A 57,671-nucleotide genomic window follows, 5' to 3' on the forward strand; every position below is an offset into this window, starting at 1 on the left:
TGGCCGCGCTGGCAATTGCTGTGGCGATCATCGCCCTGGTGTCCTCCTCGCTGATCCCTCCCCGGGCCGAGCAAACCGAGTGGCTCGATCAGGGCCGGGCGTTCCCTCCCGATCAGGCCGAGGCCCTGCTCAACGAGCTGGCCCTCAAGGGAATCGACGCTCAAGCCGACGACCGGGGCCGCGTCTCCGTTCCCCCCACCCGTCTCGCCGAGGCGCTCAAGGTGCTCGACCAGCTCGGGCTCGATCGCCGCTCCATCGTTCAGGAACTGGAAGACCCGGCCCGGCCCCCGCTGATGGCCGATGCCACCGAGCGGACCGAGATCTATCTCCGCGCCGAGGCCCGCAAGATTGAGCGCGCCCTGCAGGAGATTCCCGGCATCCAGTCGGCTGTCGTGGTCTTGATGCCCAAACCCGGCCGTCCCTTCGCCCGACCCGAAACCGCCCGCGCCGGAGTCCACCTCCGGGCCGACCGCGGCCAGTCCCTCTCCCCCACGACCGTCGATCGCGTGCTGAACGTCATCGCCACCTTCACGCAACTGAAGGCCGACGATGTCACCATCATCGACGCCCACGGAGACGCCCTGCTCAAGGCCGGCGATCCCACCTTCGCCCGAGGCATGAGGGCCGAAGCCCTGGCCCGAAGCTGGGAAGCGGCCATCGCCGAGCAACTCTCCCCCGTCATCGACGGCGCCCTGGTCGAGGTCCGTCTCGATGCCCCGATCGACGCCGATCCTCCCGTTCCGGTCGTCCCCACGCGCGACGCCGACGCCCCGACCTTCGAACCAACCCCTTCCCCCCCGCCCGTAGCCGTCGAGGTCGTTCCGAACGGCCCGATGTCCCTCGATCCGGAACCCGAATCGACGGCCCCCGCGTCTCCTCCGCTGCTCGCCGAGCCGCCCCCGAGCCGGGCGAACGTGCTGATCAAGGTGCCCGCCTCGTACTACCTGGCGCGGCACGATGCCTTTCTCAACGCCCGCGAGCCGAAGCAAGACGTCCTCGATCGCTTCGTGGCCTTCACCGAAGATTATGTTCGCACGATCGTGGCGCACGTCATTCCCGAAGCATCGCTCGGGCGTGTGCAAATCCTCATGCAACCGTTGCCCAATGAACCCGACAAGCCGCGCTCCATTCCTCGCGACACGAGCCAGGAGGCGGCCCTCTGGTGGGTACCTGCGGCCGTGCTGGCGGGGGTGGCGGGGCTCGCCCTGATTGCCGCGACCAGCGGCTGGCTTTCCGCTCGTCGTCCGGCCTTGCGGGCCTCGTCGGCCATGGCCGGAACCTCCCGACCGCATCTGCCCCCGATGCAAGACGACGACGCCCCCGGCCCGGCCGATCGTGTCCGCGAACTGGTCCGGAGTGATCCCTCGGCGGCCGCCGCCGTTCTCCGACGATGGGTTGAACAGGGAGCCGACGCATGAGCACGTCCGCGTTTGACGGGCCTGAACACCTCTCGCCGACCGATCGCCCCGGCGGCGATCCGATCCCCCCCATTCGCAAGGCGGCGATCCTCGTCGTCAGCCTGGAACAACCGCTCGCCTCGAAGCTCCTCGCCGAACTCGACCGCGCGACCGTCGAGGCCGTCACCCTGGAAATTGCCCGGCTCGATCGCATCGACCCGGTCGAACAGCGCCGGGTCCTCGACGAGTTCTTCGACCTCGGCCTGCGGCGCCTCTGGTTCGCCTTCGACGACGTGGTCAAACTCAGCGACCGCGACCTTCGCACCGCCTACCACGACGAAGACGCGACCGTCTGGGCCCTGGCCCTTGCCGGCGCCGCTCGACCCGTCCGGCAAAAGGTCCTTGAGGCCCTGCCGCCCGAGTCGGCTGCCGCCCTGCACCAGACCATGGAAGCCCTCGGCCCGTTCCGGCTCGACGACGCCGAGTCGGCCCAGGCCGAACTGGCCGAGCACCTCCGCCGCCTTCACGACCGCGGACAACTGACCCTTCCCGAACCCGCCGGCCGGGAGGCCATCTTCGTCTAGCACGCTGTTCGCTCACTTCTCTCGTCCCCGGCACGTACCCCTCTCCCCCGCTCGCGGGGGAGAGGGTGGCCGCAGGCCGGGTGAGGGGGCCGATGCGAAAACCCTCCGCGTTTGCGATCCGAACGATCCGCCCTCGCCCAATCGCCGGTTGCCGCAGGTCGGGAGTGGGGGCACGGCGACCTTCGACACGGTGGATTCCCAGACGGAACGGCACATGAGAACGCCAAGAGGCTATCAATCGTGAGTGTTCGATGCGTATTGCTCGGTTGAGTCGATTGCTCCTCCTGGTTCTGGTCCTCGGCCCGACGCTCCCGGCTCAAGATGCCGCGGCCGATCCTCCCGAACCCCCCGCCGAGGCATTACGGGGTCGGGTCGGCCTGGGCGACCCGGCAACGTTCAGCCTCGCGTTGACGGCCGTGCTGGCCATCGTTGGCGTCGGGATTGTCCTCGGGACCCGAAGAACCTCGGGAGGGGCAGGGGGCCTCTTGCGCGTTGTCGGCCGGGCTCACCTCACGGGTCGGCACTCGGTCTACTTGCTTCGAGCCGGCGATCGGACCCTGATCGTCGGGGTCGGCCCTCAGGGAGCCCCGTCCTTGCTCGGAGAGCTTGACCCCTCCGCCTCGCCTCCCGAACCCCTTCGAGCCGACGGCCCTGCACGGGAGGACAACGCATGAAACGATCACGACGCGTTCGATTGCGTTTCGGAATGATACTCTTGCTCCTGGTCGGAGCCTCGTTCCCCGCGACCGGGCAGGATACGCCCTCGCTCGACCCAACCCCGGAAACTCCTCCCGCGAGGATTGATCTCGGCATCGATCCGGCCACCTACTTCGAGGTCGGTTCGATCGACGCCGAGGTCCAGCCCGCCGCTGCGGTCGAGACCCCCGCCTCACCGTCGGGCGACGCAACGGCCGACACTCCCCCCACCGCTCGGGCCGAGGTCGAGCGCGTCGCCCGCACGGTCGGGCTCTTTGCCGCCGTTTCGCTTGCGCCGGTGGCGGTCTTGATGGCCACGGCGTTTGTTCGAATCAACATCGTCTTGCTGTTGCTCCGCCAGGCGATCGGCAGTCCTCAGGTGCCGGGCAATCAGGTCCTCACGGTCCTCTCGCTCCTGCTGACGGCGATGGTGATGGCCCCCGCGGCTGAACTCGTCTATCGCGACGCGATTCGCCCCTACGCCGATGGCGAGCTGCCGGTCGAGGAGGCGTGGCAGGTCGGCTCCGGACCCATCAAGGCCTTCATGCTCGATCAGATCCACCGAACCGGCCACGCTCACTATCTCGATGCCCTTTCGGTCCATGCCCAGGCCGCCGATGATTCGCCTACCGTGGCTTCGGAGACCGAGGAAAACGCCTCGCCCGCCGCCTCCCCTCCGCTACGGGTCGTGGCCCCGGCGTTCCTCATCAGCGAGCTGACGACGGCTCTCTGGATCGGGTTCCTCATTTACTTGCCCTTCCTGGTGGTGGATCTCGTGGTGTCGGCCGTCCTGGCGGCGACCGGCCTGATCATGCTCCCCCCGACGCAGGTGGCCTTGCCCCTGAAACTGGCGCTGTTCGTCCTGGTCGATGGCTGGTGGCTCGTGGCCGATGGCCTCTTGCGGACCTTCGCCCTGGGGTCGTCCGGCGCCGTCGGGTGATCCGGCCCGCGTCCGTTCCTGGCATCAAGGAGGAGGAATTCCGTCATGGACGATTCGGTTTTGCTTGGGGTCACCCGCGAAGCGGTCCGCGTGGCCGTCTTGCTCGCCGCCGGACCGCTCGGGGTGGCCCTGCTCATCGGCATCCTGGCCGCGCTCGGTCAGGCCATGACCCAGATGAACGAGCCGACTGTCGGCCTGGTTGCTCGGCTCGGCGGGGTGGCCGTCGTCTCGGTTCTCCTGCTGCCCTGGCTCCTGGCCCGCTGGCTCGACTTCGCCGCGCTGGCCTTCGGGGGCTTTCCGGATCTGCTCTGACCCGATCGCCCCTCGCTGTCGTGGCCGTTCCGAGGGATTTCCCTGCTCGTCCGTTGATCGTTTGAGACTCGCATGCCCGACCTCTTGCACGAAATGATCGGCGCCCCCTCGTCGTTCGTGCTGGTCCTGGCCCGATCGGCCGGCCTGGTCTGGGGGCTCGCCTGGCTGGCAGGGGCGTCTGGAGCCGGCCTCCGCACCAAGCTGGCCGCGGCTGTGGTGATCGCCTCGGCCGTCGTGCCGATTGTCGGCCCTCGAATCGCCCCGCCCGACGATTCGCTCGCCCTGGGCGGATCGGTGCTCATCGAGGTGGCCCTCGGTGCCGCCCTTGGGGTCGGGGCCGGCCTGATCGTCGCCGCGGCCCGCTTGGCCGGCGAGGTCATCGGCGCCCAGGCCGGGCTCTCGGCCGCCTCCTCCCTGACTCCCGGCTCGGGCGAGGGGATGGAAACTCCCCTGGCGACCCTCTTTGGCCTGATCGCCCTGGCCGCCTTCGCCGCGATCGACGGGCCGATCCGCTTGACGATCGCCCTGGCCGACAGCTACGGCCTCGGGCTGGCCCCCGAGGGCGTGGCGGCCTCACTGGCCGGCGGGATCTCGACCGACGTCGTTCGCTCCGTCTTCCAGACGATCGGCCAGGCGCTCGGGCTGGCCCTCTGGCTGGCGGCTCCGGTGGCTCTGTCGTTGCTCGTGGCTCAAATCGCCGTCGGGGTGCTCGTTCGAGGCGCTCCCGCCCTGTCGAGCTTCACCACCTGGCTTTCGGTTCGCGCCACCCTCGGCCTGATTCTCCTAATGATCGGCCTGGCCTCTGTCGTCTCCGGCCTGGCCTCGGCCTGGCTCACTCTCCTTCCCGGTGGCTTCTGAGGCAATCGCGCCTCGGCCGTTGATCCGCCCTGGGTTCCTGGTTCGATCGAGGTTCCCGCCATGTCCGACGATCGCAATCTTGAGCCCTCTCCTCGCCGGCTCCGAGAGGCCCGAGAGCGCGGCATGGTCCCCCACAGCCCCGAGCTGACCGCGAGTGTCGGCATCCTGGCGGCCGTGGCGGTCCTGGGAGCCTCCGGACCCCCGTTGATGGACGGGATTCTCAGCCTGATGCAAGCATCGTTGGCCGGCGATGCCCCCGGACTGGCCGATCCCCGCCTGTTTGCCCATCATGTCCGATCGGCGATCAGTGCGGTGGCGGTTCCGATGCTGGCGGTGCTCGTCGCTCCGGCCCTGGCGTCGCTACTGGCGCATCAACTCCAGCTCGGCGGGCTGTTTGTCCCGTCGCTCGCCGTGCCCGATCCGGCTCGCCTCCGCCCCGGAGCGCGGGGTGGCTCCCCCGTCGATCGCCTCGGCCGGGCCCTGGGAACCGTGCTTCGGGCGACGGCCCTCGTCGTGCTGACCTGGTGGGTCATCCGATCGCTGCTGAGCCGGTTCGATCCCCTGGCCGCCTCTTCAGATCGCTCGGCGATGCTCCGCTCCCTGGCGGTTGCCGTCCATCAGGCGCTCTTGCAGTTCGGCCTGGCGATGCTCGTCATCGGCCTGATTCACTACGCCATCCAGTTCCGTCGGCTCCACGCCCAGCTTCGCATGACTCCCGAGGAACGCCGCGAGGAGCAACGCGAGCACGACGGCGATCCCTCCCTCCGCTCCCGACGCCGAGCCGCCCGCGACCGCCACCTCGGCCCGCCCGAGGCTTCCTCCCCCACCTCGGCCGCCGATCCCATCTGATCCAACCCGATTTCCGGCCCTTTCTCCCTGCACGTGGGGAGAGGGTTGGGGGGGCCTTGCCTTCGGAGCCGACCGATCACGCGCCCTCACACGAGCGGGTGGTAAGGTAGACTCAACCGTGGAGAGACGAATCAAGACCCCGAGGTGCTCGGCGGATGGAAACAGGGTGTCGGGATCTGCGGGGGTTTGCGGGAGCGACCCGGTTTCGGACCGTGCTGGCCGACCCGCCCTGGCAGTTTCAGAACCGGACGGGAAAGGTCGCGCCCGAGCATCGGCGGCTGACTCGGTATGAGACGATGACCCTCGACGCCATCGCCGCCTTGCCCGTCGATCAGGTGGTCGAAGAACCGGCACATCTCTATTTGTGGGTTCCCAATGCGCTCTTGCCCGACGGCTTGATGGTCTTGCAGGCGTGGGGGTTTCGCTACAAGGCGAACCTCGTCTGGCACAAGGTCCGCAAGGACGGCGGGAGCGACGGCCGCGGGGTCGGGTTTTATTTTCGCAACGTCACCGAGCTGCTTCTGTTCGGCGTACGAGGGCCGAACGCCCGGACCCGAGAGGCCGGACGCAGGCAGGTCAACCTGTTCGCCTCGCGCAAGCAGGAACACAGCCGCAAACCCGACGAACAGTATGCGATTATCGAGTCCTGTTCCAGCGGCCCGTATCTGGAATTGTTTGCCCGAGGCACCCGTCCGGGTTGGTCGAGCTGGGGCTTGCAGGCGGCTGAGGGCTACGAGCCGACCTGGCCGACCTACGCCGATCATTCCGGATCGAGGAAACACGTGACGGACCCGAGTTGACCGGCGATGGGAATCGGGGAGTTGGCCTCGCGAGGGATGTTGGCGCGTGTCGAGATGATTTCGCCTTGATCTTGAACGAAGCGAATGGGGTGATCTGAGGGAGGGACCGACACGCATCGACCCCTGCTTGACGCGGGGAACTTCGACCTTCGTAATGGGGATGAGCCGGTGTGTCTGGAGCATCCGCCGAACACGGCCCCCACCGGCCGATCCGGGGCGTTGGAGCACGATTCGATGCTCCGAGCCAACCCAAGCAACGGAGCAGAAGCATGTTGGCACGAGGTTTCCTGACGGTGATTCTCCTGGCGAGCCCAGCTGTGGCGCTTGGCCAGAATGATGACCAAGCCCTGGCCGTGGCCCGGGACGTTCTGGACCGCGGTGCCAAGCTGTTCGACATGCGAGACGCCGCGGCGATGGCAGACACGTATCTTGAGCAGAGTCAGGTCATCCTCATCAAACAATCGTCTGAGTCGGCCGATTTCGAGATCGAGACCACCAGCGGACGGCGAGAGATCGAGAAAGGGTATGCCGAGCTTTTCAAGGATCGTGATCCCTCCCATCGCTCACGCAACACGGTGGAACTGGCGCGGTGGTTGACCCCGGATCTGCTGTTGATTCAGGGGCGCTTCGCCCTGAACGTGGAACAGGGCGACTTCTTGAAGTTTGTCCAGGTCCGGGCTCGCGTGGGAGATCAGTGGAAAGTGGTAACCATGCAGCTCATGCCGCTGCCCCAGTAGGTTTCGGCCCCTCGCCCGATGTGAGGAGCCGGTGGCGTCGATGGGGTGAGGATCGAGGGCGTTCGATTTTTTTTTGGAGTTGACGATCGCGACCGGCCACCCGTACGATCCATTGCAGTGCTGGTGCTGCGCAAAGTGATCGGCTTCGCTCTGACCATCATTCTCAAACGGAACACGCATGCCCATGTCTCCCGCCATCCTACTGCTGGGCCTTCGACTGAGCCTGGCACTCGACCTGTTGCTTACAGGCCGGGTGGGGGACTAGGGAGCGTCGTCGGCACGAGTCGCACAGGACACGAGACTCGACGGAGCCCCGAGACCCACCCGGCCGGTGGATCTCGGGGCTTTTTTGCGTTCCGCAACTGCCTTTTGGTTCGGTTCGATCGACCCCGCCGGCCTTGCTTTGGATCGTTTCCAATCCAATACCTTCGAGCACGACGAGAGAGGATAGGCCCCCCTATGGCCGACGACGCACGAATCCGGATCTTCGACACCACGCTCCGCGACGGCGAGCAATCTCCCGGCGCGAGTATGACCCACGCCGAGAAGCTCGAACTGGCCCGGGCGCTGGCCGACCTCGGGGTCGATATCATCGAGGCCGGGTTCCCGATCGCCTCGGTCGGCGACTTCGAAGCCGTGCGGGCCATCGCCACCGAGGTCGCCGGGCCGACCATCTGTGCCCTTGCCCGCTGCAACGACCGCGACATCGACCGCGCCTGGGAGGCGATCCAGTACGCCCAGAAAGGACGCATCCACGTCTTCCTCGCCACGTCGGCCATCCACCGTGAGCACAAGCTGCGGATGACCCCCGAGCAGATCATCGAACGCGCCGTCGCCGGGGTCAGGCGTGCCGCCGGCTACTGCCCCGATGTCGAGTTCAGCCCCGAAGACGCCGCGAGAACCGAGATCGACTTCCTCTGCGCCGTGGTCGAGGCTGCCATCGACGCCGGGGCAACCACCGTCAACATTCCCGATACCGTCGGCTACGCCACCCCGGTCCAGTTCGCCCGCGTGATCCGAACCCTCAAGGAACGCGTGCCGAACATCGAGAAAGCCATCATCAGCGTTCACTGTCATGACGACCTGGGAATGGCCGTCGCCAACAGCCTCGCCGGGGTCGAGGCCGGGGCCAGGCAGGTCGAATGCACCATCAACGGTATCGGCGAGCGTGCCGGCAACGCCGCGCTCGAAGAAATCGTCATGGCCCTGCGCACCCGCAAGGATTTCTACGGCGTCGATACCGGTGTGAAGACCGAGCGTCTCTTCCCGACCAGCCGATTGCTCACCACCATCACCGGCCTCGCCGTACAGCGCAACAAGGCAATCGTCGGCCGCAATGCCTTCGCTCACGAATCCGGCATCCATCAAGACGGCATGCTGAAAGAGCGCTCGACGTATGAAATCATGAAGCCCGAGGAAGTCGGTGTGCCCAAAACCGACCTCGTTCTGGGCAAGCACTCCGGCCGCCACGCCTTGAAGGACCGTGCAATCGAACTCGGCTTCCATCTGACCGAGGAGCAGCTCAACGCCGTCTTCGAAGACTTCAAGGCTCTGGCGGACAAGAAGAAAGAAGTCTACGACGAAGACCTCGCCGTCCTCATCGAGAAGCAGATCGGCGACGACGTGCCCAAGGCCTGGGAACTGATCAGCGTACAGACGACCACCGGCACGAACACGCTGCCCACCGCCACCGTCTGCATCCGCAACCCCGCTGGCGAAATCGTCCAGGACGCCGCCATCGGCGCCGGGCCGGTCGATGCCATCTTCAAGGCCGTTGAGCGTGTGACCGGCGTCCGTGCCTCGCTGCACGACTTCGCCATCCGCAGCGTCTCGCGCGGCAAGGACGCCCAGGGCGAGGTCACGCTCGAACTCGCCGTCGAAAGCGACGCCCACGACTTCCGCGGCCGGGCCGCCTCGACCGACATCATCGAAGCCAGCGCCCTCGCTTATATCAACGCCGTCAACGCCATCGCCTCCCGCCGCCAGCGCGGTCGCGTCCGCGAGGTCGCCGGCCGCCCCGGTGCGGGGGCATGACGCGAGAAATCGCGCCGTGATCGCAACGAAGCTCAGGCTGGGTACGATCAATGTCGCTCGAGCCCAGCCCCTTTTGGAATCAGCACGAAGCGATCGAGGACTCCTCATGAGATGCGACCGTGTTGCCGTTGCGATGCTCCTTGCGATTTCGGGACAGGTCTGGGCCGTCCCCATCGAGGACCCGCCGATCGTCCCTGACGTCGCCTTTCTCGGCCAGGCAACCCTGCCCGGAAACGCCACCGTCGAGGGAACACGCGTCGGGGGGCTTTCGGGACTTGTGTTCGACGAGGCGACCGGAACCTATCTGGCCATCTCCGACGATAAAGGCGGCCCCGGAATGCCGGCGCCGCGGGTCTATCGGCTCTCCGCCACGCTCGAAGACGGGAAGCTTAACCAGGGCGGAGTCCGCCTGGAATCGGTCCTGGAACTGACCCGAGCCGATGGATCGCGCGTGCCGGAAGGATCGGTCGATGCGGAAGGCATCGCGCTCGGACCAAATGGAGATCTTTTCATCAGTGCCGAGGGAATGCCGAACGCCTCCCCTCCGGTGCCGCCGTCGGTCGATCGGTTCGACGGAACCTCCGGCCGGTATCGCCGAAGCATGGAGGTGCCCGAGGCGTATCTGCCGGCCTTGCAACCGCGCCGAGGGGTGCGGAGCAACCTCGCCTTCGAGTCGTTAACGACCACGCCGGGAGGCCGCTTCCTCGACACGGCCACCGAGAACGCCCTGCATCAGGATGGACCGGCGGCAAGCGTCGAGCGTGGCTCCCCTTGCCGGATTGTGCGGTTCGACACGGATTCAGGAATGCCCGTTGCCGAATTCGTGTATCACGCCGATGCCATCGTCGGCAAGACCGGCGCGAACGTCGCGGGACTCGTGGAATTGCTCGCGATCGACGGCACGCGATGGCTCGCCCTCGAACGCTCCTTCTCCACGGGCTCCGGCTTCACGGTCCGTCTTTACGAGGCATCCCTTACCGGAGCGACAAACGTCCTCGGGGTCGCGTCCCTCACCGAGCGAGACGACGTGGTGCCCGTCCGCAAGCAACTGCTGCTCGACCTCGGCACGATTGAGGGCTTCCTTCCGACGAATCTGGAGGGGATGGCGTTCGGGCCGGATCTGGAAGACGGCAGACGGCTCGTGATCCTCATGGCCGATAATCAATTGATGACCTTCTTCCCATCTCAATTCGTTGCACTCGGGGTAACCATTCCCCCAAGATAATCCGGCCACGTACCAAAACAGGCCCCGCGAGGGGCTCTGGGTGGAGCACCATCTCGCGGGGCCTGCGGGAAGGATCAGGATGAGAACGGGACCGATGGGGGCCGCCGAGGTTCGGAGGTCGCATCGGCCGGGAAATTTAAAGATTCAGACCGGAACCAAGGGGGATGAAGGGTCAGGTGCCAAACTCGGGTCGGCGGCCGTTCAGTTGCGACTGAAGCCGCTGAATGATCGAGGAATGCATCTGAGAGACCCGCGACTCGGACAGGTCGAGCGTCGCGCCGATCTCCTTCATCGTCAGTTCTTCATAATAATAGAGAATAATAATCAGGCGTTCATTCCGGTTCAGCCCCTTGGTGACCATGCGCATCAGGTCTTTGCGCTGAAGTCGTCCGGTGGGGTCTTCACCCTTCTTATCTTCGAGAATGTCGATTTCTCGAACGTCTTTATAGCTGTCGGTTTCGTACCACTTCTTGTTCAGCGAGATAAGGCCGACGGCGTTGGCGTCCATGGCCATTTTTTCGTATTCGGCCATGCTCAGGCCGAGTTTTTCGGCAAGCTCGCGATCGGTGGGGGGGCGGCCGTGCTCAGCTTCGAGCGCCTTGCGAGCCTCCTCCATCTTGGTCGCCTTGGCTCGAACGAGCCGAGGAACCCAGTCCATCGTGCGCAGCTCGTCGAGCATCGCGCCGCGGATGCGGGGGACACAGTAGGTTTCAAACTTGACGCCTCGGTTCAGGTCGAAGGCGTCGATGGCGTCCATCAGGCCGAACACGCCGGCGGAGATGAGGTCGTCCAGATCGACCCCCTCGGGCAGGCGCTGCCAGATACGCTCGGCGTTGTACTTGACCAGCGGCAGATAGCGCTCAACGAGCCGGTTCCGCAGGTCGGTGGTCGGGTGTTCCTTGAATTGTCGCCAGAGTTCAGCGACATCCACGTCCACCTTGGCTGTCATCCTTGACCTCCGTCGGGGGTCTGCGGAGAGGCCCGGGCGCCGTCCTGGCCGCCGGGGTCAGCCCGCCAATTCCACCCCGCCACTGCGGGGCATCGGGGCGGGAGAAGCGTTCGAATCGAACCGTGAGGGGACCCGCGGGCCAGACCTGTTCACGAAGTTCGACGGGCCAGTCGGGTGCAACCCCCTTCCGTATCCGTCTCACCTCGCGAACCATCCTCCGCAAGTCACTTCACTCCTCCGACTCAATCCGAACGATCCGCTCTCACGCTCTTTATCGGACAACCGGTCGAACCGGCTTGAACCTCTCACTCAATTCTTTTTTTGGCAAGATCGCTTCCGCGAAAATCCGACGGCAAGGCCCCGAGTCTGATCACCCTTCGGCAATCCTCCTCCAGGCCCGACGCCGGGGTTCGGCTTAGCGAACCGCCATTTTGGGCGTCTTGCGGCCCGTCAGGGCCGACAGCAACCCGGAACGTTGGGGGGCCAGACCGAGGGCCTCGTCGGCCTCGGCGGCCAGGGCGCGAGCCAGCCGCTTGACGCAGCGAGAGGCTTCGCAGCCGGGGGCATCGAGCAAAAACGGGCGTCGACGGCGCACAGCCGTCGGAACTTTCGGGTCGAACCGGACAAACCCGGGGCCGATCGGCCGCACGGCCGCCCCCAGGAACGACCGGCAGGCCGAGGCAAGGCGGTCAAGCGCTTCGATCGCCTCGGCGCTCGATCGGGCCTGGCCGATCACCGATCGGATCGGCGGGCCGCCACCGGGGCGGCGTCGCAACCGGGCGACGACCGCCTGGGCATCGGCCAGCGCCGTCGGTTCGGGAGAGGCGACCACCACCACCTGATCGACCGCGTCGGCCAGCACCGAGCCGCTTGGGCCAAGGCCCGAGCCGCCGTCGATCAGAATGAAGTCGGCCTCGGTCTCTCGGGAAATGTCGGGCAGTTCGGCCGCCAGCCGTTCCCGGGCGTGGTCCACGGCCTCGTCACCGGCCCGAGCGGCATGCACGCCCGAGAGGAACCGGATCGACTCCGGGCCATCAACGATCGTCCCCGCCAGCGGCCGGTCGTCGGCCATCGCGTCTCCCAGGTCGCGGTCGAGGGCCAGCCCGCACAGCAGATCGAGGTTCGCCAGCCCCGCGTCGGCGTCGATCAGCACGACCCGGCGGCCCATCCCCCCCAGCGCGACCGCAAGGTTCAACGTCAGGTTCGAGGTGCCGACCCCGCCCTTGCCGCTGGTAATCAGCAGTGTTCGCGCCTTGTGCGGCGGCGCGGGCAGCGCCGCCTGATCGGCGCGGAGGCCGGGAGGGGTCGATCGATTCTTGAACAGCGAGCGAAGACCATCAGCTTGATCCGACATGAGCGATCCCTCGGACTGCGGGTTGAGATCAGGGTGAGTCGTGCTTCCGATCGGGCGGGAACTCGGATTCGGGAAGCCGGACGGAACAGGGAGTGAAGGCGGCGTGTGAGGTTGCGTCATCCGATCACGACCTCCTGCCCCAGAATCAGGGCGGCGAGGCGGTCGCGGTCGGCGGCCTCGATGTCGTCGGGCACCCCCTGGCCGATGGTCAGGTAGCTGACGGGTCGGCCGGCTCGGGAAACGACACCAAGGAGCGCTCCGAGGCGGTCGGCCTCGTCGAGCTTGGTGAGGATCAGGCGGTCGAAGCCGAGCGGTGCGAACCGCTCGACCACGGCGTGGAGGCTCTTTTCGCCTGAGACGGCCGAAAGGACAAGGTGGATTTCGTCAGGACGGGCCATTGCGAGAAAATCGGCCAGTTCCCGGATCTTCACCTCGTCGCGCGGCGAGCGTCCAGCCGTGTCGATCAAGGCCAGATCCACCGGCCCAAGGTCTGAAAGGGCGCCGAGAATCCGGTCGGGCGCGTCGGCCACGGCCAGCGGCAGGTCGATGATCTCGGCGTACGTCCGCAGTTGCTCCACCGCCGCGATCCGGTACGTATCCACGGTCACCAGACCGACCCGCAACCCGAGCGCCAGCTTGGCGTTGGCCGCCAGCTTGGCCACGGTCGTCGTTTTGCCAACTCCGGTCGGGCCGACCAGCGCCACCACTCGCCGGGCCCCCGGCAGACCGGCAATCGGCGGAGCGATCGAAAGACTCTGAGCGACCGCAATGCGGAGCGCCTTGGCCAGGGCTTCCGGCTGGTGCGCCTCGTCCGGCTCAACCGCGTCGGCCACCACGCGAACCAGCCGCCGGGCCATCGGCTCGGGCACGTCCAGGTCGAGCAGATGGGCGTACGTCGTGGCCAGCCAGGCGGGCACGTCCATTAACAGGTGTTCAATGCTTCCGGAGCGGCTCAGCTCCTCCACCGTTTCGTGCAATTGGCCCAGCCGATCGTCGAGCGCCGATCGGATCGGGGGCGGCGGATCGACCTCCCGCACGCCGACCGAAGCCAGGCGGGGCCGAGCCGTTGCGTCCTCTCGAGTCGGAGCGATCCGCGGCCGACCGTTCCGATCCTCGGGCGGAGCGGCCGTCACCTCGATCAGCTCCCGTTCCCCCAGGCCGAGCAACCGTCGGCGTCTCACCTCTCGCGTCCCCAGGATCACCGCCGAACCGCCCAGGTCGCGGCGGACCCTCGACAGGGCCTCCTTCAGCGTACCGGCGCGATAGGTTCGAGGGCTGGTCGGAGACATTTGAGGGACCGGATTGGGGATTGAAGGTGTGTTCGATTGAAAAATCGAAGCAAAACGAAGGTCATTCGAACGACGGCGAGATCCCGAAACGCGATTCGTTATGGGCTGGCATGGTCTCCCTCACCCCGGCTCGCGGGGGAGCCGGGGCCGCAGGCCGGGTGAGGGGGCCAATCTGCAATCGAATCGCGATCAGTTTCTGAAAACGGCTCGAAACTCACGGCCGATGACCTCCCGACCACTGATCCGGGGTCTCTTCCGACGACGCAGAGCCCGACCCGACCGACGACCCTCGCGGAGCGATCGCCGCGTGCGGGCCTCGCAGAATCGGGCTGGAGCTGGCCGTGTGCGTCAGAACCGATTCGGGAAGCACCGCCGATCGTTCGAGCCCGTCCGACTGTTCGACGACCGTGCCGATGATCTCGATCGGCGTGTCTCGGGGCACCTCGCGGCGGCTGAGCACCACCAGCCGGGGCAGGTCGGCTCGGGTCAGATCCTTGAGCACCGGGCGAGACTCGGCCGAGCAGAGGATCACCGGCGGCACTCCGCCGGCCACGGCCGCGGCCACCCCATCGGCCACCGCCCGCACCACTCCTCGGGCGGCATCGTCGCCCAGGGCCTCGGCGGGCCGGTCGTTCTCCCGGGCGGCGTGAGACAGCCGAGCATCGAGTGCCGAATCCACCGTCACCACTCGCAAGCGGCCGTCGAGGCCAAGATACTGCTGCGTGATCCGTCGCCCCAATGCGCGGCGGACGCACTCGGTCAACTCGTCGATGTCTCGGGTTCGGCCGGCGTGTTCGGCCAGGGCTTCGAGAATCGTTTCCAGGTCGCGCACACTCACCCGTTCTCGCAAGAGATTTTGCAAGACACGCTGCACCTCTCCGGCGCGGAGCATGCCCGGCACAACTTCGATCACCAGCGCGGGCGACGTCTCCCGGGCGCGGTCGAGCAGTCGGCCAACCTGTTCGTGGGTCATCAGCTCATCGGCGTGTCGGGTCACGATCTCGCCGAAGTGCTCGGCAATCGAGGCCGAAGGTTCGATGATCCGGCATCCGGAGCGTTCGGCGGCGTCTCGGCCGTCGCTATGAATCCAGACGGCCGGGCGCCCGGTGGCGGGGTCGATCCCGTCTCGGCCGTGAACCTGGGGGCCGGTCAAGCCAGCGGGAGGCACGGCAAGCAATCGCCCGACGAAGGCCGATCCTTGCCCCACCACAACCCCTCGAATCTTGATCCGATAATCGTTTGGCGTCAGGCCCATCTCGTCCCGGATGCGGACCTGCGGAACGATCAGGCCGAGTTCCCGGGCCACGCGATGCCGCACATGCCGGATACGGTCGAGCAGGTCGCCCCCTCGGGTCGGATCGGCCAGGGCGATCAGGCGGAACCCGATCTCCAGCTCCAGCGGATCGACATGAAGGAGGTCCTCCATCCGTTCCCCCTGGCCTTCGACCACCGTGGCGGCCCCTTCGCTCCCCCTCGCCGGCATCGGCTCGGATCGGGGCAAGGGTTCGGCCGGTCGGGATTCGGAGAAGGACGATCGGGACGGACTCGGACTCGGGGCCGCGTCTTCGGTCGGGTGATCGTCCTCAATTCGGGATCGAGACACCACGAACGCACCGCCCCCCAGAGCGGCGGCGATCGTCAGCAGCGGCACCATCGGCAGCTCGGTGAAGGCCAGCAAGGCGAGCGATCCGGCCGAGATGGTCAGCACCTCCGGCCGTCCCAGCAACTGACCGACCACGTCCTGACCCAGATCCGTTTCGCCCGACGACCGGGTCACGATCAACCCCGCGGCCAGGGCCGTCAGGAAGGCCGGAATCTGCGCGACCAGACCGTCGCCGATGGTCAATTTCGTGAAAACGTCCACCGCATCCAGCGGCGCCATCCCCGATCGGGCCACGCCGATCACCAGGCCGCCCAGGATGTTGATGACCGTGATCACCAGCGCCGCGACGGCGTCTCCGCGAACGAACTTGCCCGCACCGTCCATGCTGGCGAAGAAGTCGGCCTGACGCTGCACTTCCACCCGGCGGTGGGCGGCCTCTGAGGCGTCGATCACCCCGGCGTGCAAGTCGGCGTCAATTGCCATCTGCTTGCCGGGCATCCCGTCGAGCATGAACCGCGCGGCCACCTCGCCAATCCGCCCGGCCCCTTTCGTAATCACGAGGAACTGGATGGCGACGAGGATCAGGAAAATCACCGCGCCGACAATCACCTCGTCTCCGGCGACGAATCGCCCGAACGCCCGAATCACCCCGCCGGCGGCGTCGAGCCCATGCTCGCCCCCTCGGGTCAGAATCAACCGGGTCGTCGCCACGTTCAGCACAAGCCGAGACAGGGCGGTCGTCAGCAGGATCGTCGGAAAGGCGCTGAATTCGAGCGGCGACCGCACCGACAGCGTCGTCAGCAAGACCAGCACCGCCAGCGCGATATTCCCGGCCAGCAGCAGGTCGAGCACTCCCGGCGGCAAGGGCACGATCAGCACGAAGATCGCCCCGACGATCGCCACCGGCAAGGCCGCGTCGGTCAGGGCCGATCGGCCGATCGAGGTCTTGCGAAGCGGGGCGGACGCCGACATCCGAATCTCCGTACCGAATCCGTTCGTTCGGGAACCGAACTGAGTCAACCATCGCGGCTCAATCGGGCCTTCCGTGCCTCTCGATCCTCCGCGCGAACCACGAACGCCCCGCGTTGCGCCCCTCGGATCGGTCGCAAGACGCGACCTCCGAAGGCGGGCGGCGGGCCGTCTCGGTGGCGAAGACTCCTGGGGGCGGGTGGCCTGGCCGGATGTGTGCGGGGACGATACATCGGCCGGGCCATGCTGTCCAGTCGGATCCCGAGGCTCGTTCAACCGCCGGCTCCGGAATCCCGAGGGATCTGAAGCGGGACTGTCTCGCCTCTGCTCTGGGAAGGTCTTTTGGAAGGAGGAACGCCGAGAGAGCTGCTCTCGTCGTACCGCTTCCACTCTCAAATGATGCGTCGCCGCGTTGTCCTGGGTGGCCCCGGTTGCTCGCCAACCGGGGCGGCGCAGCCGCGAGAGGCGACGGGTGGCCGCACCGAGACCGCTCGTCGCTCCGCGACCCCGGTTGACGAGCAACCGGGGCCACCCAGGAACCCCCCCACCATTTGTGAGTGGAAGAGGTACGACAAATAAAGCTGGGCCCGGTCGAGTTGCCGTCCCGGTCGAATCCCCCTCACGGCCGGGTGCCGGTCATCGGATCGGGGAACGACGTCCGCACGGAGCGATTATGTCGGCTATGCTTGGGAGATCGCCTGGAGCGATTCCCGAGGTGGCGAAAACCAGGTGAGTTACGAAAGATCCGGCGTCTTGCGGCGAAGATCCTTCCCAAGTCACCATTCACGAAGGAACTGATGACCCCGGCGTTCTGAGGGAGAAGGACGATGAGCACCTTTTTTATGTTTTGCGCGATCCTGGGCGGCACGATTCTCGCGCTGCAACTCGGGCTGACGCTGCTGGGAATTGGCGGCGACCTCGGCGGCGAGGGGCTCGACCTGCCCGACCTGCCCGATGGCGACGGCGCCGACTCGACCGTCGGGCACGATTCGGGCGGCTTCTCCGACCTGGCCAAGCGCATCACCTTCCAGGGCGTCGTGTCGTTCATCACCTTCTTCGGCGTCGGCGGTCTGGCGGCGCAGGGCTCGGGCGTCTCGGCGCCGGGCAGCCTGCTGGCGGCGGCGCTCGTCGGATCGCTGGCGACGGCGGTCCTGGCCTTTGCCTTCGCCGGGGTCCGGAAGCTCCAGGGCAGCGGCTCGATCCACATGGACAACGCCGTGGGAGAAGTCGGCCGGGTCTACCTGCGGGTGCCGGGCGGCAACGGCGGCGTCGGCAAGGTGATCGTCCCCGTCCAGGGACGATCCGAGGAGGTCCGCGCCGTCACCTCCGGCCCCGAGCTTCGCCCGGGAGAGGCGGTCGTGGTGGTCCATGCCATCGACGACCGCACGCTCGAAGTCGTGGCTCAATCGGCCTATGTGGCCAAAACCGCCTCCCTTGCGGAGTAGGTCGCCCGATCGGTGGCCGAGGGCCGGCATCGGCCGCTCGACTCCGACCCGCTCGCTCCCGGTCGTTTCGGAATCGGCCTGATGACACCCAATTGAACCTTCCGACTGGCAATTTTGACCCGGGGACTTGAGATCATGACGCTGCTGACTTCGTTCCTCATCGCTCAGGGCACCGACCTGGCGGTGAACAACTGGTGGGTGATCGGTGTTGTTCTGTTTGCGATCGCTCTGTTTAGCATCGTGACGACGGCGCTCCGCTGCTACAAGCGGTGCCCGTCGAACAAGATCCTGGTGAAGTGGGGCGCCGGCTCGGGCAAGCAGGCCGCCAAGTGCGTGCAAGGCGGCGGCGAGCTGGTCTTCCCGATCTTCCAGGATTACGACTACCTGAGCCTCGAACCGATCCAGATCGAGATCCCGCTCCGCGGCGCCCTGTCGTTCGAGAACATCCGGGTCAACGTGCCGAGCGTCTTCACCGTGGCCATCGGCTCCGACCCTCAGGTGCAGCAAAACGCCGCCATCCGCCTGCTCGGCCTCAGCCGAGAGCAGGTCAGCAGCCAGGCCAGCGACATCATCTTCGGCCAGCTTCGCCAGGTCATCGCCTCGATGACGATCGAGGACATCAACCGCGACCGCGAAAAATTCCTCGAAAACATCCAGCTCTCGCTCGAACCCGAACTGAACAAGATCGGCCTGGTGCTGATCAACGTCAACATCACCGACCTGACCGATGACTCCGGCTACATCGAGGCCATCGGCCGCAAGGCCGCCAGCACAGCGGTCAACCAGGCCGAGATCGACGTGGCCGAGCAGCAGAAGAAAGGCTCGATCGGCGTGGCCCGCGCCGAGCAAGAGCAGGCCGTCGAGGTCGCCAATGCTCAGAAGTTCCGCGAAATCGGTACCAAGACCGCCGAACGCGACCGCACCCTCGAAGTTGCCGAGCTGAACCGAACCCAGCAGGTCGGCGTCGAAACCGCCCGATTCCAGCAGGAAGCCAGCGTCAAGCAGGCCGAGCGCGACATGCGCATCCAGCTTGCCGACGCCGACGCTCAGGCCATCTCCGGCGAAAACTCGGCCAAGGCCAAGGTCGCCGCCAGCAACGCCGAGCTGAACGTCAAGCAGGCCGAAGCCTACCAGATTGGCGAAACCCGCAAGCGAGAAGCCGAGGCCGCCGTCGCCGAGGCCCAGTACCGCGCCCAGGCCAAGGCGGCGCTGGCCGAGGCCGAAAAGGTCGAGGCCGAACAGCGCGCCAAGCTCGAAGCCCAGGCCAAGGCCGAAAAGGCCCGGATCATCGTCGACGCCGAGGCCGCCGCCGAACGCCGACGCCTCGAAGCCCGAGCCGAGGCCGACGCCATCTTCGCCCAACTCGAAGCCGAGGCCCGCGGCCAGTACGAACAGCTCGCCAAGAAGGCCGAAGGCCTCAAGGCCATCGTCGACGCCTGCGGAGGCCCGCAAGCCGCCTTCCAGATGCTCATGCTTGAACACCTCGACAAACTCTCCGAAACCGCTGCCCAGGCCATCTCGAACATCAAGTTCGACAAGGTCGTCGTCTGGGATTCCGGCGCCAACGGCCACAACGGCGACGGCTCCGGCACCGGCGCCACCGCCGGATTCCTTCGCAACATGGCCCACACCCTGCCCCCGATGCTCCAGATCATGCAGGAAATCGGCGGCGTGAAGATGCCCGACTACTTCGGCCAGGTCGTCAACAGCGACTCCGACCGCCCCGACGAGGCCGGAGCCGCCAACGGCACCGCTCCCGAACCCGCCGGCGCCTCGGCCGGCTCCCCTTCCTCCTCGTCCTCCGGAACCGAGGCCCGCGGTAACCGCTCCGGCTCCGGCTCAAAAGGCTCTGGAGGCAACCGCCCCCAGAAGGGATAGGATCAGCTCCTCCATCCCCCGACGCTCGCAACACCCTTTGGGGGGCATCCAGGAACACGGTCCGAGCTTCGACCGAGGCCCCTGGGTGGCCCCCATTGCTCGCCAATCGGTGCGGCGCAGCCGCAAGAGGCTTTCCGGAGGCGACACGGGCACCGCGCATCGCTGCACGACCCCGGTTGACGAGTGAGCAACCGAGGTCACCCCAAATCGGGGACGTTGTTTCTGAAGGCGCCTGACTGGGTTCAAAACCGGGGTTTGAGCACATGGTTTCCTGGGGAAAACCCCAGTTTTGAACCCAGTCTCCTTTGTGTCCTGCGGCCAGACAAGGGGGCTCTCTCCACGCTTGCCCGGCATGGCATCAAGTCCTCCTTCGATTCCTGACCCCCCTCCTCCCAATCCTTCCCCTCCCGTCTTCTCCCGCCTGCCTTCTGCTTACCGTCACCACTCTGAGCCGATGGTGACCAGTCCCATCCCCGGTTCTCCCATCCCTTCCCCTTGGATCCCGCGGCCCCCGCGCTTCCCCCAGAAGCTCCGGGGCTGTGCTGTTGTTGTCGGCGCGAGATTTGCAGTGTGCTGGAACCCTTGGATCGACGATCTCACACCGATGCGAACGTCATCCACCACAAGACGATCGTAACGTCCCGAAGTGCCCTGTGTTGTCGCCTGCATCAAGGCTTTGGCGATGCGCCGCGACGTGCTGACGGCTCCGCAATAAACCGTTGCAATCCTCCTGTGGCCGACGGGGTTCCATCGACCAGGTTGCGGCCAGTTTCATGAAGATTGGGTAATTCTTCTGTGAAGTGACCGTTTTCGTCATCTCTTGCAACGCGGATTGCCGGAACGACCACGGAAGGCATCCCAACAGATTCGTGAGCACTGGTGCCGCCCCAACTGTTTCCAGAGTATTTCTTTGTGCAATCATGAAAATGCCTCTGTCACCCGGCTCGGCGTTCAAATGGCTCGCGGCGATTGTGGTCGTGCTGACGGCAATCTCCGGGCTAATCCAGTTCCTCTCCCTCGGCCTGGGTCACAATCGCCTGCTCGGGTTTGCGCGCTTATTTGACGTGGGCCTCGATGCGAACGTGCCGACCTGGTGGTCCTCGCTGGCGTTGACTCTCTGCGCGGCGCTCATGGTCCTCATCGGCGCCGAGCACCGACGGCGAGGCGATTCTTCGTCACGCTCCTGGTGGTTCCTGGCCGCGATCGTCTGCTTCCTTTCGATCGACGAAACCGCCGTCATTCACGAGCGCGTGGGCAACTCCGTCAGCGTGATGCTCCAGGAACTGCTGACCGGTTCCTCCATCTGGGGCGGGGCCTACTGGATTTATGCCTATCTGATTCCCGGGATCATTCTTTCCATCGTCTATCTTCGGTTCTACTTCCGCTTGCCGACGCGAACCCGTTGGCTCGTGACCTTGGGGGGCGGTGCCCTCGTGACCGGCGGGGTCGTGTGCGAGGCGCTCGCCCATCACCTCCTCCGCCCTTCCCTCGGCGAGGTGGCCTATCAGGTTATGACGATCGTTGAGGAGTTCCTGGAGATGATCGGCGTGGTCATCCTCGTCTCCGGCCTGCTCGACTACATCCACCTCGCCTTTGGCGGCCTGACCCTGTCCCTCGACATCCGCCACGCCCCTGCCCAACGCGCTGTCGCCGATGCCTCTCATCACGATCGCCAGGTTGCCACGCTGAACCGGTCCTGATCCTGGCCACCTTTCCCAATCCCCATTCGACCGAGATGGACGAGCCCGCCGTGCCCTCCTCAACCCTCGCCGCTTGCGGGGGAGAGGGTGGCCGAAGGCCTTGGCCGTCCCCACGGACTCTGTCCACCGATGCGTCGTGAGTCCCCCTCTCGCCAAGACGTCAGGGTACCGAGACGATCGATCCGGTCCCTCGACAACCACCCTTCCCCTCCCTCCCTCTCCTCTCCCTTCTCCCCTCTCTGCGTCTCTGCGCGCGATCCCTCTCCCTGTTTCCCTCCTCCCCTTCCCCCCCTCCTCGCGATCCGGTTGCATCCCGGGGTTCCGGTTGGCCATCCTGGGTCGATCCCCACGCCGCCAATCGGGGCCGACCATCCCTCGCTTCGCTTCGGAGGACGCACCGTGCGCTACCCCTCGATCCTCGTCACCGACTTCGATGGCACCCTCACGTCCCAGGACTACTACAGGCTCGTCCGCGACCGTCTCGTGCCCGACGACACCCCCGACTACTGGTCGCTCTACCGCAACGGCCAGCTCACCCACTTCGAGGCGCTTCGGGCCTACTTCGCCGCCGCCCGGCCCGACGAGCCGACCCACCTCGCCCTCGTCGACCTCATGGGGCTCGACCCGAACCTGGCCCAATCCGTCGCCGCCCTGAACGAGCAGGGCTGGAAGGTGGTGGTCGTTTCCAACGGCTGCCAGTGGTACATCGACCGCTTGCTCCGTCAGGCCGGGGTCGATCTGGAGGTACACGCCAACCCCGGCGCCCTCGAAGGGGGCCGCCTGGCCATGCACTGGCCGACTGACACCCTTTACCCCTCGAAGCAGACCGGCATCGACAAGGCGGCCGTCATCCGGGCCTACCTCGAAGAAGGCCGCACGGTCGCCTTTGCCGGCGACGGCGCGACCGACGTCGCCCCGGCGCTGCTCGTGCCCCCCAATCGCCGCTTCGCCCGCGCCGACCTGGCCGAAGGGCTCCGCGAGCAGAACGCCTCGTTCCGCCCCTTCGAACGCTGGTCCGAGGTCGCCAACGCCCTGCTCGAATCCACCGGGGAGGCATCATGAGCGGCTGGCGCACTCAGGTTGGAATCCCCTCCTTCGTTCGGATCAAGCCCGGAGCGCTCGACCGCCTCGGCCTCTACGCCGCCCGGCACAAGCACCGCCGGATCGCCCTGATCGTCAGCGAAGGGCTGCCGGCCGCGATCGTCGCGCGGGCCGAACACGCCCTGAAGGCCGAAGGTGCCTCGGCGGTCGACCGGATCGACTCCGGCGAGGCCAGTTTCGAGGCCGCCTCGGCCCTCTTTGCCGCCTTGCCCCGAGACGCCGATGCCATCATCGGCCTCGGCGGCGGCAAGGCGCTCGACGTGGCCAAGTACGTTGCCTTCCTCGTCGGCAAGCCAAGCTACGCCGTGCCCACCTCCCTCTCCAACGACGGCTTCTGCTCTCCCCAGTCGAGCCTCACCCTGCGCGGCGATCGCCGATCGCTGCCCGCGGCCTTGCCGTTCGCGGTGGTCGTCGATACGACCGTCTGCCTCGGCGCTCCGAAGCCCCTCTGGTGGTCCGGCGTCGGCGACCTCGCCGCCAAGGTCACGGCCGTCAAGGACTGGAAGCTCTCCTACCACGCCACCGGCGAGCCGGTCGACGACTTCGCCGCCTTGCTCTCCGACGCGACCGTCGCTCAGTTCTTCTCCCGACCGACCCTCGACGACGAAGGGATGCGCCTGCTCGGCACTGCCCTGATGCTCAACGGCATCGCGATGGCCGTCTGCGGTTCCTCTCGACCCGCCAGCGGCGCCGAGCACCTCATCTCGCACGCCCTCGACGCCCTGTCCGCTCGCCCCCGCTTGCACGGGCTTCAGGTCGGCGTCGCCACCTACCTCGTCAGCCATCTGCAAGGGGAAGGGACCGCCCGCATCGCCGATGCCTTCGACCGTACCGGCTTCTGGGATGGCATCCGCGCCGACCCGTTCCTCGCCTCTGAGTGGATCGACGCCGTTCGCCGCGCCCCGACCATCAACCCCGGCCGCTTCACCATCCTCTCCTCCCGCGACTGCGTCGGCGAGGTCCGCGACCTGATCGCCACCGACGATCGCCTGAAAGGATGCTTTCTCCCGTGATGGGGCCGATCGTTGTTCTCCTTCCCGTCCCTGATGTCGTAGGACACTCAGCAGAGGCCGCGCTGTTCGTTACCAGTCGAGGTGCAAGGCGGTCAGTTCCGAGCGAAGCGCGAGCAGGTCCCAGACCTCGACCACGCGATCCTCGGGCGATCGGAAGTCGAGGCTGGCCAGGTGGCGGCCGTCGGGACTGAAGGTCAGGCCGAAGATCGGATCACTCCGCCGAGGGAGCCGCAGCAATCGGTGAGGGACCGGATCGCGAGGGTTCCCGATGCTCCAGAGATTCAACGCCCCGCCGCCGTCGCCAATCGCCAGCAGGCGGCCGTCGGGGCTGAAGGCCACCGCGAGGGTCCAGCGGGTCGTGCTCGGGTCGGGCGACGGGAACTCGGCAACGACCGACCACGAGTCGGTGGCGATCAACCGGGCGTCGCCGGCTTCCCCCCCGATCGCCAGCAAGCGGCCGTCGGGGCTCAGCGCCAGGCTCCGACACGACTCGAATTCCGGGACGTCGAGCGGTTTGGGCGGGGCCCCGGCGTCATCGAGCGACCAGGCGTGCAGGTCGTTCCGATCGAGGAAGTACAGCGTTCGGCCGTCGGGGCTCAGGGCGGTGGTGGGCTGGAACGGGTCTCGGGGCACGCCCGGCTGGGGCTGGAACCCGCGATCCGGCGGTTCCAGCCGGGTCAACGTGCCGGGGCCGTCCGACTCGTCGGCGCGCCAGAGCCAGAACTCGAAGGGGGGGCGCAACGGGCCTCGGAAACGCCCCGAGTCGGAGCGTTCCCGATCCCCCTCCCGATCGCGTCGTACCGAGTCGTCCGGGCGCAGGTCGAACTCGCGGAGGATCAAGGCGGTGCGGCCATCGACCGATTGCGTCATCAGGCGAAGGCCGGCGGAGGGAGGCACCGGAGCCGAGGGGGGATCGGGCCAGGGGGTTAGGTCGATCGGCTCGTCCGCGTCGAGCGAGGCGAAGCGGGCGAGACCCTCGGGACCGAAGGCGAGCACCCGCCCCTCGGGATCGAAGGCCAGGGCCGCGGTCTGCCCTTCCGGGCGTTCCCAGGGACGGGCTCGGGTCGGGCAGTGCTCCGGATGCCAGACGCGCGGGGCGTCGTGGTGCAACGGCAGGAGCATCAGGCCCTCGGGGCCGAAGGTGGGCAGGCGGGTCGGTTCTCCGGCCGGAATCTCGAAGCCGACCCGGCCGATCGGCTCGACGATCGACCAGACCTCGGCCGTCGGGCCCGACGCCACCAGCAGGGTCCGCCCATCGACGAAGGTCACATCCTGCACCCAGGTCGCCGTCGGGATCGAGGCGACCGGAGCATTGGCCGCCGGGTCCCAGATCTCGATCCCGGTGTTTCGGCTCGCCGTGGCCAGCAACCGGCCGCTCGGGCTGAACCGGAGCATCCGGACGAACCCTTCGCTCAGCCCCGGCAACGGCACGGCGGGCGACCCGGAGAAGGCGTCCACCTCCCAGAGCTGCACCCGACCGTCGCCGGCCGCGGCGATCAGGCCCCCCGGCCCGACCGTCAAGGCCGTCAGGCCGATCCCCGTGTCGAACCCGGACAGCCGGCCGCCGTCCTCGGCATCGAAGATCACCAGGCGAGTCTCCGGGGCCGTCCGGCCGACGACCACCGTCTTGCCCTCCGGATCGAACTCGACCAGCGGCCAGGGAGACAGCCGAAAGCCCGGCTCGAAGGTGATCTCGTCGAGCGTGGCCAGCGGCGCGGGAGAGGCGTCGAAGTCCCAGAGACGCACCCGAACGCCCGCGGCCGATCCGCGCGACCGGCGGCCCGACCGGCCCGAATCGTCGTCGGCCTCGTCGGATTCCTCACGCTCCTCGGCCGGGGGCCGGGGAATCGCCTCGATCGTCACGAGCCGGTGCCCTTGCTTTGGAGCGAGCAGGCCGAGCACCTCGGCCCCGTCGAGATCCAGGGGCCGAACCGATCCGCTCTCCGGATCAACCAGTAAAATGCCCGGAGCGCTCGGGTTCAGCACCGCGATCGACGACCCGAGGACCGCCAGGCTGGGGCCCCAGGCTCCTCGTCGGGGAGGACTCGGGGGCCTGGAATCGTCGTTCGTCACCTCCGCATCAGTCCGAACCGTGGGGGGGCGAAGCGGAACGGTCAACAGGGCAACCCGATTGTCGGGGTTCCAGAGGGTGAGGGTTTCGCCGTCCTCGCTCAGCACGGCCACCCGATTGGGAGCGTCTTCCTCGTCGTCGGTGCGGCCGAGCGAGACGAGGCCGCGCACCCGGCCGGTGGCCAGGCTCGGCCGGTCCTCGACATCCCGAGCGGCCAGCAGCTCGAGCGCCTCGTCGCGGAGCGCAACCCGCATCGATTCGTCGGGAGACAGCGCGGCGGCCTCGCGGAGCTTCGCCCGCCCCTCGTCTCGGCGGCGGGGCATGGTCGAGGCGCGCAGGACCGGCAACTGGCTGAGCAGCTCACCGGCCCGCGCCACCTGTTCGGCCCGCGTTGCGGCCCGTTGTTTTTCCAGGGCCGAGGCCAGCTCGCGCTGAAAGACCAGGGCCCGGTCCCGTTCATCGGCAACCCGGACGTAGGCGACGGTCGCCGTGATCAGAATGGCCGCGGCGGCGACCGTGGTAATGAGCGACGCCGTCGGGTGCCGCTGAACGAGGCGCCAGGTTCGGCCGATCGGGCTGATCCGCCGGGCCTGGACCGGCTCCAGGTCGAGGAAGCGGCCGAGGTCGTCGGCCAGCTCGGCGGCCGATTCGTAGCGGTCGCCCGGGCGCTTGCTCATGGCCTTCAGGACGATCGTCTCCAGGTCGCGCGGCAGGCGGCGGGCGAAGCGTCGGAGCGGGGGCGGTTCGCGGTCGACGATCTGGCGGACCAGCTCGGCCGAGGTCTGGCCGTCGAACGGCGGGCGGAGGGTCAACAGTTCGTAGAGGGTTGCCCCCAGGCTGTAAACGTCGGTGGCCGGGCCGATCGGTCGGCCGTCGGCCTGTTCGGGGCTCATGTAGCGAGGGGTGCCGACCGGGCCGTCTCCTCGGGTCTGGCCGGGGTCTTCCAGGCGGCGGGCCAGGCCGAAATCGGCGACCCAGACAATCCCCCGAGCATCGACCAGCAGGTTCGACGGCTTCACGTCGCGGTGGATGATCCCTCGGCGGTGGGCGTAGGCCAGGGCCTCGGCCGCCTGCTTGCCGACGCGAGCGACCCATCGGTAATACTCCGATCCGGTCGGCGGGACGAAGGCGGGGGGCCGGTCGTCGAGCCGAGCCGCATCGGACGCCAGGCGGACCCGCTTCGTCCACGATCCGGGGGTCTCGCCGCCGGCCGTCTGGCCGGGCACCGAGAGCAAGGCGGAGCCGAGGCTGTCGTCTCGGATCGCGGTGGTCGCGTCGCGGTCGGTCGGCATCGGGCTTCGACCGCTCGGAGAACCGGAGGCGGTCAGCCGATCGCGCCGTAGGACGCGCAAGACCCGGTCGAGCCCGCTCCCTTCGATCCGCTGCATCGCGTAGTAGCAAAGCCCGCCGACCTGCCCCACGTCGAAGACCGGCACGATATGCGTATGGTGCAGGCCCGCGGCCGTCTTCGCCTCGTTCAGAAACCGCCGACGGCCCGACGACCCCGGCGCGGCGTGGCCGCCGAGGATCTTCAGGGCGACCGGGCGATCGAGGTCGACGTGAACCGCCTCGTAGACGACCCCCATGCCGCCGCGGCCCAGTTCTCGAACGATCCGGTAGCCGGCCACCCGGTAGCCGGCGGCCAGGCGTCTCGACCCGACGCCGCCGGGTCCCGTTCCCGATCCGACGAGCCCCTGAACCAGGGCCAGGCCATCGAGCGCCTCGCGCAGTTCGTCGGCCAGTTCCGGGTACGATCGGGCGAAGACGTCAGGCTCGGGAGCTCGGCCCGATTCGGCCAGCTCCAGATACGCCTCGATCGCCTCGCCGAGGCGTTCGTCCCGGTCACTGGCTTCGGTACCGGCGTGCTGCAGCGCCATGATGGGCCCTCAAAGGAAGGTCGGACGGGCAACGCGAGGGGGCGACGCGGTTGGGAATTCCGGAGACGTGGCAGCGATGCGAACGGGAAGGGAGAGCAACCCGCTTGCAATTCTTCAAGCGTTCTTTGGCGACGGATCGGCCCATCAATCTCCTTCGAACCGCAAGGAACCGCCCGGCGGGCCTTCGAGCGTCTGTTTCAGGCGTTTGAGGCCCTTGGCCCAGAGGCCGCGGACGACCTTGCGGCCCATGCCCATCTGCTCGCCGATGGCCTCGAACGATTGATTCTCGGCATGATAGCGCCAGAGGACCTCGGCCTCGGCCTCGGGCAGGTCGGTCAGGGCGTCGGCCAGCAGAACGATCAACTCGCGGCGGCTGGCCTGTTCGCTCGGGCTGGTCTGGCTGAGGGCGAGCACGTCGAGCAACCGGCCGCCATCACCCCCCCCGCCGGTGGGCAATCCGCCCCCTTCGGCGTCCCAGGGGGCATCGAGCGGCAGGGCTTTCACGTCGCCGACCCGCTTGGCCCGGCTGTGATAGCGGCCCAGGTCGGCCAGCTTCTGCCCGACCAGCCGACGCAGCCAGCCGACCAGAGCGGCCTCGTTCTGCCCGGTAAACGAGGGGAACTGGCGGACGACCTCGACCAGGGTTTCCTGAACCACGTCAGACAGCTCGACCCGCTCTCGGAGCCTCGGCCCCATGCCCGAACGGACCACCATGCGGAGGTAGTTCCGGTAGAGGTTGCACAGCTCTCCCAGCGCTTCGGTCCGTCCGGATCGGGCCTCGGCCATCAGTTCGGTCGGTCCGGAAGTCATGGGCAACGGCCTCCGCGCGGGGGTCCCGGTCAGGCTCGTGGTCAACCGCGGCGATGGTGGGAGGTTGGGGGGCAGGGGTTGAGCCGGCCCTAGCGCGAGTCGGGTTCACCCGGCCTTCGGCTCTCCTCGCCCCCGCGTCCCCCGCGAGCGAGCGGGGGCGAGGGTTCAGAGCGGTTGAGCCGGTCAGGCGCCGCGTCTGGTTCCCTCTGTCCCTTCGGACGGGGGAGGGGCCGGGCTGAGGAGGCTCGCCGTGCAACCGGGGTTTGCTCGAAGCGTCGGGCTGAACACGCGGTCCTCCTGACGAATTCGTTCTCTCTAGTCATGATCGGCCCTGAATCGTTCCGCGACAAGCCCAGACGAGCGACCGGGCGGTCGGACGAGGGGCCGATCTGGAGATGGAACCCCGGTTGGCGCGTTCCGGATCGCGGGGCGCAACGCAAGACGCCCCTCGCCGGAAAAGCCGGCGAGGGGCGTCGGTAGGTTGACGTGGTGGAGGCTCGACCAGGGTCGAGTGACTCAGGCGTCCTTGCGGGCGAGGGCCCGGCGACGCAGGCCCAGGCCACCGGCCAGGGCGACGAGGAAGACGGCGATCGAGGCCGGCTCAGGAATCTGCACGGCTTCGATGCGGCCCTGGATGCTCGTCCGGCCACCGTTGGTGGTGAACGGAGCGATGTCGACCGGGTCGAGCTTGGTGATGGTGACGATGAAGTCATCGACCTGGAAGGTCGGCAGGTTTTCCGGGTCGAGGTTGAACGTCGCGGTGACGTTCGACTGGGTCTCGCCGGTAACCGTGCCGTTGAGCAGACCTTCGATGAAGATCGGGGTCTGGTTCAGGTTCGGCACCTGCCCGTTGACCTCGCCCACGGTCATGGCCAGGGTGAACGGGGTGTCTTCGTAGGTCGTCGAGACATTGGCACCCAGGTCGGGCAGGACCTGGAACTCACCGAAGCTGACATTCGACGGGGTGCGGACGGTCTGCTGAATGATTCCGTTGAAGTTCAGCAGGTTGCCGCCCGAAATGGTCGAGGTGTCGCCGAACGTGCCCGAGGTGCTGAACCGGAGCAGCGGGTTGGCCGGGGCGGCCTGAACCGGAGCCGCGGTTTCCGCCGCCGGGGACGTCGGGGCCGAGGTCGTTTCGACGACCGAGTCGTCAACGACGCTGGTGGTGCTGATCAGGTCATCGGCGACCGTGGTGTCGGCGGCCGTGTCGATCTCGTCAGCCGAGACGACGGGACCCAAACCCAGGAAGCCGAGAGCAAGGGCCATACCCGCCAGTCGCAGCCCGGCCCAGCCTTGAATCGTGTGCATCCTTCCCTCCTGAATCATCGAAGTTCGACGCCCCTCCGGGGCATCGGGACCGGGCCGCCGCCGAAAATCGGTGACTGCCCCGGCCTCGGAATCGTGGCCAGACCTCCGGGACCCCCGGCCCGATCCGCCCCGCAGACGACCGCCATCGCGGCCGCCTCGGCCGGAGCGATCGGGGCAAAACCGTTGGCCCGCGAACCGGAGCCCCGGGGAAGTCCCCCGAGCCCGGGTCACGTCCTCGCCCCCCAGACCGATGGTCGGTGGGGGAACGATCGGACCAGAGCCTCTCATTGCGAGCGAAGGCGACCAAGCCGCGCCCGTTGCAACTTCTTGGCGGGTCAATCGAGTGTGACGTGGCTGCAGTCGAGATCGAGCCATCTTCACCGGCCTCCCTGCCGGCCCGAGTCGATGGATCGTCGAGTCCGTTCGCGACGCTCCGAGAAGGTGGAGTTCCGAAACCGGGGCGGAGAATACTGGAGGCTCCCGAGGCTGTCCACCTCAAGTTTTCGAATTCTCGCCGATTCGGCTGAAGTTCTTCCCGGGACTCGCCGAAAGGCGGCGAGACGACCGCAACAGTCCGCATCCTATCTCGAATTGCTTCGCGCGTGAGCGACCGTTTTCGATTCGGGAGAAGCCCCTCCCGGGATGGTGAGGGGGTCGAGATCCCTGGTGAAAGCGCGACACCAACCCCTCCCCGTTCGGAGGAGACTGCGAGCCGCAATGCACTCAATCTGTTTGGCCGACGAGCCCGGCGGGGAAGTCGTTTTTTTTCAACACGTCCGAAATTCAATGGCCTTCAGACGGCTTTCTTCTCGATTCGTTCACTGCCCCCTTGATTCGGGAGGTTCAAAAGGACTATGACAGATGACCGTTGAGTGTCATCGAGCCCCTTCATGCATCTGCATGCAATGCTTCACTCAGCAGAGCGCTTGAACCACGAGCGGCCCCCTCTCCCGACTGCCCGTGGTTGCCCTGGCAGTGAGACGAAACCGATCCCGTCGCATTGAAGCCGATCATTCACGCAATGCCTCGCGGCAGATTCCTGCCGTGCTGCCACGCGTGGAGGATTCAGCCGGGCTTTGGTGGGAGTGGTTCGTTTCTTGACGTTCCCGCATCTCATCCTGCTCAACCCGCGTCGGTTGAGTGGGGCACGTTCTCGATGGATGATCTGCCTTGCTCAGAGGCGTCGGATCGGGCCGGGTGGGGATTGGTCACGCAATCCTTCCCCTTGGTCTGTAAGGCCGAACCTACGCTTCCGAACCGTCGCCCCCGGGTCATTCCTCGTTATTGAGGATCAATGGCCCGGCCCCGCCCCGTGCTTGCTGGGCGGTGGTGCTTGCCTGTTCATGTTCACGTTTCACGTGTGGTCGTTTTTCGCCGTGTCGGGGGACCTTGGGTCTTTCGATCTGGAATGTTCTTCGGATCACACGTCCGTTTCTTGCATTCCGCCCTGATTCAATCTGAAGGGAAGGCATCAGGATCTTCGAAACGAGGGTCGTTTTCCCGACAGCATTTCCATTTTTTTTTCACAATCCGACCGGCAGTCACGTCTCGATTCTCCCGGAGCTTCTCGATGAATCGTCCTCCTCGATCCCACTGCGGTTCGCGACGCGGCTTTACGCTGATCGAACTGCTGGTGGTTATTGCCATCATCGGTGTCTTGATCGCCCTGTTGCTTCCGGCCGTGCAGAGTGCCCGTGAGGCGGCCCGCCGCGCCCAGTGCACCAACAACATGAAGCAGATGGCGCTGGCCGCCCACAACTACGTGGATTCGTGGCAGCGGCTCCCCTCCGGCCTGCGCTGGGGGTGGGTTCCGGGAATGCCCGGCTATGTGACCTCGTTGCACGGCCCGTTGCCGGCCTTCCTGCCGTACATTGAGCAGACGAACCTGCACAACGCGATCAACTACGACCTCAATATGTTCATGGATGCGAACTTGACCATCCACGGCACCACCGTGTCGACCTACGCCTGCCCGAGCGACCCGACAGCCACCCAGCTGAGCACCCACAACTCGACCGCCTACCCGCGGATGGCTCACACGAGCTATGCCGGCAACGGTGGTCTGTGGCCGAGCAACACCTACTCGCTGCCGCCGACCGACGGCTTCCCGAGTGGCCTGGTCCACTCGCAGTACGGCCGGGTCCGGGCCAACTCGTTGGGCGTCTTCTCTGTGCACAGCGAGACGACCTTCGCCGAGATCAAGGACGGCCTGAGCAACACCATCATGTTCATGGAGCACGCCAACGGCATTTTGGCCGACCGCAACCCCGCCGAGAACGGCGACTGGGGCTGGTGGACCTCGGGCGCTTACGGCGACACCCAGATCACCGCGATGTACCCGATCAACGCCCACAAGAAGATGCCGCGGTTTGCTCCGGCCAACGCCTGGGCCGACGCCCACATCATGGCCGCCAGCAGCTTCCACCCCGGCGGCGCGAACTTCGCCATGGCCGACGGCTCGGTGAAGTTCATCAAGGAAACCATCGACACCTGGCAGATCGACCAGGGGACTCAGCTGCCGGTCGGCCTGACGACCCAGACCAACGGCTCGGCCTTCTGGGCGACCACCTACGAGGTCGGCGACCCAACCGTCTTCCGGTCGGGCGTCTACCAGGCCCTGGCCACGAAGAACCGCGGCGAGGTCATCAGCGCCGACCAGTACTGAGCCGATCGGGGATGATCGGCCAGGTCGGCGAGGAACCGGGAACGGCTCCTGAGCGTCTCGGTTCCGACCTGACCCGTCGAGCGTGTGATTGATTCCGCGAAGTCTGTTTCCCGGACGACGAGTTGATGCCCCGCTTGGGTTGATCGCATGATCGATCCGGGCGGGGTTCTCTTGCTTGGATCACGTTCTCGCTGCCGAAGCAACGTGTTCGCCTCCCATGACCGAACTGAGAGGAGCCTCCCTTGTTCTCACGCAACGATCGAAGTCGATCCGCCCTCGAACCACGTCGGACCTTTGCCGGGATGTTCGGAATCCTCGGCATCTCGGCCTGCCTTCTGGCGGCCGGGTGCTCGGGAGGAGAGAATGCCTCCTCGACCCCGGTGGAGGGGAATGAAGCCGGCCTGGTGGAAATTCCCTCCGATGATGAAGGGAAGTCGTCTGGACCCGAGATCAACGCCATGACCCCCGGCGGCAAGGGACCAGGAGCCGCCGCCCCAACCCCGTGATGCTCGGGCTCCGCGGGTTGAGGGGAGCCGCCTCTTGACGGTGTGCCCGCATCGCCTTCCCGCAGACTCGCCTCCGACTGGACGACCGTTGTGGTCTGTTTCCGAGCGGAGGCGAGAATGCTACGCTCGATCCTGAATGCCGAGTGCGCCTCCTGGAAGATCGAGAGGATGAGCCGATGATCGGACCGCGCCGATTCGCCCCGTGTGTTGTGATCCTGCTGGTGGTCCTGGCCGCTTCGGATCGTTCCCGGGTGATGGCCCAGGACACCGACGCCGCGTTACCCGACGGGCTCGCCAGGTCGTTGACCTTCGCGGCGACCTTCGACCGGGGGTTTGATGCCGACGTGGCCCGGGGAGATTCGACCTTCTTTTCCGCCGCGACGGCCGCCCGAGAGAACCCGGTGGCCGGGACGGCCGGCCCCGGCGTCGATCGCGTGGCCGAGGGGGGGCGATCGGGCGGAGCCTTGCGATTCTCGCAGGAGAACCAGCGGGTTCACTTCTTCCGGGTCGAGGACAACCTGCCCTTCGAAGGCCCCGGGAGCGGTGAGGGGTGGTCGGGCACGATCTCTTACTTTCTGAGCCTCGACCCGGAATCGGAGCTGCCGCCGACCTACGTGGACCCGATTCAGGTGACCCAGAAGGCCTGGAACGATGCGGCCATCTGGAACGACTTCACCCGGGACGACCGCCCCCGAGTCTTCCGGCTCGGCGTGCTGGCGGATCTGGCGGTCTGGAATCCCGAGAACAAGGATTTCGACGCCTTGCCCGCCGCCGAAAAGCCGGTGGTCGCCGTCGCCGATGCTCCGTTCGCCTCAGGCCGCTGGACCCATATCGCCATCACCTTCGATCGCTTCAACACCGGCGAGCCCAATGGCGAGGCCCGGCTCTACCTCGACGGCACGTTGCAAGGAACCGTCTCGGGCTGGAATCAGCGCTTCTCGTGGGACCCGAGCCAGGCGGTCATCTTCCTCGGGCTCAGCTACGCCGGTTTGCTTGACGACCTGATGATCTTCGACCGCCCGCTCTCGGCCGACGAGGTCGCACAGCTGACCCAGGCCGCCCGCGACGGCTCGCCGCTGCTGGCCCCTTGAGCCTCCTCGCTTCTCCGGGGCCATCGCCAGACACCCCAGGGCGCCCGGATTCCGTGGCTCCCGTCATCGTCGTTGATCGTCAAACCTTGACTCCGGAGATCCGGTGAGTCAGGTTGGAAGACGTTCGGCGTTCGTTCAGGCGGGTTAGGCCAGAATCGGTCAGGCAGGCGGGTCAACGATCGGGGCCGATCCCCGGAGCCGAGGTCGATGGAGGCCGGTGATGTCCACCCGATCCGATCGGCGGGGCGCCCGTCGCCGCCGCAACGGCCTCTGTCCTCGCCCCGAGTGGCTGGAGCCCCGGAGCCTGCTAGCCACCTTCACCGTCAGCGTGCTCGACGACGCCGGCCCCGGCTCGCTTCGCGGGGCAATTGAGCAGGCGAATGGTGATCCCGACCACGATACGATTCGCTTCGAGCCGGGCCTGACCGGCACGATCACGCTGAACACGAGCCTACCGGACCTGGAGACGGATCTTGCCCTGGCCGGTCCGGGGGCTGGTTTGCTGACGTTGGCGCGGTCGCAGGACGAGGCGGCCCCAGCCTTCCGACTCATCACCGTGACCGAGGGGGTGACGGTTTCGCTCTCCGGTCTGACCCTCACCGGAGGTCTGGCGACGACCGGCGGCGGCGTGGCCAATGCGGGGATGCTGGTTCTCTCCGGCGTCGCGATCCAGGGGAATCGGGCCGGTTTCGCACTGGCCGACGCGACCGGCGGCGGCATTGCGAATATCGGTGAGATGACGATCGTCGATTCCCTCCTTCGGGAGAACCAGGCCCAGGGGCTGAGCGCCATCGGTGGCGGCGGCAACGGCACCGGGGGGGCGATCTGGAACTCGGGGACGATGGCGATCGTCCGCTCGTCGATCGTTGCCAACCGGGCGGCCGGCGGGATGCAGCTCATCGGTTCGCTCAACCCGGGGACCGGCCGGGGCGGCGGCATCCACAACTCCGGAACGATGACGATCAGCGCCTCGACCCTGGACGGCAATTCGGCGAATGTCGCCGGGGGGATCGACAACGACGCGACGTTGACGCTCGACCGCTCGGTCGTGGTCGACAACGTGGCCACAGGGGGCTTGCGGTCGGTCGTGCTCGGGACCGGGGCGCAGGGGGGAGGCATCCTGAACTCGGGCCTGCTTCGGGTGGTCGATTCCTCGTTCTCGGCCAATGAAGCGCGGTTGTCCGGATTCCTCAGCGTGCCGGCCTCGGGCGGAGCGCTGGTCAACTTCGGGACGGCGGCGATTCTGGGATCGGCCTTCGAGGACAATCGGGCCGTCTCGCAGGCTTCCGGAGGGCCGACGAGTTCTGCCTCGGCCCAGGGGGGGGCCATCCGGAATGCCGGGCCGATGACGATCCTCGGTTCCTCCTTCGCCCGGAATCGCGTGGAGGCGACCGAGGGGATTTCGGCCGATGCCCGAGGGGGGGCAGTCTTCAGTACCGAGCCGCTGTCGATCACGCAATCCGTTTTTGAGGAGAACCGGGCCGACTCCCAGGGCGTTCGGGGCTGCATCGGCCTGGGAGGGGCCATTGCCAGCAACGGGCCGTTAACCCTCTCGGCCTCAACGCTGAGTGGCAACGTGGTGGAGAGCCAGGGAGGTTTCGGGCCATCGGGAGCCGGTGGGGCATTGGTGCAGGGGCAGTCGGGCTCGGCGACCGTGGTGAACACGACGATCAGCGGGAATCGCGCTCTGTCCGGAGGCGGCCTTTCGACCGACGGCGACGTGATGCTTGCCCATGTAACCCTCGCCGACAACGAGGGGGGTGGCGTCGTCGCGTTCACGATTCCACCGCTTGCTCCTCGTCAGCTGACGATCGCGTCGAGCCTGTTTGGGACCAACCCGGGCGGCTCGCTGGTGACCAACGGCGCGGAGGTGCTTTCGATGGGCGGCAATGTTTTTGCCGACGCGCCGAATCTGCCCCTTGATCCGTCGGATCGGACCGGCGCCGATCCCCGCCTTGGCCCGCTGGGCGACAATGGCGGACCCACCCCCACCCGAGCCCTCTGGCCCGGCAGCGCCGCCCTCGACGCTGCGCTGCCGGTCCTGGGCGTGACGACCGACCAGCGAGGAGTTCCCCGACCTTCGGCCTCCGCCCCCGACTCCGGCGCGTTCGAGGCCGAGGCGTCTGCGGAGATCGTCGCGACTCCGGTCCCCTCGTCGCCCGAGATCGGCCAACCTGTGACCGTCACACTGACCCTGCTTGACGCCGACGGCGTGCCCCTGGCCGGTGTCCCCGGTGCGGTCCAGGTCGTCTCCGGTCCGAACGCCGGGACTGCCGGGCCGATCGGGTTGACCGACGCCGCCGGCCGCCTCCTGTTTTCCTACGACGGTGAGGGAGGGCCGGGGGTCGATACGGTGATCGCCTCGGCCACTCTGCCCGGTGGCTCGACCATCGTTTCGAATCCGGCCTCGGTCGTCTGGCCGGCGATCCCGCCGACGGTCACCAGCCTGCATCGCCTGGGGTTCCACGCCCGGCCCACTCAAATTCTCGTTGCATTCAGTGAGCCGATGGAGCCGGTTCGCGCGGGGGATCCGACCCGATACCGCCTCCTCGCCCCCGGCCTCGACCGCCGATTCGGGACCGGGGACGACCGGGCCATCCCGATGGCCTCGGCCACGCTCGACGAGGGCGGAACGGTGGTTTCCCTGGTGCCGATCCGTCGCCTGCCGCTCCACCGGACCTATCAACTGACTGTCCTCGGGACCCCTCCCGAGGGCCTGACCTCCGCCTCGGGGGCCTTCCTCGACGGAGCAGGGGCCGGCCAGCCCGGCACCGACTTCACCACGACCTTCGGCCCCGAATCGTTCGTCCGGCCGAGCCGATCGGCTCCGGACGCCCGGCTCGATGCGATCCGTCGTCTTCGGCTCGTCCGAGAGGCTCGGTCCCTGGGATAACGGGGAGCGTTGCGTCCGGCTCGGAGTGTTGGGCGCGGCTTCACAGGAAGAGGAGATCGCCGGCAGACCTCGACTTCGAGCGGCTTCCGAAGCGCCGGCATTGCCCGCCGATGGTGTGATCGTTACAATTGGCGATTCGCAATCCCCCAAAGTGGCGATCACGGTACGCCTTTGCCATGTTTGACGATATCCAGCACCGCCTGTCAGACGCCCTCGGCCGGTTCAAGGTCCGTGGCAAGCTGACCGAGGCCAACATGCAGGAGGGCCTGCGGGCCGTCCGCACCGCCTTGCTGGAGGCCGACGTCAACTACGAGGTCGTTCAGCGCTTCATGAAGCGCGTGACCGAGAAAGCCGCCGGCCAGGAGCTGATCAAGAGCGTCCGCCCCGACCAGCAGATCATCAAGATCGTCCACGACGAGCTGATCGAGTTGATGGGCGAGGGCGACCCTCACATCCGCTTCGAGAAAACTGGGCCGACGGTGTTGATGCTTTGCGGCCTGCAAGGCTCGGGCAAAACGACCACCTGCGGCAAGCTCGCCCGCCGGATGCTCGGCCTCGGGCGCAAGCCCTTGCTCGTCGCCGCCGACCTGCAACGCCCGGCGGCCATCGAGCAATTGAAGGTCCTCGGCCAGCAGCTCGACGTTCCTGTCTACACCGAAGACCCGTCGAAGGCCGACCCCGTCGAGGTCTGCCGCAAAGGGGTGGCCGAGGCCGATCGTCTGGGCCGCGACACGGTGATCCTCGACACCGCCGGCCGATTGCACGTCGATGACGAGCTGATGGGCCAGCTCAAGCGGATCGAGAAGAAGGTTCGCCCGCATCAGGTCTACTTCGTCTGCGATGCCCTGACCGGGCAAGACGCCGTGGCATCGGCCGGATCGTTCAACGAGGCGCTCGAACTCGACGGCGTGATCCTGACGAAGCTCGACGGCGACGCCCGAGGCGGTGCCGCCCTATCGGTCCGGCAGGTCACCGGCGTACCGATCAAGTTCGTCGGCATGGGGGAGAAGCTCGAACGGCTCGACGTCTTCGACCCCGAGCGGATCGTCGGCCAGATGCTCGGCATGGGCGACATCGTTGGCCTCGTCGAAGCCGCCAAGGACGCCGTCGACGAGGAAGAAGCCAAGCGCCAGCAAGAGCGGATGGCCAAGGGGAAGTTCGACCTCGACGACTTCCGCAAGCAAATCGTCACGATGAAGAAGATGGGGTCGGTCAAGGACCTCATGGGCAAGATCCCCGGCATGAACCAGATGGGTTCGATGCTCGAAGGGGTCGATGCCGACGCCGAGGTCAAGCGCATCCAGGGGATCATCGACAGCATGACCCCGGCCGAACGCCGCGACCCGGACACGATCGACATCAGCCGACGCCGCCGGATCGCCGCCGGGGCCGGTTGTGAGCCGCAAGACGTCTCGGGCCTGGTCAAGCAGTTCGACGCCATGGCGGCGATGGTCAAGCAGATGTCGCAGATGTCGATGCTCGACCGCGTGAAGACCCTCTCGGGCCTCGGCAAGGCCGGCGCCTTCAACCCCGGCGCGATGCTCAAAACGACCAAGCAAAGCACCGGCAAGCGCCTCTCCGCCAAGGAACGCGAGAAGCAGAAGAAACTCCGCGAGAAGGAAGCCCGCCGCCTGCAGCGCGAGCTTCGTGAGAAACGCAAAGGGGGACCGAACCCCTAAGTCCGCGACACGACGCGACACGACCTGTGCCGCAACGCGACGCGACGCGACGAGTGCCCCGAGCGGGAGGGCACCCTCGAACCAACGGCCCGGCCCTCTTTCGCCCACGGCGAGACGACGAAAAAAAAGGGCCCGGCCGCTGTTCTGACCGGAAGGATGGAACGTCTCGCCAATCCGATTCGCCGAATGAGAGGGTATGAGCCGGCCTTTGATCCGACCGCCACGGTCGGGTCGATCCGCCGGCCGCGGGGCCGCCGATGGCTCGGGAACCGGCCCCGTCTCTCTCCCTTGCTTTTCCGCGAGGGCAGGGGGGTGCCCGACACGTTTGGAACCCAAAGAACATGCGTCCGAGCCGCGCTTCCGATTGCCTGGGAGTGATCGTTCGAGATGGTCAAGATTCGCATGAAGTCGTTCGGCCGACGGCACCGCCCGTTCTACCGGATTTGCGTGATGGACGCCCGCACCCCGCGTGACGGCCGCGCCATCGAGGAACTCGGCTGGTACGATCCGCTCGTCCGCAACGAGTCGGCCCGCGAGTGGTTCAACACCCCTCGGGTCCGCTACTGGCTCTCCGTCGGCGCCCAGCCGACCGAGAAGGTCGCCGCGATGCTCAAGCGGCACGGCATCACCAAGCCGGCCAACGGCGAAGCCTGGGATAACGTCCCGGCCGAGGAGCGCCCCGCCCCCGGCGCCAAGACGACTCACCTGACCGGCGGACCCGCCCCCAAGCCGAAGGCCGCCCCGCCGGCCCCCGAGCCTGAGGCCCCCGCCGCCGAGGCTCCGGCCGCCGACGCCACCCCGGCCGAGGAGCCGAAGGCCGAGGAATCGCAGGCCTGACCGGCCCGGCCGCCAAGGACCTTGACGGGCTGGGTCGGCCGGCCGGAACCGGACGACGCGATGCGGTACTGTCCGATCCTGTCCTCCGCACGTTCTCGACCGCCTGACCCACGCCCTTTCCGGCCCCGGCCGGCCGACGCCCAGCGGGCCCTCCGACGATGCGATGTGACGTCCTGACGCTCTTCCCCGGCCTGTTCGAGGGGTTTCTGTCCGAGAGCATCCTGAAGCGGGCGATCCGCCGCGGCTTGATCTCGGTCAACCTCTGGGACATTCGCCGGTGGGCCCTCGACCGGCACCGGAGCGTCGACGACACCCCGTACGGCGGCGGTCCCGGCATGCTGATGATGGCCCCCCCGGTCGTCTCGGCCGTCGAGACCGTGCAAGCCTGCTTCGGCGACCGACCCGGACGCCTGATCGCCCTGACCCCTTCCGGAAGACGCCTCGATCAACCGTTCGTCGCGGAATTGGCCAAGGAACCTCGAATCACCCTGCTCTGCGGGCGTTATGAAGGGTTCGACCAGCGAATTCTCGACGTGTTGAAACCCGAGACCCTCTCGATCGGCGACTACGTCCTTTCCGGAGGAGAAGTTCCGGCCATGGTGGTCATCGACGCGGTCATGCGGCTGGTTCCCGGCGTGCTGGGCGATGAGCGGAGCGCGATCGACGAATCGTTCGGACCCGACGGCGGCCTCGAATATCCACACTACACCCGACCCCGCTCGTACCGCGGCCTGACCGTGCCCGACGTCTTGCTCAGTGGCGACCACGCCGCCATCGACCGCTGGCGACGCCAGCAACGACGCGAAGTCGGCACGAGCTAACCCCAGGCCAACGATCGTCTGCGAGCGCTTCGGACGTTCAAGATACCTTCCTCCTTGATTCAACCCGATCCAAGCCATACACAAAGGACCCCTCCCATGCAGAACGCCCTGATGGAACTGGTCGAGAAGACCGGTTTGCGCGAGAAGGTCCCTCACTTCGAGATCGGCGACACGGTCGACGTGCACGTCCGGATTCTTGAAGGGGACAAGGAACGCATCCAGATCTTCAACGGCGTCGTCATTTCCCGATCCGGGGCCGGCGTCCGCGAGATGTTCATCGTTCGCCGGATCGTCGCCGGCGAAGGGGTCGAGCGGGCCTTCCCGGTCCACTCCCCCCGCATTGCCGACGTCGTCGTCAAGCGCTCGGGTAAGGTCCGCCGGGCCAAGCTGTACTTCCTCCGCGACCGCATCGGCAAGGCCGTCCGCCTCAAGGAGCGCATTCGGGGCAAGGCCAACGAGGCCGAAGCCGCCGCCGTCCGCACCCAGAAGCGCGAGGCCCGCAAGGCCAAGAAGGCCGCCAAGGCCGAAGCCCGCGCCCAGCGCGCCAACGAGCCGAAGGTCAAGGCCCCGGCGACCGACGCGGCCTCCGAAGGGGATGCCGCTCCCGCCGAAGGGGCCGAGTAATCACTCGGCAGTCGGCAGAAGGGATAAGGACGCTCCGGCGCCATCGGTGGCAAGGGCCGAATTCCGCCTCCCTCTCCCCGCTCGTGGGGAGAGGGCCGGGGTGAGGGGTCCGGGGCCGGAGCGCCAGGCCTGGCGTCTTCGCCATCAGCCCCCTCACCCCGGCCTGCGGCCACCCTCTCCCCCGCGAGCGGGAGCGAGGGTCGGTTTCTGGCTCCCTCTCCCCACTCGCGGGGTGAGGGTCTTGGTGCCGCAGAACAACACGCTGCGTCCAGGCACCTGGCCAGCGTTCGCGTGACGGCCACCCTCTCCCCCGAGGGCGGGGCGAGGGTGGCTTTGCCTCAGGGCATGGGAATGGGATTGGGCACGGGTAGCGTCGTCGGAGCCTGAGAGGGAACCGGCGCCGGGCTGGCGTAAACCTGGCCTCCCGAGGCATCGAGCACGACATACACGGGCACATCGACACCGGGGTTGCGTACATCGCGGACGATCAGGTTCAGCGCTCCTCCCGAGCTGGCGATCACCCGTCTCAGGGCGTTCGAGTCGCTCATCGGGATGCCGTTGGCCGACATGATCGTGTCGCCAATCTCAATGCCTGACCGCTGCGCGGCTCCGCCGGGAACCACCTGGGTCACGCGCAGGCCATAAATCGGCCGCAGCGCCAGCCGAGGCGCCGGCTGGCCCGGCACCGGAGCGGCATAGACCTGGTTATTGTTCGCCACCGCCGTCAACTGGGTGGCCACGCCGAGCGTGTAGGGCAACGGACCCGGACCCGGCGGGAACGGAGGCGGGGCCGGCTGCGGAAACGGAGGCGGCACCGGGCCAGGACCGACCGTGGGGATGAACACCCAGTTCAGTTGCGGCTGGCCGGTGCGGATGTTGATGAACTGCACCGATGTCTGCGCCGTGTGGTTCAGAAGGTCGTTCGGCCCGTAGATCGGCTGGCCGTCGAGCGCGGTGATCATGTCGCCCGGTTCCAGCTGGATCTGGCTGGCCGGCGATCCGGCGACCGGATATTGGGTCAAGCGGGCTCCTTGCGAGTTCCCGTAAGGCTCAAGCCGGTAGTAGATTCCCAGGTTTGAGGCATACAGGTTCGTCGGAGTCGGTGCGTAATACGGCGCCTGGACAGGCGCCCGAGCGGCTTCTTGCGCGTGGACCTCAGTGTTCCCGATCGGCGCCAGGCTCGTGGCGAGGATCAGCCCCGCGACTCCGAGCATCCATCCCGATTGGTGATGTTGTGTCCTCATTGTTGCACCTTCCGTTCTCAAAAAGCTGCATCGCACGCGGCGACGATCATCCGGTCCTGAGGTTTCCGTGAGGACACGGATGCCAACGCATCAGATGGCATGGAGTGGAACGATTCTTTGCAAAGCTCGGGCGCTGATTGGCTCAGGATCGGTTCCACCCGCTGCCCGATGCACGACGACGCCGTTAGCATAGGTCATTCGTGGGCCGGTCGTGTCACACTACTTCCGACTCGTTCTCCTATCGTATCGCATCCGGGTGAATGAATCCGACACAATTCTCGGTTTCTCAAAGGTTCGTCGCGTGGCCACGAGACGAATGGCCCGGATCGTCGGATTTTGCCCTGAGTTTTCTTTGTTGATTCCGGAGTCGTGCCCAATGCGCGATCGAGGCTCCCCTCCCTCGTGGCTTCCTCAGGTCCAGACGCCTCCCGACGTGATCCCATCCGAGGCCGATCGGCCCGCCCCGTTACTGTTCGATGCCGAGCATCGGCCGATCACGACGCTCGAAGCCTGGACCAACCGGCGGGCCGAGCTGATGGAACGCTGGCGATCCTTCCTCGGCGTGATTCCGAGGCCGCGCAACGTGCCGGCGATCCGGGTGCTGGAACAGGATCAGGTCGAGCCCGAGGTCAGCGGCCAGCGCGCGGTCGATCGCCTGCTCATTGCCTACGATCCCGAGCCGGGCCGGACGGTCGAGGCGTACCTGCTGCGTCCGTCCGATCCGGCCCCGACCCGAGGCAGGCCGGGGGCGGTCGTCCTGCACTCGACGACCGACGCCACCATCCGACAGCCGGCCGGGCTCGATGGGCCGAGCGACAAGTTCATCGGCCTGCACCTGGCCCGCCGGGGGTATGTGGCGATCTGCCCGCCGTGCTTCCTCTGGGACGGACCGGACGAGCTCGACCGCTATACGAAGGCCGTCGCCCGCCAGCGGGCAAGGCATCCCGGAGCGACCGGCACGGCCGCGATGCTCTACGATGCGCAGCGGGCGCTCGATCTGCTCGAAGCGCAAACCGATGTCGATGCCGGGCGGATCGCCAGTATCGGCCACTCGCTCGGGGCGAAGGAGGTGCTGTTCCTGGCGGCGTTTGACCCGAGGGTTCGGGCGACCGTGTCGAGCGAGGGGGGAATCGGCATCGGTTACTCGAACTGGGACGCCCCCTGGTATCACGGCGAGGAGGCGAGTCGGCCCGATTTTCCGCTCGATCATTCCCAGGTGCTTGCCCTGGTCGCGCCGCGGTCGTTTTTGCTGATCGGCGGCGACTCGGCCGACGGCGATCAGAGCTGGCCGTACATCGAAGCATGCTTGCCCGTCTGGAAATTGCTGCGGGCGGGAGATTCGCTCGGCCTGTTCAACCACGGCGAGGGGCACGCGTACCCACCCATTGCGCAGCAGCGGGCGTATGAGTGGCTCGACTGGTCGCTCGGCCTCTGAACCCCCGGCAGGGGCTTGCGATCGGCGAGGGTTCGGCTACGCTACGCCGATCTGTCATCCCCTTTGGTCCAGGCGATTCCCTCGCGGAATTGCGGATCCACTGACCCCCGGTGCGACTGTGCCTCCGATTCACGACCGATCGACCGCCGGCACGCGTGGCGGTCCTCCCGCGCATGATGTTGACGAGCCGCCGGCCCTGACGATCGCCTACGCGAAGGTCGGCCTCTGGCTCTTTGTCATCTACCTGGCCCTCTATGCGGCATTCGTGGGAGTCAATGCGTTCGCTCCCGACGTGATGGCGAAACGGCCCACCGGGGGCCTGAATCTGGCGGTTTCAACCGGCCTGGGCCTGATCGTTGCGGCGATTATCCTGTCTCTGGTCTATATGGCGATCTGTAAGCGCGTTGCCGACCGGCACTGGGCCGCCTCGGGAACGCGGCCGGGGGGTGACGGGGATCAGGAGCGAGGGGCCGGGCGATGATTTACGAACCCTCGACGATCGCCGTGGCGGTCTTCGCCGCCTTTGTCGGCACGGTCCTCGGCCTGAGCTTCTACCTGGGTCGGAAAGCTCGGGAGCCCGGCGGTTACTTCGCGGCGCACGGGCAAATTCACTGGTTTGTGAATGGAATCGCCTTCGCGGGCGATTACCTGTCGGCCGCGTCGTTCCTGGGCATCTGCGGGATGATCGCGTTCGCCGGGTACGACGGGTTCCTCTACTCAATCGGCTACCTGGCCGGCTGGGTGGTTGCGCTGTTCGTGGTGGCCGAACCGCTGAAACGACTCGGTAAATTTACGTTTGCCGATGCCTTGAATAGCCAGTTCGATTCGAGAGGAATCACCCTGGCGGCGGCGGCCAGTACGCTGGTGGTGAGCATCTTCTACCTGATTCCCCAGATGGTCGGCGCGGGGACGCTCGTCCGGCCGTTGCTTGGCCTGCCACACGAGGCCGGGGTGATCACGGTAGGTGCGGTGGTGGTCCTCATCGTGGTGACGGCGGGCATGGTGTCCACCTCGTATGTGCAATTCATCAAGGGGGCCTTGCTGGTCCTGTTCTGCGCGGTGCTGGCCGTGTTCATTCTCCGTCGCGGTCTGACGACCGAGCCGGAGGTGCCCGACGGGCGGTTCCAACCGTTCGAGACCACGACCGTCGATGACCTGGGCGACGATCCAGGCCTCCGCATCCTTCCCGAAACCGAGAGCTGGCGCGACGAGCCGTTCGTCAGGGCCGAGGACCGAGACACCGGGATCGTCACCGTCTGGCATCGCCTTGACCCGGACGGGGATCAACTGGCCCGAGGGCAGACGCTCACCGTCTTGCCCGATGGAACCCGGCTGGCCAACGGCTTGCCCCAGGGCAAAGGGGAAGGGCAGGGGGACTTGAAGGCGGTGGGGCAGGTCATTCGCTTACCCGACGATCAAACCGAAACCGGCCAGCTTGGCCCGATCGAGTTCCTCACCACCGTGCAGGACAGCACCATCGCCGCCTGGACCAACCGGATCATCCGAGAGGCCGACGGCACGGTGACGACCGTCTATTATCCCGTGCCGACCGAGGGGAACGACCTGATGGTTCCCGGAGGCAGCTCGACCTTCAAGGGGATTCGGAGCGGTCGGCTGGTCGATAAGCTTGACTTCATTTCGTTGATGCTTGCCCTGTTCGGCGGGACAGCGTCGTTGCCTCACATCTTGATCCGTTACTACACGGTAAAGGACCAGAAGGCGGCGCGGCGGAGCACGGTCGTCGGCATTGCGGCGATCGGCGCGTTTTATGTGTTGACGCTTTACCTCGGCCTCGGTGCGATGACCGGCGGGGTCCTCGACCCGACGAACTCGAACATGGCCGCGCCCCTCCTGGCCCGGAGCTTCGGCGAGCTGCCGTTCGCGGTCATCTCAGCCGTGGCGTTTACGACCGTGCTGGGGACGGTGTCGGGCCTCATCATGGCTGCCAGCGGGGCGATCGCGCACGACCTGATCGAGAACGTCCTGCGCTGGCCGATGAGCGACCTGCGGAAGGTCCGGATCGCCAAGGGGTCTGCCGTGGTGATTGGGGTGGTGGCCATGGCGCTGGGGATCGCCTTTGAGAAGCTCAATGTGAGCTTTCTGGTCGGCTGGGCGTTCAACGTAGCGGCCTCGGCAAACCTGCCGGCCTTGGTGATGCTCCTGTTCTGGCGGAAGACGACCAAGTGGGGCATCACGGCGGCGATCTTTGTGGGCATGATCACGTCGTTGACCTGGATCTTGTTGAGTGCCCAGGCCTATCGAGACGTGTATGGGTTGCCTGCCGAGCAATCGATCATCCCGTTCAGCCAGCCGGGCCTGGTGACGATCCCGCTCGGGTTCCTGGTCCTGGTGGTTGTTTCGCTGATGACCCAGCCGAAGCAACGGCCGGAGTAAGGCTTGAGGGCCGAGGGCCGAGCTCCATGCTCAGCCTTCGGCCCTGTTCGAGGTGTCGCAGGGAGCCGAGCCGAGGGCTCAGAAGCTCGTATCCTGGATCATGTCGCCGGAGCTTCGGGGAATGAACTGCCAGGCGAGTTCGGCGATGACGATTTCCAGGAACTTCTTGCGGAAGGCGGAGCGGTTGACCGTCGCGCTGATGGGCATGGCCCCCTGGGTGCGGGGGAAGGAGGTTTCGACGATCTCGTCGTGCGAGACGACGATCTCACGATCTCGCCCGGGAATCGGCTTGCCCTTGTCGTCGGTCGGTTCGATCAGGTCAAAGACCTTGACATGAATGCGTGATGCTCCCTGGAACAGGCCGGGGCTGCGGTAGTCTTCGAGCTGGATGGCCTCGACTTCGAGGAAGATGACGCTGTCGGCCTCGAAGTCGCGGCCGGCGTCGGACGGATCGGTGTAGCCGGGGTGGCCGTCGACCCAGACCTTGACCTTCTGGTGCGGCACGAGCTCGAGTTTCTTGACCGAGCCGGCCAGAGAACGGCCGAGCCCCTTGGCCAGGTCGTCTTCCAGGTCGGGAAAGTCCGACATGGTGCCGGTGGTCGCGTGGCAAAGGATCACGACCTTTTTGCCTTTAAGCGACGGGCCGGGCGCGTCGATCGTGGGCTCGAACGGCTGGAGGAAATAGGCCAGGGCGCGGGGGTCGCACCCGGCGGCCAGGGCGAGTGTCCCCAAGCCCAGCGTCCCGAGCACCAGGGACCGCCGTGTTCGATCGAATGGCCGAAGGGTCATCCGTGTCCCCTCCCTTGAGTACCTGCCGAGAGTGGTCCGTATCGTAACGAACGCCGTCCGTTTCCCCGCGTCGGCGGAGCACCAGAGCGAAGCTCGGTCCCCGGGTGCCGTTCGCCTGCGATCGCGGGGGCTGGTTCAATCGGGTGGGGAATCGGACCCCCTCGCTCCGAGGATAACCCGGGGCGAGGGAAGCGATGGACGACGGCCCGAGTCCGGACGTTCCGTTCCGGTCCCTGGCGTGGAGGGTCGGCGATGTGGGGCGTTACCCTAGTCCAGATCGATCCGGTCGGCAAGGCCAACTCGGCACAGTTCGGCTGTGAAGGACGTTCGGACGGTTCGGGAGAAGCGAGAGGCCTGGGAATGTCCGGCTCCCCCCCCCCCCCCGACCTCTCCCAGAGCCAGAGGCCGGGGCGTTCTCATAAAGTTCGAGACCGAAGTTCGAGACCGGGCCCCTGCGCGATCAGGGCTCGGGCTCGGGCTCGGGGTCCGCGACGGCTCCGGGGGCCGGGTTGGCGTCGTCCTGATGGGTAACCGCTTCGTCATCGGCAACGGCGACGAGCCGGAGCAGGCGAGCCCCTTCAGCAAGCGAATGGTCGCCGCCCGGCTGGTTTTCGAAGGAGCACCCCCGCGAGGCGACGGTGGCGTCGGACGCGAGTTCAAGGCCGAAGCGGGCGTTGCTCGACAGCTCGCAGTCGACCAGATCGACCCGGCCCGACTCGACCGAGACGCCCGATCCACCATTCGAGGTCAAGCGGCACGCGACCAACTGCCCCAGGGCGGCGCTGTGCGCGAAGACGCCGGATTGGGTGTTCTCGGTGATCGTACAGTCGAGGAAGGTCGCACCGCTGGAGCCGGACAGCTCGGCCCCGGCATAGGCGTTCGATCGGATCACGCAGCGATCGAGTAGCGCGGGAGATTGCTCCTCGATGAGTAGTCCGGCCTGTTCGTTCTCCGCGATCAGGCTATCCACCAGCACCGTGCGGGTCGCGCTCTGGATCCGAAGGCCGGTCTGGCCGTTCTTGGAGAAGGTGCAGGCGGTGAAGGTCCCTCGGCTGTTGGAGGCCAGCCAGGCACCGTCCTCGCCAGCCTGCGAGAAGATGCAGTCGCGGAAGACGCCGAGGCTGGAGTCGGTCAGGCGAAGGTTGTCGACACCGTTGTTCAGGAGCCCCAGAAGTTCCCCCTGAACACGGGCCTCGTCTCGGACGAGTAATCCGACCTCGGCGTTCTCGGAGAGTTCCGAGCTTCGGAGGGTCAACCGGGACTCATCGGCGGCGACGATGCCGGAGGATTCGTGGTCCTGGATCGTGCATCGATCGAGGGTGGCCGTGCTGTCCTCGATCAGCATGACCCCGGAGAACGGGCCGCCGTGGATGTCCGAGGTTCGGAGAACCGGATCGGCCGTCCCCCGGATGACCAGGCCGTTCGATCGAGCGGTGTCGAAGACGCAGTCCTCAAGAATCTGGCGGCCCTCGGTGATCTCGACCAGGGGAGCCGGGTCGTCGCTGGCGACGTCGTCGGCGCGTCGGACGGTCAGGTTGCCCAGGAAAACGCCCGAGGAGTTGATGAGCAGCGGGGTGTCGTCGGGCAGTTCGAGGACGACCTCGGAGGGGTCGTCGCCGATGCCGATGAGGATGATCGGCTGATCGATCTGGAGCGACTCTCGGTAGACGCCGCCCATGACGAACAGGATCATGCCCTCGCTCTGTTGCAGACCTTCGGCAATGGTGCGGGCATCTCCCCGGCCCTCGGCATCGACGAGGGTGACCATCATGTCCTTGAACTGCTGCAATCGAGATGGCTCGGGGGTGTCGGGGGTCTCGATTCCGGGGCCGGGATTGAGCAGCCAGACGCCACGGAAGAAGGCGCGGGCCAGGTCGTCGTCGAGCTTGCCCTGGCGGGCATTGACGGCCATCAGGTAGCCGGTCGAGCCGTCCCGGAAGACCTCGATCCAGGTGTCGAAGGTCTTGCGTTCGCTCTGCGATCGGTAGCGGACCGATCGGCCGGGCAAAGGGCCGTAGCGGATGCGATCGGCCGGCTGGACGAGCTCGTGACGCCCTTCGAACAGGCTGTCGGTCAGGAACTGGGCGAAGAAGGCGTCGTCGTCGAGCCTCAGGGCCTCGTCGGGGTAGGTGGTGCGGCCGACGGAGTAACTCATCCCGTCCTGATCAACGAAGGCGGAGGCATCTTCGGCCGGGCCGAGCTGGGTGTCGAGGGTCTCAAGGGCCAGCTCGGGAGGAGCGGGCAGGGCCATCCGGATCTGCAAGGCGGGGGATCGATGCACGACCCAGCCCTCGGGAGCCTCCTCGGTGCGGTCGGCCAGGCGGTCGGGGAGGTCGTCGCGCGGGGGCTCGGAGCGGAAGGGGGGAGGGCCGATCGCCGGATCGGGTCGGGCCGGAGCGTCCCGGATCATCGCCACCAGGTCCGGATGCCCGCTGAGCCAGGCGACGTCGGCCGCGGTGTTTCCCTCGTCGTCGCGGAGCGTCGGGTCGGCACCGGCGTCGAGCAGGACCCGGACGACCTCGGCGTTGCCCTTCGAGGCGGCCCACATCAAGGGAGAAATCCCCATCGGGTCCTGGTCGTCGACCTCGGCCCCCGCCTCGATCAGGCGGGAGACGACCTCGGGGTTGCCGGCGGTGATGGCCATCAGCAGCGCATTGGAGCCCTCGGCATCGACCGGATCGACCTTGGCTCCCCAGTCGATCAGGCTGTCGACCATCGCCAGGTTGCCGCGTCCGGCAGCGATCATCAAGGCCGTGACCCCGGTCTGAGTGCTGAGGTTCGCGTCGGCTTGGTTGAACAGGAGGATGTCCAGGGTTTCCGCCGACTCGTACCAGGCGGCGATCATCAGGGCGGTCATGCCGGTCCGGGGGGCCTTGGCGTTTCGGTCGGCCCCCTGGTCGATCAGGAGCAGCGCGGCCTTCCAGTCGTCCTGTTGGGCGGCCTTCATGAGCGGGGTCCAGTCGGAATCGTCGAGATCCCGCTTCTGGGCGGAGAGGGTTGCAGGCAGAACCAGCAGCAAGGCGAGGCCGCCGGGCAGTCCACCACGCAAAGCCAGCCGCATCCAGCAATAGCGTTTCATTAGACCCTCCTTCGCCAATGCGTTGCGATGGGCGATCCGGGTCAGGTCGCCCTCGGCCGCCAGACTCCAGAACGAAAGACAGCCCCACCCCGCGACCGTTGCTTCGGAACGGTTTGCGAGGAGGGGCCGTCATGGCAAGACTCGCCGACCCGACATGAGTCGATGCTTCGATTCTCCCGCGCTGGTCGAGCGCGGGTCAATCGGGTGTTCGTTGCGGGTCATGGCGATGATGCGGGACGGCATCGTCGTCTGAGAACGGGGCGGTGGCTGCTTTGGAACGCAGCGGAGGTTGACCATTCGGATCGACGGACGGAGGCCAGGAAAACCGTTGGAATTGGGCTGGTCGTTGGTTTCATTCCGATCTCTTGCGCATTTAGAATTGTCGAAAGCAAGTCGAGCATGGCGCACGTCGGGTGGTCAGCCTGATGGCGTCGGCGTTCACCCGGCGGGTTCCCGAAGATCAAAGCCGGTAGGGGGAACGAACCGATCTTGAACGAGTCGGAACGGTCGAGAGCGGTTCTCCCTGGCATCGATTGGTTTTCGGACCGTGGGGAGTCTTCTCGGTCGATCGGCTCGATCAGTCCAGACGCGAGTGGAGGTACGTGAGATGGCCGACAACGTGGCGACGGGGTCTGGGCCGGAACTCGACGACGAGACACTCGCCCGGGCGCTTGCGGAGGCTCAGGTTCTGTCGGCCGAGCGGCTTCTGGTCGCCCAGCGGCATGCTCAGGAGCAAGAGATTGCCTTGCTGCGAGCGATCCAGGAACTCCAAATGGTCACGCCCGAGGATCTGGAACGGGCCGTTGCCGAGCGAGAAGCTCGGCAAGACGATGCCGACTCCTTGCCGGCGGTGGCTCAGCCGTCGGCGTCACCCGCCGTTGACAACGAGCGGACCGAGCGTGACCTGAGGGCCGAGCTGCACGCGATCGCCGAGACGGCCGTCCCCTCTGACCTGATCGAGCAGGTCATGATCCGGGCCATCAAGGCCCGAGCGACCGACATTCACCTCGACCCTCAAGAAGATCGCTACCTCATCCGTTTCCGGATCGACGGCCAGTTGCATCCGATGGTCGGGCTCGACGCCGAGATTGGCCAGGCGGTGGTGCGGGGAATCAAGATCCTCTCGGACATGAATCTGGTCGAATCGCGGCACCCGCAGGACGGGGCCTTGACCGTGATGGATCAAGGGAGGTCGTACAACCTCCGGTCCTCGACCCTGCCGACGACCCGAGGGGAGAAGGTCGTGCTTCGGGTCCTCGAACCGCCCGATGTACAGTTCGACCTGAACCGCCTGGGCCTGGAGCCGCATCAGGCGGCCCGGATCTCGAACCTGCTGGCCCGGCCGTACGGGGCCGTGCTCGTTGGCGGGCCGGTCGGGGCGGGGAAGACGACGACCTTGTATAGCTGCCTGCACCGGGTTTCGCACCCGAACCGGAACGTCCTGACGATTGAGGACCCGGTCGAGTATCGCTTTAGTGGGGTCAACCAGGTCGAGATCAACACCCAGATCGGTCTCGGCTTCGCCCAGGGGTTGCGGGCGATCCTCCGCCAGGACCCGGACGTCCTGATGATCGGCGAGATCCGGGATGAGGAGACCGCCGGGATCGGCATTCGGGCGGCCCTGACCGGCGTGCTCGTGTTCAGCACGATCCACGCTTCCGACGCCGCCGGGACGATCGCCTCCCTGTTCAACTACGGGATACCCGGCTACACTCTGTCGGGGGCCTTGCAGGGGGTGGTCAGTCAGCGGCTCGTTCGGGCGATCTGCCCGGAATGCCGGGTGGGCTACACGCCCGACGCGACGGTCTTGAAGGCGCTCAAGCTCGATCCCGAGGAACACCGCGGCCTGACCCTCCATCGGGGCGAAGGCTGCCCAAGCTGCTTCCACACCGGGTATCATGGCCGGGTCGGCATCTTCGAGGTCCTGGAGGTCTCGGAGCTGATCCGGGAGCTGATTCTCACCCAGACGACCCGAGAGGTGATCAACCAGGTCGCCCGGGATGAAGGGATGAAGACCCTCCGCGAGGCCGCCATCTCCAAGGTCATCGAAGGGGTGACGACCGTCGAGGAGATGTACCGGGTGACGATCTGATCGAATCGGATCGGCTCCGGATCGCCTGACCGAATCCCCCCCCTTCGCTCGCGATTCCCGAGGAGCGAGCCCGAAGGCTTCGCTCCCCTACCGTACCCGCCCCGCCTCATCTTCCCTCATTGCGCAGAGCCTGTCCGTCATGGATCGCCATCAGACGTATGAAAATCCCTTGATTTCCCGCTACGCGACACGTCCGATGGCGGAGCTGTGGTCGTCGGATCGGAAGTTCTCGACCTGGCGGCGGCTCTGGGTGGCATTGGCGAGGGCCGAGCAAGGGCTGGGGCTGCCGATCACCGATGCTCAGATCGCCGCGATGGAGGCGAAGGTCGATCAGATCGACTTCGACCTGGCCCGGTCGTACGAGAAGAAGCTCCGCCACGACGTGATGGCCCACGTCCATACCTTCGGTGACGCCGTGCCCGAGGCGAAGGCCATCATTCACCTGGGGGCGACCAGTTGCTACGTCACCGACAACACCGACGCGATCCTCTTGCGGGACGGCCTGGCGATGGTCCGCGACCGGCTGGTCGGGGCGATCGACGCGCTGGCGAGCTTCGCGGACCGCTGGAAGGATGAGCCCTGTTTGGGCTACACCCACTTCCAGCCGGCCCAGCTGGTGACCGTCGGCAAGCGGGCGACCTTGTGGTGCCAGGACCTGTTGATGGACCTGACCGAGGTGGAGCGGCGGATTGCCGACGTCAGGTTCCTGGGGGTGAAGGGGACGACCGGCACGCAGGCCAGCTTCCTCGACCTGTTCGACGGTGATCATGCGAAGGTGGAGGAGCTGGACCGCCGGGTGGCCGCCGCCTTTGAGTTCGAGGGGTCGTATCCGGTCACGGGGCAGACGTACCCGAGGAAGCTGGATTCGCTGGTCGTCTCGGCGCTGGTCGCCCTGGCCGAGAGTGCCCACCGGTTCGGCAACGACCTGCGGCTTTTGGCCCATGAGAAGGAGCTGGAGGAGCCGTTCGAGGCGAACCAGATCGGCTCCTCGGCGATGGCCTACAAGCGGAACCCGATGCGGGCCGAGCGGATGTGCTCGATCGCCCGCTTCCTGATGGCCCAGCAGGCGGCCGTCAGCCAGACCGCCGCAACGCAATGGCTGGAACGGACATTGGACGATTCGGCTGTCCGACGCATGACCCTGCCGCAATCGTTCCTCGCGGCCGATGCCCTGCTGTCGCTCTACCTGAACGTCGTGCCCGGCCTGATCGTCCGGCCGAAGGTGGTGGCCCGGAACGTCGAGCGGGAGCTGCCATTCATGGCGACCGAGGCCGTCTTGATGGCCGGCGTCCGCGCCGGGGGGGACCGGCAGGATCTCCACGAGCGGGTCCGGGTCCACTCGATCGCCGCCGCCGACGCCCTGAAGGACGGGGCCGAGCGGAACGACCTGATCGACCGGATGAAGGCCGACCCCGCCTTCGCCGCGATCGACCTCGACGCCGCCCTGAACCCCCGCCGGTTCATCGGCCGGTGCCCGGAGCAGGTGACCGCCTTCCTGGCCTCGGAGGTGGCCCCCGTCCGCGATCGCTACCCGAACCTGCTGGGGCAGAGCGACGAGGTCCACGTCTGAGCGGTGTGCCGTCTGGGGCGCCCCGTGGTGCGCCTTCGGTGCGCTGGCGGCTGGGGTCGATATTGCTGATCCTGCAACGGGTTGCGACCGTCGGCCCCGGTTCGTTTCGGCAATCGTGATCGCCGGGCCTGGCTTTGTTTCGTCGGGCGAGCCAGGACCGGGGCGGTGGTTCGATCGCAGCCTCCCCGGCGGCATCCTTTCGCGGGAGGGTGCGCCCCTGGTGCGCTCCGGTGCGCCTCGCGTCGTTTGACGTTTGCTCCATTAGGAAAAGGGGTTCCATCGATTGCCCCCGGTTCGTTTCGGCGTTTCGTCCGCCCATCCGACCGGAGTGAGGTGCCTCGGATCGGGGGACGGAGCCGTCTCCGACCAAGGAGATTCGGCCGTACCCAGGCACCAGGGATCGCGGTGCGCGGCTCGGTGCGCTTGCTGGTGCGCTCCTGATGCGCTGGGGAGACAGGACGGTATCGCTGATCTGGAAAGGAGTTCCGTTGCTCCTGGGTCGTTCGATTCGGGAATCGGTCGCTGTCGACTGGCTTCGTTTCGCGCGGAGCATCGCACACGCCGACCGCATCGCAACGCCTCCAAGGTTCCCGACGCTTGGGTCGACAATGGGAGGGAACAGGGAATGCCCATGTCGAGTTGCCAAAGAAACGAAGAACACCCAGGGCCCCCGAACCGGCATCGAGGCCGGTGCAGGAGTCGCGATCGGGCTGCGGGGAATCGGCCGCAATGGCTCCCCATCTCTTGAAATTATCAGGAATTGAGGGAGGGAGATTCACACAAACTCGCGAATTGGGAGAAATATCCGCGAAACGTGAGACGAGAATGTTCGGCTCAAGGGTTTGGGTCGCTTCGACGGGGTGGGGTGGGCGGGACGACCCAACGGACGAGTCCGGTAGGCTTACCGTTTGTCCGACGGGGGTCGAAACGATCTCCGCCGCCACGCCGAATTCGGATGCCGGCCCGTACATGATTGCGGTTCGTGAGTGTTCGCGAGGTTCCGAGAATGCGCTAGCAGGACCCAAATCACTTCGGGAAGATTGGACTGTGCGGTGGAACGATGAGGGGCATCAGTGCCGCCCCGCCGCGCGTGTTCGCCCACTCGGGAGGGTGCCATGTCGAATCACGTGATGCTAGCTTTGATCGTCATCGTGTTGTGCGCCACGTCAGCAGTCGCGACGGCCACCCACGACGTGAAGTCCGGCACAGAGCCCCCTGAGGGTGCCCGAGAGGAACGAGTGAACATCTCGGGGTCGGAGACAGAGAATTCGCCAGCGAAGGGCGATTTCGAGTTCTATCACATCCTGCTGTCGCGTCCTGTCCAACGCGAGCTCAGTCTGACCGATGAGCAGAAGGAGGACCTTGACCGGCTTTTCCGCACTGAGGGCGATCGGTCTCGGACCGTGCTCTTGGAGTACCGGAGCACGTACGACCCCGAGAAGAGGGTCGAAGTCTGGAACCGACTGGTTGCTGTGAATGACGAGGTCGCCGAGCGCATCCTGTCCGAGTTGCATCCCTGGCAGGCCCGGCGCCTGAAGGAAATTGCGATCCAGTGCGCGGGCCTGCGAGCGTTGCTGATGCCCAGGGTCGCCGACGCCTTGCACCTGACCGCCGACCAACGGAACGCACTCAAGCAGGTTCTCCCCCCGCTTCACCCGCTCCCAACGATGTTGCGGACGCATCAGGAGGCGGAAGCGAAGGCGGAACAAGCCCACGCGGAGGTCGAGGCCATTATGACGCAGGAGCAGTGGGAGGAGTTTCAGTGTTTGGGAGGTGAGCCGTTCGGAATCGACATGACTCCTGGACATTAAATGATCGGCGGGTGGCTGGGGTCCGTCTGCGGACCCCAGCCATCTATGAAGGAGCTTCTGTCAAGCCGCTGCCGGTGCGGAGTGCTGGCCGTGGGTCCCACGCTCATCCCCCTCGCGGGTGGCCCCGGTTGCTCGTCAACCGGGGCGGCGCAGCCGCACGAGGCTTGGGGTGTCTCTCCGTGGCCTCTCGTCGCTCCGCGACCCCGGTTGACAAGCAACCGGGGCCACCCGCGGCTTCGCCGCGCGGACTGCGTGCCGCTGCCCGGGTCACCCGCAGTGCTGGAAGTTTCGAAGGTGATGACCGCTTTTGCACGACTTTCCGGTGCTGTCCCATCCCCGGCCAGGCCCGTCGAAGCCGGGGCGATAGAAGGCTTCGCGGCGGTGGAAACGCGCCTAGGCCTCGAACTCCCCGACGACTACAAGCGCCTTGTCCACGCTTATGGATCCGGCTCCTGGATGGGGTTCCTTTGGGTCCTCAACCCGTTCTCGTCGAACCTGTACCTGAACCTCTTGGAGCAGGCTCAGCGTCAGCTCGCCGCCGAGCGGGTCATCCGCACCAACTGGCCCGCCGGTCCCGTTCGCCATGTACCCCGAGCGCGGTGGGCTGTTTCCCTGGGGCATGACGGACAACGGAGACCGGCTCTATTGGCTGACGAAGGGCGACCCCGCCTGCTGGCCGACCGTCGTTTACGAGTCGCGGGGCTCGCGGTATGATTCTCACCGGTTGGGGTGTTGCGAGTTCCTGCTGCGTTGGGTGGCAGGCGAACTGCGGGTTTCCGTCTTCCCAGACGATTTCGAGTATGGGTTCACGGATCCGTTCGTGCCTATCGAGGCCGACGGGTGGCCGGGGCAAAGCGAAGCGTGCCCCGGGTGAGCCAACTCTCAACACCGGGGCACGCTTCGCTTTGCCCCGGCCACACAAAACCACTCATTTGATTGGCCGAGCATAGGATGGGCCTAACCCACGGTTACAGCGGACCCGCGACTCGGGCCGCTGAACCTCGGCGTGAGGCTGCGGGGGGTTCTGACGGTTGGCGGTCTTCACCTGCATCACCGAGGTACGCGAGTCGTTCCACCTGTCCCAGCATACCTCGGCCACGCCGGAGGCCGCACTCCGCGACCACATCGCGGCTCTGCCCTACGACGACGGAACTGGGCCGTTCGACGATGAGTTGGAGTGGTTGCTCAGGGTGAGCGGCGGCACTGAGCCCGTGGAGATGCTGCCGATCGGACACTGCCGAGTTACTTGGCTGTGGAAAGGCGGCACACTCTACGAGCCAAAATACATCACCTATGTGGTCCGTACCGACGTAGGGGCCGACGCCTCACCACTGGGTGGCCCGGACCACGCCCCGAGGAGTTCGGGGCTCGAAGCGCTATGAGGTTTTCAGGGGAAGCCGGGCGTGAATGAGAGGCGAGGGTGGGTCTTCGGCCTCGTGCGGCTTCGCCGCCTGGACCGCGTGCCGCGGTCCGAGCTACACGTGGGCCGAGGGGATCGCCGTCCCGCCGGGGCGTGCGGCCCGGCCCGTTCCCGGACGGTCGAGCGGGCGACCGGGCCGGGAGCCGCGCCGATGTGGGTTCCTGGCCACATGCCGTCCGGCGTCGAGGGGGGGGGCGTAGGGAATGTGATGGGAGAATGCCTGGATTCGCGACGACGGGGAGGCCTGGGGCTCCCGGGACCGATCCCCGCGCGTCGTGTCGTCAGGTGACGGAGTTGGGTGTCCCGTCATGAGGTGGTTGGGATCGGGTGGCCGATTGGGCGGATCGGGTCGCGGGGGGGATGGTCATGGGCGGCATGACGAGCGAGCGGAGGAAGTGGCTTCGATATGAGCCGAGGGAGCGCCGCGTGTACCTGGGATGGTGGCAGGGCGAGACGTTCCGGACCACGACGGCCCGGCTGAGGGACGTGGGCCGGGGAGGGGCCACGGTGGAGGCCGACGGCGTGCTGCCGGAGGACGTGTCGGCGTGGATCTGCTCGACCCTGAACGACGCCGGGGGCTGGATCGAGACCGCGGTGCGCCCGGTCTTCCGACGCCCGAGGGGGCCGCACCGGCTCCGCCTGGTTTTCCGGGACACGTCGGCGACCGAGGCCTTTCTGGAGGCGGTCACCCTGCGGTCGGAAAGGCCGACAGACGCCCCAGGGACCGAGGCGATCGAGCTGCTGGGCCTGAAATGGCCCTGCTCGACGGACGAGGTGCGGCAGGCCTTTCACACGCTCGCCTTGCGCGACCATCCCGATCGGGGCGGAACCACCGAGCGCTTCGTCCGGCTCAGGGACGCCTATGCGACGGCGATGTCGCGGTGCCGCGACCTCGCCCGATGACCAAGGACCGAAGCAGGGG

General features: G+C 66.8%; 42 protein-coding genes and 1 pseudogene (1 of these 43 only partly in view). 33 read left to right on the plus strand and 10 right to left on the minus strand.

Annotated features, from left to right (window positions below):
- The 11 genes from GA615_RS00690 to GA615_RS00740 all read left to right on the plus strand — a co-directional run.
- Positions 1-1,418 carry the 3' portion of a hypothetical protein gene (locus GA615_RS00690; RefSeq protein WP_152049335.1) on the plus strand. It extends 127 nt beyond the left edge of the window, so 1,418 of the gene's 1,545 nt are visible here — the last part of the coding sequence; the start codon falls outside the window, past its left edge; it ends in the stop codon at positions 1,416-1,418.
- The gene (locus GA615_RS00695) at positions 1,415-1,981 is read left to right on the plus strand and encodes a FliG C-terminal domain-containing protein (RefSeq protein WP_152049336.1); all 567 of its coding nucleotides are present in this window, start codon (positions 1,415-1,417) and stop codon (positions 1,979-1,981) included. Before GA615_RS00690 ends, GA615_RS00695 begins: the two co-directional genes overlap by 4 nt.
- Positions 1,982-2,232: 251 nt before the next feature.
- The gene (locus tag GA615_RS00700; RefSeq protein WP_152049337.1) at positions 2,233-2,655 is read left to right on the plus strand and encodes a flagellar biosynthetic protein FliO; all 423 of its coding nucleotides are present in this window, start codon (positions 2,233-2,235) and stop codon (positions 2,653-2,655) included.
- Entirely contained in the window at positions 2,652-3,617 is a 966-nt protein-coding gene (locus GA615_RS00705) for a flagellar type III secretion system pore protein FliP (RefSeq protein WP_152049338.1), read from the plus strand. Before GA615_RS00700 ends, GA615_RS00705 begins: the two co-directional genes overlap by 4 nt.
- A gap of 45 nt (positions 3,618-3,662) precedes the next feature.
- A complete protein-coding gene (locus GA615_RS00710) occupies positions 3,663-3,929 on the plus strand; it encodes a flagellar biosynthetic protein FliQ (RefSeq protein ID WP_152049339.1) in 267 nt (88 codons plus the stop codon).
- A 72-nt stretch (positions 3,930-4,001) separates the two neighbouring features.
- On the plus strand, positions 4,002-4,787 hold the full coding sequence (locus tag GA615_RS00715; RefSeq protein WP_152049340.1) for a flagellar biosynthetic protein FliR: 786 nt from the start codon (positions 4,002-4,004) through the stop codon (positions 4,785-4,787).
- Between the two features lie 60 nt (positions 4,788-4,847).
- Positions 4,848-5,636 (plus strand): EscU/YscU/HrcU family type III secretion system export apparatus switch protein, encoded by a 789-nt coding sequence (locus GA615_RS00720; RefSeq protein WP_152049341.1) that lies wholly within the window; start codon positions 4,848-4,850, stop codon positions 5,634-5,636.
- A 155-nt stretch (positions 5,637-5,791) separates the two neighbouring features.
- Positions 5,792-6,436, plus strand: coding sequence for an MT-A70 family methyltransferase (locus tag GA615_RS00725; protein ID WP_152049342.1), 645 nt, complete (start codon positions 5,792-5,794; stop codon positions 6,434-6,436).
- A 269-nt stretch (positions 6,437-6,705) separates the two neighbouring features.
- Positions 6,706-7,173 (plus strand): hypothetical protein, encoded by a 468-nt coding sequence (locus tag GA615_RS00730; protein WP_152049343.1) that lies wholly within the window; start codon positions 6,706-6,708, stop codon positions 7,171-7,173.
- 459 nt (positions 7,174-7,632) lie between these two features.
- The gene (locus GA615_RS00735) at positions 7,633-9,207 is read left to right on the plus strand and encodes a 2-isopropylmalate synthase (RefSeq protein WP_152049344.1); all 1,575 of its coding nucleotides are present in this window, start codon (positions 7,633-7,635) and stop codon (positions 9,205-9,207) included.
- A 106-nt stretch (positions 9,208-9,313) separates the two neighbouring features.
- On the plus strand, positions 9,314-10,432 hold the full coding sequence (locus tag GA615_RS00740; protein WP_152049345.1) for an esterase-like activity of phytase family protein: 1,119 nt from the start codon (positions 9,314-9,316) through the stop codon (positions 10,430-10,432).
- 172 nt (positions 10,433-10,604) lie between these two features.
- Here the strand turns inward: GA615_RS00740 and GA615_RS00745 are convergent, their stop codons facing one another.
- From GA615_RS00745 to GA615_RS00760, 4 genes are all read right to left on the minus strand, one after another.
- On the minus strand, positions 10,605-11,381 hold the full coding sequence (locus GA615_RS00745) for a FliA/WhiG family RNA polymerase sigma factor (protein ID WP_152049346.1): 777 nt from the start codon (positions 11,379-11,381) through the stop codon (positions 10,605-10,607).
- Positions 11,382-11,796: 415 nt separating this feature from the next.
- A complete protein-coding gene (locus GA615_RS00750; protein WP_161602088.1) occupies positions 11,797-12,735 on the minus strand; it encodes a P-loop NTPase in 939 nt (312 codons plus the stop codon).
- A 116-nt stretch (positions 12,736-12,851) separates the two neighbouring features.
- Positions 12,852-14,024, minus strand: a complete 1,173-nt coding sequence (gene flhF, locus GA615_RS00755) for a flagellar biosynthesis protein FlhF (RefSeq protein ID WP_152049348.1) — start codon at positions 14,022-14,024, stop codon at positions 12,852-12,854.
- 214 nt (positions 14,025-14,238) lie between these two features.
- Positions 14,239-16,599, minus strand: a complete 2,361-nt coding sequence (locus tag GA615_RS00760) for a flagellar biosynthesis protein FlhA (RefSeq protein ID WP_152049349.1) — start codon at positions 16,597-16,599, stop codon at positions 14,239-14,241.
- A gap of 824 nt (positions 16,600-17,423) precedes the next feature.
- On the opposite strand from GA615_RS00760, the gene GA615_RS00765 reads away from it, so the two are divergent.
- From GA615_RS00765 to GA615_RS00785, 5 genes are all read left to right on the plus strand, one after another.
- Positions 17,424-18,041, plus strand: a complete 618-nt coding sequence (locus GA615_RS00765; RefSeq protein ID WP_152049350.1) for an NfeD family protein — start codon at positions 17,424-17,426, stop codon at positions 18,039-18,041.
- Positions 18,042-18,176: 135 nt separating this feature from the next.
- Positions 18,177-19,919 carry a flotillin family protein gene (locus tag GA615_RS00770; protein ID WP_152049351.1) on the plus strand — a complete coding sequence of 581 codons (1,743 nt, stop codon included), beginning with the start codon at positions 18,177-18,179 and terminating at the stop codon, positions 19,917-19,919.
- Positions 19,920-20,845: 926 nt separating this feature from the next.
- A complete protein-coding gene (locus GA615_RS27300) occupies positions 20,846-21,619 on the plus strand; it encodes a hypothetical protein (RefSeq protein ID WP_161602089.1) in 774 nt (257 codons plus the stop codon).
- A gap of 399 nt (positions 21,620-22,018) precedes the next feature.
- Complete coding sequence (locus tag GA615_RS00780; RefSeq protein ID WP_152049353.1) at positions 22,019-22,681, plus strand: HAD-IB family phosphatase; 663 nt, start codon at positions 22,019-22,021, stop codon at positions 22,679-22,681.
- The gene (locus tag GA615_RS00785; RefSeq protein ID WP_152049354.1) at positions 22,678-23,733 is read left to right on the plus strand and encodes an iron-containing alcohol dehydrogenase family protein; all 1,056 of its coding nucleotides are present in this window, start codon (positions 22,678-22,680) and stop codon (positions 23,731-23,733) included. Before GA615_RS00780 ends, GA615_RS00785 begins: the two co-directional genes overlap by 4 nt.
- Before the next feature lie 69 nt (positions 23,734-23,802).
- Here the strand turns inward: GA615_RS00785 and GA615_RS00790 are convergent, their stop codons facing one another.
- The 3 genes from GA615_RS00790 to GA615_RS00800 all read right to left on the minus strand — a co-directional run bounded on the left by GA615_RS00790 (position 23,803) and on the right by GA615_RS00800 (position 29,799).
- On the minus strand, positions 23,803-27,681 hold the full coding sequence (locus tag GA615_RS00790) for a WD40 repeat domain-containing serine/threonine protein kinase (RefSeq protein WP_152049355.1): 3,879 nt from the start codon (positions 27,679-27,681) through the stop codon (positions 23,803-23,805).
- A 144-nt stretch (positions 27,682-27,825) separates the two neighbouring features.
- Positions 27,826-28,491: a sigma-70 family RNA polymerase sigma factor gene (locus tag GA615_RS00795; RefSeq protein WP_152049356.1), complete on the minus strand. Its 666-nt coding sequence runs from the start codon at positions 28,489-28,491 to the stop codon at positions 27,826-27,828.
- Between the two features lie 516 nt (positions 28,492-29,007).
- Entirely contained in the window at positions 29,008-29,799 is a 792-nt protein-coding gene (locus tag GA615_RS00800; protein WP_161602090.1) for a PEP-CTERM sorting domain-containing protein, read from the minus strand.
- Positions 29,800-31,369: 1,570 nt separating this feature from the next.
- Here GA615_RS00800 and GA615_RS00805 point away from each other — a divergent pair.
- From GA615_RS00805 to rplS, 8 genes and pseudogenes are all read left to right on the plus strand, one after another.
- Positions 31,370-32,464: a DUF1559 domain-containing protein gene (locus tag GA615_RS00805; protein ID WP_161602124.1), complete on the plus strand. Its 1,095-nt coding sequence runs from the start codon at positions 31,370-31,372 to the stop codon at positions 32,462-32,464.
- A gap of 302 nt (positions 32,465-32,766) precedes the next feature.
- Positions 32,767-32,970 carry a hypothetical protein gene (locus GA615_RS00810; protein WP_152049359.1) on the plus strand — a complete coding sequence of 68 codons (204 nt, stop codon included), beginning with the start codon at positions 32,767-32,769 and terminating at the stop codon, positions 32,968-32,970.
- 176 nt (positions 32,971-33,146) lie between these two features.
- On the plus strand, positions 33,147-34,061 hold the full coding sequence (locus GA615_RS00815; protein ID WP_152049360.1) for a LamG domain-containing protein: 915 nt from the start codon (positions 33,147-33,149) through the stop codon (positions 34,059-34,061).
- Between the two features lie 220 nt (positions 34,062-34,281).
- Entirely contained in the window at positions 34,282-36,954 is a 2,673-nt protein-coding gene (locus GA615_RS00820; RefSeq protein ID WP_152049361.1) for a choice-of-anchor Q domain-containing protein, read from the plus strand.
- A 176-nt stretch (positions 36,955-37,130) separates the two neighbouring features.
- The gene (gene ffh, locus GA615_RS00825) at positions 37,131-38,633 is read left to right on the plus strand and encodes a signal recognition particle protein (protein WP_152049362.1); all 1,503 of its coding nucleotides are present in this window, start codon (positions 37,131-37,133) and stop codon (positions 38,631-38,633) included.
- 387 nt (positions 38,634-39,020) lie between these two features.
- Positions 39,021-39,470: a 30S ribosomal protein S16 gene (gene rpsP / locus GA615_RS28550; RefSeq protein WP_152049363.1), complete on the plus strand. Its 450-nt coding sequence runs from the start codon at positions 39,021-39,023 to the stop codon at positions 39,468-39,470.
- 158 nt (positions 39,471-39,628) lie between these two features.
- Positions 39,629-40,291: a tRNA (guanosine(37)-N1)-methyltransferase TrmD gene (trmD, locus tag GA615_RS00835; protein ID WP_152049364.1), complete on the plus strand. Its 663-nt coding sequence runs from the start codon at positions 39,629-39,631 to the stop codon at positions 40,289-40,291.
- Between the two features lie 96 nt (positions 40,292-40,387).
- A pseudogene (rplS, locus tag GA615_RS00840) lies at positions 40,388-40,735 on the plus strand (50S ribosomal protein L19); the annotation flags it as partial.
- A 518-nt stretch (positions 40,736-41,253) separates the two neighbouring features.
- Here the strand turns inward: rplS and GA615_RS00845 are convergent.
- Entirely contained in the window at positions 41,254-42,159 is a 906-nt protein-coding gene (locus GA615_RS00845) for a PDZ domain-containing protein (protein WP_152049366.1), read from the minus strand.
- Between the two features lie 376 nt (positions 42,160-42,535).
- Here GA615_RS00845 and GA615_RS00850 point away from each other — a divergent pair, with 376 nt between their 5' ends.
- From GA615_RS00850 to GA615_RS00860, 3 genes are all read left to right on the plus strand, one after another.
- Positions 42,536-43,594 (plus strand): dienelactone hydrolase family protein, encoded by a 1,059-nt coding sequence (locus GA615_RS00850; protein WP_152049367.1) that lies wholly within the window; start codon positions 42,536-42,538, stop codon positions 43,592-43,594.
- Positions 43,595-43,712: 118 nt separating this feature from the next.
- On the plus strand, positions 43,713-44,075 hold the full coding sequence (locus GA615_RS00855) for a DUF485 domain-containing protein (RefSeq protein ID WP_235904962.1): 363 nt from the start codon (positions 43,713-43,715) through the stop codon (positions 44,073-44,075).
- Complete coding sequence (locus GA615_RS00860) at positions 44,072-45,988, plus strand: sodium/solute symporter (RefSeq protein WP_152049369.1); 1,917 nt, start codon at positions 44,072-44,074, stop codon at positions 45,986-45,988. Before GA615_RS00855 ends, GA615_RS00860 begins: the two co-directional genes overlap by 4 nt.
- 78 nt (positions 45,989-46,066) lie before the next feature.
- On the opposite strand, the gene GA615_RS00865 is transcribed toward GA615_RS00860, so the two are convergent.
- On the minus strand, positions 46,067-46,777 hold the full coding sequence (locus tag GA615_RS00865) for a hypothetical protein (RefSeq protein WP_152049370.1): 711 nt from the start codon (positions 46,775-46,777) through the stop codon (positions 46,067-46,069).
- A 460-nt stretch (positions 46,778-47,237) separates the two neighbouring features.
- Positions 47,238-49,856: a right-handed parallel beta-helix repeat-containing protein gene (locus GA615_RS00870; RefSeq protein WP_152049371.1), complete on the minus strand. Its 2,619-nt coding sequence runs from the start codon at positions 49,854-49,856 to the stop codon at positions 47,238-47,240.
- 607 nt (positions 49,857-50,463) lie between these two features.
- Here GA615_RS00870 and GA615_RS00875 point away from each other — a divergent pair.
- The 6 genes from GA615_RS00875 (at position 50,464) to GA615_RS00900 (ending at position 57,652) form a co-directional block, all read left to right on the plus strand.
- Positions 50,464-51,948: a GspE/PulE family protein gene (locus GA615_RS00875; RefSeq protein ID WP_152049372.1), complete on the plus strand. Its 1,485-nt coding sequence runs from the start codon at positions 50,464-50,466 to the stop codon at positions 51,946-51,948.
- A 139-nt stretch (positions 51,949-52,087) separates the two neighbouring features.
- Complete coding sequence (gene purB, locus GA615_RS00880; protein ID WP_152049373.1) at positions 52,088-53,518, plus strand: adenylosuccinate lyase; 1,431 nt, start codon at positions 52,088-52,090, stop codon at positions 53,516-53,518.
- A gap of 1,115 nt (positions 53,519-54,633) precedes the next feature.
- Positions 54,634-55,329 (plus strand): hypothetical protein, encoded by a 696-nt coding sequence (locus GA615_RS00885; protein WP_152049374.1) that lies wholly within the window; start codon positions 54,634-54,636, stop codon positions 55,327-55,329.
- A 381-nt stretch (positions 55,330-55,710) separates the two neighbouring features.
- Positions 55,711-56,043 carry a hypothetical protein gene (locus tag GA615_RS00890; protein ID WP_152049375.1) on the plus strand — a complete coding sequence of 111 codons (333 nt, stop codon included), beginning with the start codon at positions 55,711-55,713 and terminating at the stop codon, positions 56,041-56,043.
- A 317-nt stretch (positions 56,044-56,360) separates the two neighbouring features.
- A complete protein-coding gene (locus GA615_RS00895; RefSeq protein ID WP_152049376.1) occupies positions 56,361-56,711 on the plus strand; it encodes a hypothetical protein in 351 nt (116 codons plus the stop codon).
- 365 nt (positions 56,712-57,076) lie between these two features.
- Positions 57,077-57,652, plus strand: a complete 576-nt coding sequence (locus GA615_RS00900) for a hypothetical protein (protein ID WP_152049377.1) — start codon at positions 57,077-57,079, stop codon at positions 57,650-57,652.
- The last annotated feature ends 19 nt before the right edge of the window (positions 57,653-57,671 follow it).

The sequence above is a fragment of the Tautonia marina genome (assembly GCF_009177065.1).
In the GTDB taxonomy this organism is placed as follows: Bacteria; Planctomycetota; Planctomycetia; order Isosphaerales; family Isosphaeraceae; genus Tautonia; species Tautonia marina.

What these genes read in the sequence shown, in the direction of transcription:
- GA615_RS00695 (WP_152049336.1), top strand. Translation starts at nt 1,415, where the DNA reads ATGAGCACGTCCGCGTTTGACGGGCCTGAACACCTCTCGCCGACCGAT.
- GA615_RS00700 (WP_152049337.1), top strand. Translation starts at nt 2,233, where the DNA reads ATGCGTATTGCTCGGTTGAGTCGATTGCTCCTCCTGGTTCTGGTCCTC.
- GA615_RS00705 (WP_152049338.1), top strand. Translation starts at nt 2,652, where the DNA reads ATGAAACGATCACGACGCGTTCGATTGCGTTTCGGAATGATACTCTTG.
- GA615_RS00710 (WP_152049339.1), top strand. Translation starts at nt 3,663, where the DNA reads ATGGACGATTCGGTTTTGCTTGGGGTCACCCGCGAAGCGGTCCGCGTG.
- GA615_RS00715 (WP_152049340.1), top strand. Translation starts at nt 4,002, where the DNA reads ATGCCCGACCTCTTGCACGAAATGATCGGCGCCCCCTCGTCGTTCGTG.
- GA615_RS00720 (WP_152049341.1), top strand. Translation starts at nt 4,848, where the DNA reads ATGTCCGACGATCGCAATCTTGAGCCCTCTCCTCGCCGGCTCCGAGAG.
- GA615_RS00725 (WP_152049342.1), top strand. Translation starts at nt 5,792, where the DNA reads ATGGAAACAGGGTGTCGGGATCTGCGGGGGTTTGCGGGAGCGACCCGG.
- GA615_RS00730 (WP_152049343.1), top strand. Translation starts at nt 6,706, where the DNA reads ATGTTGGCACGAGGTTTCCTGACGGTGATTCTCCTGGCGAGCCCAGCT.
- GA615_RS00735 (WP_152049344.1), top strand. Translation starts at nt 7,633, where the DNA reads ATGGCCGACGACGCACGAATCCGGATCTTCGACACCACGCTCCGCGAC.
- GA615_RS00740 (WP_152049345.1), top strand. Translation starts at nt 9,314, where the DNA reads ATGAGATGCGACCGTGTTGCCGTTGCGATGCTCCTTGCGATTTCGGGA.
- GA615_RS00745 (WP_152049346.1), bottom strand. Translation starts at nt 11,381, where the DNA reads ATGACAGCCAAGGTGGACGTGGATGTCGCTGAACTCTGGCGACAATTC.
- GA615_RS00750 (WP_161602088.1), bottom strand. Translation starts at nt 12,735, where the DNA reads ATGTCGGATCAAGCTGATGGTCTTCGCTCGCTGTTCAAGAATCGATCG.
- flhF (WP_152049348.1), bottom strand. Translation starts at nt 14,024, where the DNA reads ATGTCTCCGACCAGCCCTCGAACCTATCGCGCCGGTACGCTGAAGGAG.
- GA615_RS00760 (WP_152049349.1), bottom strand. Translation starts at nt 16,599, where the DNA reads ATGTCGGCGTCCGCCCCGCTTCGCAAGACCTCGATCGGCCGATCGGCC.
- GA615_RS00765 (WP_152049350.1), top strand. Translation starts at nt 17,424, where the DNA reads ATGAGCACCTTTTTTATGTTTTGCGCGATCCTGGGCGGCACGATTCTC.
- GA615_RS00770 (WP_152049351.1), top strand. Translation starts at nt 18,177, where the DNA reads ATGACGCTGCTGACTTCGTTCCTCATCGCTCAGGGCACCGACCTGGCG.
- GA615_RS27300 (WP_161602089.1), top strand. Translation starts at nt 20,846, where the DNA reads ATGCCTCTGTCACCCGGCTCGGCGTTCAAATGGCTCGCGGCGATTGTG.
- GA615_RS00785 (WP_152049354.1), top strand. Translation starts at nt 22,678, where the DNA reads ATGAGCGGCTGGCGCACTCAGGTTGGAATCCCCTCCTTCGTTCGGATC.
- GA615_RS00790 (WP_152049355.1), bottom strand. Translation starts at nt 27,681, where the DNA reads ATGGCGCTGCAGCACGCCGGTACCGAAGCCAGTGACCGGGACGAACGC.
- GA615_RS00795 (WP_152049356.1), bottom strand. Translation starts at nt 28,491, where the DNA reads ATGACTTCCGGACCGACCGAACTGATGGCCGAGGCCCGATCCGGACGG.
- GA615_RS00800 (WP_161602090.1), bottom strand. Translation starts at nt 29,799, where the DNA reads ATGCACACGATTCAAGGCTGGGCCGGGCTGCGACTGGCGGGTATGGCC.
- GA615_RS00805 (WP_161602124.1), top strand. Translation starts at nt 31,370, where the DNA reads ATGAATCGTCCTCCTCGATCCCACTGCGGTTCGCGACGCGGCTTTACG.
- GA615_RS00810 (WP_152049359.1), top strand. Translation starts at nt 32,767, where the DNA reads ATGTTCGGAATCCTCGGCATCTCGGCCTGCCTTCTGGCGGCCGGGTGC.
- GA615_RS00815 (WP_152049360.1), top strand. Translation starts at nt 33,147, where the DNA reads ATGATCGGACCGCGCCGATTCGCCCCGTGTGTTGTGATCCTGCTGGTG.
- GA615_RS00820 (WP_152049361.1), top strand. Translation starts at nt 34,282, where the DNA reads ATGTCCACCCGATCCGATCGGCGGGGCGCCCGTCGCCGCCGCAACGGC.
- ffh (WP_152049362.1), top strand. Translation starts at nt 37,131, where the DNA reads ATGTTTGACGATATCCAGCACCGCCTGTCAGACGCCCTCGGCCGGTTC.
- rpsP (WP_152049363.1), top strand. Translation starts at nt 39,021, where the DNA reads ATGGTCAAGATTCGCATGAAGTCGTTCGGCCGACGGCACCGCCCGTTC.
- trmD (WP_152049364.1), top strand. Translation starts at nt 39,629, where the DNA reads ATGCGATGTGACGTCCTGACGCTCTTCCCCGGCCTGTTCGAGGGGTTT.
- GA615_RS00845 (WP_152049366.1), bottom strand. Translation starts at nt 42,159, where the DNA reads ATGAGGACACAACATCACCAATCGGGATGGATGCTCGGAGTCGCGGGG.
- GA615_RS00850 (WP_152049367.1), top strand. Translation starts at nt 42,536, where the DNA reads ATGCGCGATCGAGGCTCCCCTCCCTCGTGGCTTCCTCAGGTCCAGACG.
- GA615_RS00860 (WP_152049369.1), top strand. Translation starts at nt 44,072, where the DNA reads ATGATTTACGAACCCTCGACGATCGCCGTGGCGGTCTTCGCCGCCTTT.
- GA615_RS00865 (WP_152049370.1), bottom strand. Translation starts at nt 46,777, where the DNA reads ATGACCCTTCGGCCATTCGATCGAACACGGCGGTCCCTGGTGCTCGGG.
- GA615_RS00870 (WP_152049371.1), bottom strand. Translation starts at nt 49,856, where the DNA reads ATGAAACGCTATTGCTGGATGCGGCTGGCTTTGCGTGGTGGACTGCCC.
- GA615_RS00875 (WP_152049372.1), top strand. Translation starts at nt 50,464, where the DNA reads ATGGCCGACAACGTGGCGACGGGGTCTGGGCCGGAACTCGACGACGAG.
- purB (WP_152049373.1), top strand. Translation starts at nt 52,088, where the DNA reads ATGGATCGCCATCAGACGTATGAAAATCCCTTGATTTCCCGCTACGCG.
- GA615_RS00885 (WP_152049374.1), top strand. Translation starts at nt 54,634, where the DNA reads ATGTCGAATCACGTGATGCTAGCTTTGATCGTCATCGTGTTGTGCGCC.